We start from the raw sequence: 57,671 nt of genomic DNA, 5'->3' as shown, positions 1-57,671 counted from the left end.
TTTTTCTATAGCAAGAAAGAAAGAGGGAGTAAACTTATAGCTGAGGATGATGGAGTGGATCGCCAGAGAGAAAGGCACTCGTGCATTATCGAAGCAGGAAAAGGAAAGATAATGAAGAAAGGAGGACACTTGTGTGCAGTCAGGGGCTAGCTTTGAGAAGATACTGGAGAAAAGGCAACCAACAATGCCTCAATTTTACAAACAAATAGAAAAAATGACCCTTCTTTTCCAGAAAAAGCTCGCAAGGGGCACAAGACGCACGCACTTGTGACCCTTCTTTTCCAGCAAAAGCTCGTATGGGGCACAAGAAGCTTCCTCTTGTGACCCTTCTTTTCCAGCAAAAGCTCGTATGGGGCACAAGAAGCTTCCTCTTGTGACCCTTCTTTTCCAGCAAAAGCTCGCAAGGGGCACAAGACGCACGCACTTGTGACCTTTCTTTTCCAGAAAAAGCTCGTATGGGGCACAAGAAGCTTCCTCTTGTGACCCTTCTTTTCCAGCAAAAGCTCGTATGGGGCACAAGACGCTCCTTCTTGTGACCCTTCTTTTCCAGCAAAAGCTCGCAAGGGGCACAAGACGCACGCACTTGTGACCTTTCTTTTCCAGAAAAAGTTCGTATGGGGCACAAGACGCTTCCTCTTGTGCCCCTTCCTTGCCAATCCCCACCATGAATAACTGGTTAATAGTGTTCATTCTTATTTATCAATAACTGTCCACTTTAGTTTAGCATTCACAAAAAGAAGGATAGCAATTGCAGTTCACACGCAATTTAGCCAAAGTTACCTATATTTGCTATATCAAAGAACCTTTCGTAAAATCAAGATAGTGAGAAAAAAACATAATCGTACGCAAACTAGGTATATTATGAATAATAGAAGGAGGGAAAGGTATGGAACAAGATCAAGTAAAACAATTTCAAGCAGGTGCGATCAGTGTTCATGTGATCCCATCTACTACGTTCAAAACAAATACAATTGTCATTCAGATGAATGGCGCCTTAGAAAAAGATACCGTAACAAAACGAGCTTTACTGCCTAATATTCTTGAAAATGGGACAAAAGAATATCCATCAAGACAACATATTCGCAGTGCTTTGGAAGAATTGTATGGTGCTTCCCTCGTTGCAGATGTAGCAAAAAAGGGGGAGAGGCAGGTTTTATCGTTTCGGATGGATATAGCGAACGAAAAGTTTTTAAAGGACAAAAACCCTTTGTTGGAAAAAGGTCTTAAGCTGTTATCCTCCGTATTATTAGATCCTAAAATAGAAAATGATCAGTTTGATGCAAAGATTATTGAAGAACAAAAACGAACCCATCATCAAAAAATTGCCTCTCTTTTTGATGATAAAATGCGCTTTGCTAATAAACGATTAACAGAAGAAATGTGTCAAAAAGAACCATTTGGATTGCATGTATTAGGGTATGAAAAAGATTTGGATGCGATTGACGGAACGAATTTATATGACTACTACAAGCAGTCACTAAATAATGATCAAATCGATCTATATGTTATGGGTGATGTAGATGTCGAAGAAATAAAAGGATTGATTGGAAGATATTTTTCAATAGATCAACCGAATGATTCAGAAAATAACACTCCAGCAAAAGAAACTGTTCCGTATTCTGAGAAAAAAGCGAATGAAGTCGTTGATGAGCAATCAGTTCAACAAGGGAAACTTCACATCGGCTATCGAACAAATGTGACATATGGCGATGAAGACTACTTTGCTCTTCAATTATTTAATGGCGTATTTGGCGGTTTTTCTCACTCGAAGCTATTTGTAAATGTAAGAGAAAAGGCTAGTCTTGCTTATTACGCAGCATCAAGAGTGGAAAGTCATAAAGGGTTGCTTATTGTGATGTCTGGTATTGAATCGAATAAGTATGATGAGGCAACAGAAATTATATTCAAACAGATGGAAGACATGAAACAAGGGAATTTTACCGAAGAAGATATCGAGCAGACAAAAGCTGTCTATAAAAATCAAGTGTTAGAGACGATGGACGTCCCACGTGGTCGGATAGAGTTGGAATATCATAATCAAATAACTAGCAAACCGACCCCTGTAAATGAATGGTTACAACGTATTGATAACGTTACGTATGACGACATTTTAAATGTTGCTAAAAAAATTCAACTCGATACGATTTACTTTCTAAAAGGAAAGGGGGCTGACACGAATGAATAAAGTTTCATTTGATCAATTGCAAGAAACTCTTTATGTCGATGAATTACCGAATGGATTACACGTGTATGTTCTTCCGAAGAAAGGTTTTAATAAAACGTTCGCTACTTTTACGACAAAATATGGCTCTATCGATAATCATTTTACCCCTTTAGATGAACAAGAATCACTGAGGGTACCAGATGGAATAGCACACTTTTTGGAGCATAAATTGTTTGACGATGAAGAAGGAGATGTATTCCAAAATTTCAGTAAACTAGGTGCTTCAGCAAATGCTTTTACAAGTTTCACGAGAACAGCTTATTTATTTTCAAGTACGATGAATGTTGAAAAGAACTTGGAAACTTTAATGAACTTTGTGCAAAAGCCATATTTCACAGAAGAGTCAGTGGAAAAAGAAAAGGGGATTATTGAACAAGAAATAAAAATGTACGAAGATAATCCAGATTGGCAAAACTTTTTTGGCCTATTAAAAGGAATGTATAAAAGTCATCCAGTAGCAATTGATATTGCAGGAACGGTTGAGTCAATTAATAAGACGACAAAAGATCTGCTTTACACTTGCTACCAAACGTTTTATCACCCTAGCAATATGGTTCTTTTTGTCGTAGGAAATGTGGATCCAGAGTCTATCTTAAAACAAATACGCGATAACCAGGCGGATAAAACCTTTGCGGAACCAGAGGAAATTGAACGTTATTTTGATAAAGAGTCAAGTGAAGTACATGAAAAAAAGGTCGTTATTCCGATGCCAGTAAATACTGGTAAATGTTTGGTAGGTATCAAAGACAGTAATCCAAATAAACAGGGTCAAGAACTATTAAAGCACGAATTGTCGATGCAATTACTTTTAGAAATGATGTTTGGGCAAAGCTCAGAAAATTATCAGTCTTTATATGAAGATGGATTAATTGATGACAGCTTCAGTTTTGATTATACCGCCGAAAATGGCTTTGGATTTTCAGTAGTCGGTGGGGATTCTAATCATCCCGAAAAATTAGCTGACCGGATTGAACAAATGGTTTCCGATTTTAAAGGGAAATCACTTGACGAAGTGGCGATTGAACGGATTCGTAAAAAGAAAATCGGATATTTCTTAAAAGCGATGAATTCACCTGAATTTATTGCAAATCAATTTACGCGATATCAATTTAACGGGATGGATTTATTTGAAGTTATTCCGACACTTGAATCGTTGAAAAAAGAGGAATTGGCACAAACTCTGAATGAATACTTTGATTTAAGCACGCAACTGACGAAATGTTTGATCACAAAAAAGGAAGATGATCGTGAGTAAATCATCCCCTCTAGCATTTATCACGGGAGCGAGTGGAGGGATTGGTCGGGAAGTTAGCCTCCGACTCGCTTCTCATGGTTATAATTTAATCTTACACTATAATCGCAATAGAAAATCTGTTGAAGAGCTTAAAGCTGTTATAGAAGCTGAATACGGTCAATCGTGTCTCATCTTTCAAGCAGATTTCAGTTTCGTTTCTAAAACACTTAACAAACTAACAGATCTAGATTTTCAACCTGATGTTCTCATTCATAATTCAGGCATGGCTAGCTCAAAGATTTTTCAAGATGTTAGTGAATCAGATTTGACATCTCAACTTACCATTGGTATTACTACACCATCTTTAATTACAAAGATGTTTCTACCGGGGATGATATCAGCGAAGTCAGGGAAGATCATTATGATTACCTCGATCTGGGGGCTTACAGGCGCTTCTTGTGAGGTCCCTTATTCGATGATTAAAGGTGGGCAAAATGCTTTTGTTAAAGCATTAGCTAAAGAAGTAGCTCGCAGTGGAATTCAAGTAAACGCGATAGCGCCTGGAGCTATTGAAACAGAAATGCTAGCTGGGTATTCATCAGACGATATATTGGAACTTAAAGAAGAAATTCCAGCTGGAAGATTAGGCAAGCCGTCAGAGATAGCAGGGTTAGTAGCGTTTTTACTTTCAAAAGATGCGGATTATATTAACGGTCAGATTCTCTCTGTTAACGGCGCATGGTATTGTTAAATTTTTGCGAGTGCGCATATTATTTCTTTCTTGTGAAATGCTAAATAAGAATGTCATTTACAAGGAGGAAAAGATCATGTCTGTTTTAGACAATTGGCAACAGTGGAAAGACTTTTTAGAGGAAAGGCTCCATCAAGGAGAGGCAGAAGGGATGGATTCAAAAACGGTATCTGATGTTGCTTATCAAGTTGGAGAATACTTATCGAATGAAGTGGAACCCAAAAATGATCAAGAAAAAGTTTTGTCTGACTTATGGCATGTAGCTTCAGAAGAAGAACAACATGCGATTGCTAATATGATGGTGAAACTTGTCGAAAAGGATTAAGGTTCATACGGTGAAAAGTATCGCCATTTGGGCGGTGCTTTTTATTCGTTTTAAGCAATAGGATTTTGTAAACCTCAATAATTTCCACAATTTTTCATTTTTCTGTGTGAGTGAAACTTCGTGGTACAATCATAGTAGATGAAATCGCTGTGATGCCAAGTTTTTAGCGTTACAGATCCAACTAGCATTTGTAAATTAAATAAGAAATAAAATGTAAATGGTAGCTTTTTCGCTATTATTGTCAAAAATCTCTTTTAATGAATAAAAAAATCAATTATGATATTATAAAGGGAAAACATTCACATATATTGATGATAGATAATGTTGAAAGGGGTTGTCCGATGGAACCAAAAGAATGGTATATGGAATATCAGATCCATGAAAATCGCCCTGGTTTATTAGGAGAGATCGCATCTTTATTAGGAATGCTTCGGATAAATATTGTTACAATTAACGGTGTGGAACACATGCGTCGGGGAATGTTAATAAAAAGTGTAAGTGATGAGGCGATCATGCGCCTCCGTTATATTATGAATACAATGGATGTTATCACACTTCGGAAAATCCGCCAGCCAAAATTGAGAGATCGATTAGCTATTCGACATGGTCGTTATATTGAACGTGATGAAGATGAGAAAAAAACCTTCCGATTTGTTCGAGATGAACTAGGTGTATTAGTAGATTTCATGGCAGAACTGTTTATGAAGGATGGTCACCGATTGGTTGGAATCCGAGGTATGCCTCGGGTTGGTAAAACAGAATCAGTCGTGGCGGCGAGTGTTTGCGCGAATAAAAGATGGTCATTTTTATCTTCAACCCTGTTAAGACAAACGATTCGTAGCCAATTGGCTGATGATGAAATGTCGGAGAACCACATTTATATTATTGATGGAATTGTTTCTACTATGAGAGCCTCTGAAAGACACCAAATGCTCGTATCGGAAATAATGCGCCTTCCTGCAACAAAAGTAGTCGAGCACCCTGATATTTTTGTTAGGGAAACCGAATATACTTTAAATGATTTTGATTATATTATTGAGCTTCGGATAGATGAGAGTGAAGAAATTACATATGAGGCTGTGGAGTCTGGATTCTCATCATTTGATATCAGTTAGTTGGTAGGTGTTTAGATTGTCAGAATTAGGATTGAGATTAAAATCAGCAAGGGAAGAAAAGGGCTATTCGCATGAAGAATTACAAAGCCTTACTAAAATACAGAAACGTTATTTAATTGCTATTGAAAACGGCGATTTTTCTAAAATGCCGGGTGACTTTTATGCCCGTGCTTTTGTTAAGAGCTATTGTGAAGCTGTTGGATTAGAATCGGATATGGTATTTGAAGAACATAAAGATGAGTTACCACAACCAAAAAGAGAGCCATCTGATTTGCCTCCGCGTATTAATCGATCACCGAATACAAAAAAGAAGTCGAAAATTGCTGCGTTAGTCCCAACGGTAATTGCTGTTTTATTTATCACAGTGATTGTAGCGCTTATTTGGTTTTCTAGACTTGATAACGACGAAGGTACTCCTGGTATTACTAGGCAAGACCAATTTAATGGACCGAATGTTGACATATCAAATGTTGAAGGTAATGAAAATAACGAAACGAATGCGAACAATCAAGATAATAACAACGAAGAAAATAACAATGAAGAAGCTAATGATGAAAACAATGAAAATGAAGAAGACGAATCAGAATCTGAACCGGTCTTTACTCTTGAAGAGAGTGATGGAGATACATCGGTATTTAGTCTTAGTGAGACGGATACCTTTGATGTGACGATGGAGTTTTCAGGTCAAAGCTGGATTAGTATTTTCAATAGTTCTGGTGATGATGTGTATGGACAAATGCACGCTTCAGAAGATGAAGCTACTTTTGACTTTTCTGATGAAGAACAGATCAGGATACGAGTTGGTAGTACACCAACTACTGATATTTTTATTAATGATGAGTTAGTAGAATATCCTCTTGAACTGACGACGCAAAATATTATTATTCAATATAGCGAGTAGATATATTTGCTGAAGAGACAGCCCTTTTTAGGGGCTGTTTTTTGTGATAAAAGATTCTTTTAGGTTAGCGAAAATCCCAATTGAATAAAGTATAAATGAAGAAAATTGACACATTATGAGTAGAAGAAGATAATATTTCACTCTAGTATTCGCAATATGCTAACCTTTTTGATAAAATTGAATAGGTCTCATACATAATATAAATCGAAATATGATTACGTCAGGAGGGGCAAAGTGAATATTCCTAATCAGATTACCGTTTCACGAATTTTATTAATCCCTGTATTTATGATTTTTCTGCTTGTTCCGTTTCAATGGGGAGAGCTGACATTGCTCGGGGCAGAGATTCCCGTTCATCATTTTATTGCAGCGATAATTTTTATCGTAGCCGCTTCAACAGATTGGTTGGATGGTTACTATGCTAGAAAGTATAAGCTTGTCACGAACATGGGAAAATTTTTGGATCCGTTAGCAGATAAATTGTTAATAAGCGCTGCTTTTGTTGGACTGGTTGGCTTAGATATGTTTCCTGCATGGGCGGCAATTATCATATTAAGTCGCGAATTTGCAGTTACAGGACTCAGACTTGTTGCGTCAGGTGAAGGAGAGGTCATTGCTGCAAGTATTTGGGGAAAGTGGAAAACAATTAGCCAAATATTTGCAGCAGCAGCAGTTATGTTATATAACATCGTATTTGAATTGGTTTCGATACCCTTTGACACCATTTTGGTCTATGTTGCAGTGATTTTAACTGTTTTTTCAGGTGTGGATTATTTTGTGAAAAATAAGCACGTTCTTAATAAATCATTGTAATATCTAGAAAGGGGAAATGAGAGTGAATGCTGAAATTATTGCAGTAGGTTCGGAATTACTTCTCGGACAAATCCAAAATTCAAATGCTACATACATATCTGGTCAACTATCGTCTATTGGAATTGATGTATATCATCATGTTGTAGTGGGGGATAACCCAAATCGATTATCTGAAGTCGTTGAATCAGGATTAAATCGATCAGATTTATTGATTTTTACCGGGGGATTAGGACCAACGAAAGATGATTTAACGAAAGAAACAGTTGCTAAGGTAACAGGGAAAGAGCTTGTCTATGATAGAGAAACAGAGGAGCGAATTGAATCACATTTCGCCCAAAGACGTCGAGAAATGACTGCGAACAATCGAAAACAAGCGATGGTACTGAAAGACGCAAAAATACTAGCGAATGACCAAGGGTTAGCATGTGGAATGGTTGTCGAGCATAACAACAAATATATCGTTATGTTACCAGGTCCCCCTAGTGAACTTATCCCGATGGTTAACAATTACTTAATGCCTTTTTTGAAAAAAAAGCTAGTTCTAAACGAAGAAATTCAATCAATGGTTTTGCGTTTTTTTGATATCGGTGAATCACAATTGGTAGAAAAAGTCGATGATTTAATAGAACAACAAACTAATCCGACAATTGCACCTCTTGCTTCTGGAGGTGAGGTGACGCTCCGATTAACTGTCAAGGGGTCGGATAAACAAGAGAACGATTTCCAATTACAACAATTGAAATCGAAAATTCTAGAACGCCTTGGTTATTATTATTACGGTGAAGATGAAAGTCAATTAGCAAATATTTTATTTCGAGAATTGAAAGCAACTGGTCAATCGATTGCAGCAGCTGAGAGTTTAACGGGAGGCTTATTTTCGACAATGATGACAAGTGAGCCAGGATCTTCATCTGTTTTTACAGGGGGGATAATATGTTATAGTAATTCAGTGAAGCATACTGAATTGGCTATCTCACAGAAATTGTTGCAAACTGAAGGCGCGATTAGTTCATCGTGCGCTAAAGAAATGGCGATAAATATTAAACAGAAATATCATAGTGATATTGGAATTAGTTTTACCGGCGTCGCAGGACCAAATTCTTCAGAAGGGCACGAACCTGGCATCGTATATATTGGTATTGCAACAAAGCACCACGAGGAAACATATTTGCTTCGTTTAGCAGGAAGTAGAGAAAATATTAGAGAACGATCTGTAAAGTATGGCATGTATTATTTAATTCAATGTTTGAGTAAGGAAAAGGAAAAGGAAAAGATAAAGGTGGATGAATAGAAATGATGAAATTTGAACAATTTGACGTATCAGATGAAATAAAAAAAGCAATTAAAGAAATGGGCTTCGAAGCACCATCACCAATCCAAGAAAAAATTATTCCTGAAATTTTGAACAAACGTGATGTAATTGGACAAGCTCAGACAGGTACAGGGAAAACAGCTGCATTTGGAATCCCTTTGTTGGAGCATATTACGAAAGAAAAGCATATACAGTCGTTGATTTTAACTCCGACAAGAGAATTAGCCATTCAGGTTGCTGGAGAACTTCAAAAGCTATCAAAATTTCAAAAGGTGCAAACACTTCCTGTTTATGGTGGACAATCGATTGGACAGCAAATTAAATCATTAAATCGAGGGGTAGAAATTGTTGTAGGGACTCCCGGAAGAGTTTTGGATCACTTAAATCGTGGAACATTGAAATTACAAAATATCCACACCTTAATTTTGGATGAAGCGGATGAAATGCTTGATATGGGATTCGTGGAAGATATTGAGAAGATCCTCAAACAAGTTAATAGTAATCGACAAACAATGCTTTTTTCAGCAACGATGCCTCCTCCGATTCGTAAACTTTCAAGTAAATATATGACTAATCCAAAACATGTGACAATTGATAAGGGTGACGTTACGGCTCCGTCAATTAATCAAGTATATTATAAAGTTCTCGAAAAAAATAAGCTTGATTCCTTATGTCGTGTTATTGATAGTGAAACGATTCACTTAGGGATTGTTTTTTGTCGAACGAAAAAAGGTGTCGCAGAATTAGCTGAAGCTCTTCAAGCGAGAGGGTATATGGCAGATGGCCTCCATGGAGATTTATCACAACCGCAAAGAGACCTAGTCATGAAGAAATTTCGTGAATCGTCTGTAGAATTTTTAATTGCGACAGATGTAGCAGCGAGAGGAATTGATGTGCAAAATGTTAGTCACGTGATTAATTATGACATTCCACAAGATCCTGAAAGTTATGTTCACCGTATTGGAAGAACGGGACGTGCTGGTAAAGACGGTATTGCTCTTACGCTTGTTACACCGCGTGAAATGAAACATTTACGTTCCATTGAAGCGCAAATAAAAATGAAAGTCCCTTCTCGAAATATCCCTTCAGTAGAAGAAGTGGTTGAGAAACAGCAACACGTGTGGAAAGGGCAAATTATTGACCTTATTGAAAACGATGATCAAGGAATGACTCTATATGACACCTTAGTTTCAGACCTGCTAGAACAGTATCCACCGGAGAAGGTCGTCACATCACTTATGAAACTAGCTTTTTATAGCAGAGATGATATGAATGATGATAGCTATGATTTTGGTGAAACGGGTGCACAAAAAGGGATGACCAGATTCTTTATTAATGTAGGACGTAATGTAGACTTAACACCGAAAAAATTAGTCGATGAGGTCTCGCGCTTAGTTGGAATAAGTGCACAATCAGTTGGAAGAGTTGATATATTCGAAAACTTCACCTTCTTGGAAGTTCCTGAAGAGGTTGCCCCTTTTGTTTATGAAGGATTGAAATATTCCCGTGTTAGCGGAGCGAGAATTAACCTTGAGCCAGCAAAACCTCGTCCTAAAAGAAAATAATTTTTAATTAATAATAAACGTTCACTGTTGATGAGATACCGTCTGATTTTGTATACGACAAGTAAAATATAATTTTTAAATAAATCCGCCTTAACCTTTGACAAGGTGGATTTTTCCGTCTATAATTATAAGCGAACGGATGTTTGTAAATAAGGAGCAATAGATTTTATATTTATAGTAAGAAATGAGTTTGCATTAGAAATAATGAATTGATATATAAAGGAGCGAATGTAACAATGTCAGATCGAAAACAAGCATTAGACATGGCGTTAAAGCAAATTGAAAAGCAATATGGAAAAGGTTCTATCATGAAATTAGGAGAACAAGCAGGACAAAGAGTATCCACTATATCTAGTGGAACATTAGCATTGGATATTGCGTTAGGCGTTGGTGGTTATCCTCGTGGACGAGTAATTGAGGTTTATGGACCAGAATCATCAGGTAAAACAACGGTTGCTCTTCATGCGATTGCTGAAGTTCAACGAAATGGTGGACAAGCGGCATTTATTGATGCAGAGCACGCGCTCGATCCTGTTTATGCTCAAAATTTAGGTGTTAATATTGATGAATTACTATTATCACAGCCTGATACAGGTGAGCAAGGTTTGGAAATCGCAGAAGCGCTTGTACGAAGTGGAGCTATTGACATTGTCATCGTCGACTCTGTTGCAGCACTTGTTCCAAAAGCAGAAATCGAAGGTGAAATGGGTGACAGTCATGTAGGGCTTCAAGCTCGACTTATGTCTCAAGCTTTACGTAAGCTTTCTGGAGCAGTTAGCAAATCGAAAACGATCGTTATGTTTATTAACCAAATCCGTGAAAAAGTTGGCATTATGTTTGGAAACCCAGAAACAACTCCTGGTGGGCGCGCCCTTAAGTTCTACGCTTCTGTTCGTTTAGAAGTGCGAAGAGCGGAACAACTGAAACAAGGAAACGATATTATGGGAAATAAAACAAAGTTAAAAGTAGTAAAAAACAAAGTAGCACCTCCGTTTAGAACTGCTGAAGTAGACATTATGTATGGTCTTGGGATTTCTAGAGAAGGTTCAATACTTGATATTGGTTCGGAATTAGATATTGTTGTTAAAAGCGGTGCGTGGTACTCCTATAATGAAGAAAGAATGGGACAAGGTCGTGAAAACGCAAAACAATTTTTGAAAGAAAACTCAAAAATTGCTGGTGAGATTGACATGAAGATTCGTGAATATCATGGATTGGTAGAGCCGAAAGAAGAGGCAGTTTCTAAAGACGTAGGTAAGGATTCGTCTAAAGAATCATCTAAAGATCAAGTGACAGCAAAATTAGAACAAAAATAAAAACTCACCTATCATTTTTACTAGCATATGTTTATTAAACTAAAACAACCTTAAGCTAATTATAGTAGCCTAAGGTTGTTTTAGTTAGGAGTAAATGTTATTTAAACGCTACTTTTTAACAAGTATTAATATGGGTGAAAGATAGAATTTAATCTGTAAAGAAGAGTTGTTCTTTTTAATTTACATTCAAAAGAGTATGACACTTTCTTAAGTGATAATAACTCTTTTGGTTAGTTTTATAGAGATATTAGTTATTAACAATCAGGAATTCTAGTTTGATTCAGTTTGGAGCCGCTACCAGTGCTTGACATTATCGATAATGAGACATACAATTAGTGAGAATACTGCATTAAACGACTGTTTATTTAAAGTTGTACAGGATGTATTTAGATGCTTTATTTATGAAAATGATTAACTTGAAAAAGAAATGAATGATTTTTTAGCTAAGAAATAGCATGAGGAGGTGAATCAGTCTTGGATCTGATCATACAAATCCTCATTTTGCTATTCACTGCAGCAATTTCTATCTTGATTGGATACTTCGTTCGCAAATCTATCGCAGAAGCTAAAATCTCGAGTGCAGAAGCTCTGGCTCGAAAAACGATTGAAGATGCTACGCGAGAAGCGGACTCCAGTAAAAAGGAAGCAATCTTAGAAGCTAAAGATGAAGCTCATAAGCTTCGTATGGAAGCTGAAAAAGAAGTCCGTGATCGCAGAAACGATGTTCATAAGCAAGAGAATCGGTTGGTGCAAAAAGAAGAAGTTTTGGATCGAAAAAGTGAAACGTTGGACAAAAAGGAAGAGACTCTTGAAAAACGAGAAGAGCGCTTGTCAAAACGTCAGCATGAAATCGACGAGATGAATAGCAAAGTCGAGGAGATAGTGAAACAACAACAACAAGAATTAGAAAGAATTTCTGCTTTCTCAAGAGATGAAGCAAAAGAAATTATTATGAAGACTGTAGAAAATGAATTAACACATGAGAAAGCCATTTTCGTAAAGGAATCCGTTACGAGAGCTAAAGAAGAAGCGGATAAAAAAGCGAAAGAGATTCTTTCTTTATCTATTCAGAGATGTGCAGCAGACCATGTAGCAGAAACAACAGTTTCTGTTGTTAATTTGCCAAATGATGAGATGAAAGGCCGAATCATTGGAAGAGAAGGTCGAAATATTCGTGCTTTAGAGACGTTGACGGGAATTGATCTAATCATTGACGACACACCAGAAGCGGTGATATTGTCTGGTTTTGACCCTATACGTAGAGAAATTGCCAAAACAACATTAGAAAAGCTAGTCCAAGATGGTCGTATTCACCCAGCTCGAATTGAAGAAACCGTTGACAAAGCAAGAAGAGAAGTTGATGAGTTAATTCGTGAGTATGGAGAACAAACTACCTTTGAAATGGGTATTCATAACTTGCACCCAGACTTAATTAAAATCTTAGGTCGTCTAAAATTTCGTACAAGTTATGGCCAAAATGTCTTAAAACACTCAGTGGAAGTTGCTCACTTAAGTGGTATTATGGCAGCTGAATTGGGTGAAGATGTTCAATTAGCTCGTCGCGCTGGTCTTTTACATGACCTTGGAAAAGCGATTGATCACGAGGTTGAGGGAAGTCATGTTGAAATTGGTGTTGAATTAGGAACGAAATACAAAGAACATCCAGTTGTAATAAACAGTATTGCTTCTCACCACGGAGATACAGAATCAACATCTGTTATTTCTACGTTAGTAGCTGCAGCAGATGCCTTGTCAGCTGCTAGACCAGGTGCTAGACGGGAAACGTTAGAAACATATATTAAACGACTAGAGAAACTAGAAGAAATTTCCGAGTCCTTTGAAGGCGTTGAAAAAACTTACGCAATTCAAGCTGGACGAGAAGTTCGTATTATGGTTAAGCCAGATTTCATTAGCGATGAAGATTCTTACAGTCTTGCTAGAGATATTACGAAGAAAATTGAAGATGAACTTGATTACCCTGGTCACATAAAAGTGACAGTTATTCGTGAAACACGGGCAGTTGAGTATGCGAAATAAAGTGGTGCTTTTGCCACTTTATTTTTCTTTTATATAGTCACAAATTGTCGTTAGCTTTAGGTTGGTCCTCACTAAATAATAGAGTAAACTGAAGTGGAGTGAAGTAAGATTTGTTGACATTCACGAAAATCCTTTAGAGGGTTGTTTTTGTACTTTAAGAATGTTTAACTTTGCTAAAGAATTAAAGTATAAGAAAAACTAAAGCTTTTGCCATGAAGGACTTGGCGACAAGCTAAGTTTTTCGAATTATTAAGTTTATAGTTTTTTCTTTAAAGCTGATAAAATAGAAATAGTTTTTGATTTCAAAAGGCACATCAATATTTGTTAAAAGGAGTATGTTATGAAAATTTTGTTTATAGGAGATATCGTTGGCTCTCCAGGAAGAAATGCGTTGAAGGAGTATTTACCAAAATTAAAATCAAAGTACCGTCCTGATGTTACGATTGTAAATAGCGAAAATGCGGCGGGAGGAAAAGGGTTAACGAAAAAAATATACCAAGAAATTCATGAAATTGGTGCAGATATCATGACAATGGGAAACCATACATGGGATAAAAAAGACATCTTTGAATTTATAGATGATGTCCCCAATTTAATCCGTCCAGCTAATTTCCCTGAAGGTAATCCAGGGAAAGGTTATGTCATTAAAAAGGTAGGGAATAAAAAGATCGCCGTGATCAATGCTCAGGGCAGAGTTTTTATGCCACCTAGTGACTGCCCATTTAAAAAACTTGATGAGATTGTAAAAATAGTAAAAGAAGAGACCCCATTTATATTTGTCGATTTTCATGCAGAAGCTACGAGTGAAAAGCAAGCTGTTGGATGGTTTTTAGACGGTGAAGTATCTGCTGTTGTTGGAACACATACACATACACAAACGGCTGATGAACGGATTTTGCCAAATGGTACGGCATATATTTCGGATGTTGGGATGACAGGTCCGTATGACGGTATTTTAGGGATGGATCGAGATGTTATTATTCAACGATTTTTAACGAATTTACCTGCTAGGTTTGAAGTAACTGCAGGGAGGGAACAATGTAACGGAGTGGTTATTCAGCTGGATAACCATACTGGAAAAGCAACAAAAATTGAGCGTATCTCTATTAATGAGGAACGGCCATTTTTTGATTAACATAGCTTGATTTAAGAGAGATCTTTTATGTTGATGTGGAGAACGACAACTACTGAGTTGTCTTTAAGGAGTTAGGTTAAGGAATATGGTTAGAAGTTGGATGATCGCGAAATAAATTCTCTAAATTTTGCAAAATGCTAATCAAAGATGCCGTTTTCATTGTAAATTATGAGTGTAGTGTTAGAAATGGTACAAAAAAAGTATATATTTTTTGGTTTTGAATATATACAAAAAGAGGTATTGTTCATGTAATCAGTATTTATAGAAGATGGACATTCTTATGATAACTTCATAATCTTAATTATCACGGTGTTTGATCAATCTACTAACAATCATCACTAATCCTTAAGGAGGTACTGAAATGGAAGTATTAAAAGTTTCAGCAAAATCCAATCCTAATTCTGTAGCTGGTGCGCTAGCAGGAGTTATTCGTGAAAGAGGACACGCAGAAATGCAAGCAATTGGTGCAGGCGCCTTAAACCAATCGGTAAAAGCAGTTGCTATAGCTCGAGGGTTTGTTGCTCCTAGTGGAATTGACCTCATTTGTATTCCTGCATTTACTGACATAGAAATTGATGGAGAAGAACGAACAGCAATTAAATTAATTGTTGAACCAAGATAAAATATCAACTCGACAGTTATTCTGTCGAGTTTTTTTGTACTTTAAGAGTGTTTTACTTAGCTAAAGGGTTAAAGTGTAAGAGAAACGAAGGTTTTCGCCATGCATGACTTGACGATAAGCCAAGTTTTTCTAACGAATAATGAATTTTTTATTTTTTCAGTTGATTTATATGAAGCTAAATATTGAAAGTGAAAGCCTGTATTATTAGGTTTTTTTAACAGTTACTAGTCGTAGGAAGCAGATTTAATTCCTTTTGTTAAAAAATTTGAATTTTCTTGCTTCATGTAAATGTGAAAGTTATGTTACAATATAAAGGTAGGTTTGAAATCGACATGAGAACACCTGTTGTTTTATAATTGTTAATTGAACTTTTTCTCAAAGAGAGTATTATTTCATTTTATTATTAAATTAAGTAAATGATATCTCGGAAGTTAAGATATTTTAATCCCACTGTTCAAACAATTATACTTCACACCACTAAGGTACATAGTTGAGGTGCATAATATGAATGTAATCACATTCGCATTGTGTCAACTTTGTGAGGATTTTCATTGTCATATTATAAAAGGGGTGTAGTAAATGATTAATCAACTTTCATGGAAAGTTGGCGGTCAGCAAGGCGAAGGAATTGAAAGTACGGGTGAAATTTTTTCAATGGCGTTGAACCGCCAAGGATATTATTTATATGGGTACCGTCATTTTTCTTCTCGTATTAAGGGTGGTCACACGAATAATAAGATTCGAGTTAGTACATTCGCAACGAATTCGATCTCGGATGACTTAGATATACTAGTTGCTTTTGACCAAGAAACGATTGACGTAAATTTACATGAACTTAGTAATGGTGGAGTCGTTATTGGAGATAGTAAGTTTGCTCCTAAACTACCAGAAGGTTCACATGCAAAATTATTTTCAATACCATTTACAGAAATGGCTACTGAATTAGGTACATCTTTAATGAAAAACATGGTCGCAGTTGGAGCATCAGCTTCATTAATTGGTGTTGATACAGATATATTCAAGTCTGTCGTTGAGCAAATCTTTTTGAAAAAAGGTGAATCCGTCGTTTCGAAAAATATGGATGCGATTCGTGCTGGAGCTGAATATTTTGAGAAAGAATCAGCTGGTAAATTGGGTGATTTTAAACTAGATGCAGCAGATGGACAAAATAGACTATTTATGATTGGAAATGATGCGATTGCATTAGGGGCTCTCACAGGGGGAGCAAGGTTTATGCCTGCATATCCAATCACGCCCGCATCAGAAATTATGGAATACTTGATCAAAAAATTACCTGAATATGGTGGGACAGTTATCCAAACAGAAGACGAAATTGCAGCAGCTACAATGGCCATTGGTGCTAATTATGCTGGAGTTCGCTCATTAACGGCTTCTGCAGGACCTGGATTATCTCTTATGATGGAAGCGATTGGACTTAGTGGAATTACGGAAACTCCATTAGTCATTATTGATACACAACGAGGTGGGCCAAGTACTGGTTTACCAACAAAACAAGAGCAATCAGATATATTTGCGATGATTTATGGAACGCATGGTGAAATTCCAAAGGTAGTTATGGCACCTTCCACTGTTGAAGAAGCTTTTTATGATACAATTGAAGCATTTAATATTGCGGAAGAGTATCAAGTTCCAGTGATTATCATGACTGATCTCGCATTATCGTTAGGAAAACAGACTGTTAATCCACTAGACTTTGAGAAAGTAGAAATTCGTCGTGGAAAACTTGACAGGAAAGAAGAATTGCCTGAACAAGAAAAAGGTGTATACTTCAAGCGGTATGAAGTTACGGAAGATGGCGTTTCAAAACGAGTAATTCCAGGTATGAAACACGGATTACACCATGTAACTGGTGTCGAACACAACGAGCAAGGGAAACCATCTGAGAGTCCTGAAAACAGAATTGCTCAAATGGATAAAAGAATGAGAAAACTTAATCCTTTGGTTACTAAATTCCCTGACCCTATCTTTAAGGATGAAAAACATGATGATGCAGATTTACTAGTCATTGGTGTCAATTCTACTAGAGGGACAATTCAAGAAATGCTCCCTCGTATGGAAGAGGACGGCTTGAAAGTGAATCATGGTCAAATTAGATTATTGCATCCTTTCCCAACGGATGAGTTACAAGGAATGATTGATAAAGCTAAAAAAGTTGTCGTTGTTGAAAATAATGCGACGGGTCAAGTAGCACAATTAATCAAAATGAATGCAAAGATTGATAAAGTAGAATCGATTCTTAAATATGATGGAAACCCATTTTTACCATCAGAAATTCATAACAAGTGTAAGGAGCTGTTCGCATATGGCAACGTTTAAGGATTTTAGAAATAACGTAAAACCAAACTGGTGTCCAGGCTGTGGTGACTTTTCTATTCAAGCTGCGATTCAGCGTGCAGCAGCAAATACAAATGTCATTCCTGAGGAGCTAGCGGTTGTTTCTGGAATAGGTTGTTCAGGACGAATTTCAGGTTATATTAATTCATATGGTCTTCATGGTATTCATGGACGATCTTTACCAATTGCGCAAGGAGTTAAAATGGCAAACCGTGAACTAACAGTAATCGCTTCAGGTGGTGACGGTGATGGTTTTGCGATTGGTATGGGTCATACCATTCATGCGATTCGTAGAAACATTGATGTTACTTATATTGTTATGGATAATCAAATTTACGGTTTAACAAAAGGACAAACATCTCCGCGAAGTGAGATGGGATTCAAAACGAAAAGTACACCAGGTGGATCGATTGAAACATCATTAAGCGTCATGGAAATGGCACTTACCGCAGGTGGAAGTTTTGTTGCGCAAAGTTTCTCTAGTGATCTAAAAGAATTGACGTCGTTAATTGAGCAAGGGATCCAACACAAAGGTTTCTCATTTATTAATGTATTCAGTCCTTGTGTTACGTTTAATAAAGTAAACACGTATGACTGGTTCAAAGAGAATTTAACATCTCTTTCTACAATTGAAGGCTATGATGCTAGCAACCGAACGCAAGCTATGACGACTCTTATGGAGCATGATGGTTTAGTGACAGGTCTTATTTATCAAAATAAAGAAAAACCTGCCTATGAATCATTGGTGAAAGGGTTTAAAGATGAAGCCTTATCTTCTCAAGATTTAGATCTTGATAAAGAGCAATTTAAAGAATTAATTGGCGAGTTTATGTAATAAGAAAAGAGTGAACGCCTTTAACTGCGTTTAGCTAATTTCTATTTTAAAAAGGTGCCCTTTGGGGTGCCTTTTTTTGTTTGGAATGGAGTATTGATAGAGAGGTGGCTCGCTTGTTGTAACCGTATGGAAGCGGAAAATCGAAGGTAAATGGTAGAAGAGGAAGCAACTTGTGCCGTATGGAAGGTGAAAATCAGAGGGAAAGGGTAGAAGAGGGAGCAACTTGTGGCGTATGAAAGAGGAAAATCGAAGGGAAAGGGTAGAAGAGGAAGCAACTTGTGCCGTATGGAAGAGCAAAATCGGAGGGAAAGGGTAGAAGCAACTTGTGCCGTATGGAAGCGGAAATCAGGAAAGCAATGGTCGAAGAGGTTAAAACAAGTGCTTCAAAAAGAACCAACGAGTTCGTTACCGTAATTGAGGACACCACAGGATAACTGCTACTCGTCAGCTAAGTCGTTCATTCATCATGGTTGTGAAAAGATGTAATACCCTTTATAATAAAAGGTTGATAGTAATGTTTTAAAAGGAGAATGATGGTATGAATGAAGAACAGCGTCTAAAGCAAACAAAAGCGATGGAGGATCTTTCTTCTGCGGACAAAAAATCCGGCCAGAAAAAAGACTACTCGCAATATTTTCAAACGACATTCACTCCCCCTGATTTAAAGCAAGCGAAAAAGCGGGGGAAAGAAGATATTTCCGTACATTATGACTTTGACATTCCAGAAGATATGAAAGGAATCGGAAAAGGGAAGAAGTTTCTGATTCGCACATACGGATGTCAAATGAATGAACATGATTCTGAGAATATGGCTGGAATTCTATTGAGTATGGGCTTTGAATCTACCTCTTTGTCAGAAGAAGCAGATGTGATTTTATTAAATACGTGTGCCATTCGAGAGAATGCGGAGAATAAAGTGTTTGGTGAAATTGGACACTTAAAACCATTGAAACTCGAAAAACCAGGATTGATTGTCGGAGTTTGCGGATGTATGTCTCAAGAAGAATCCGTTGTGAATCGAATTTTACAAAAACATCAACACGTCGATCTTATTTTCGGAACGCACAACATCCACCGTCTACCGGACTTACTTAAAGACGCGATTTTTAACAAAGAAATGGTGATTGAAGTATGGTCAAATGAAGGGGATATTATTGAAAATATGCCGAGGGCTCGTCGAGGACAAATCCAAGGCTGGGTGAATATCATGTATGGTTGTGATAAATTCTGTACGTACTGTATCGTGCCATACACGCGTGGGAAAGAGCGTAGCCGTCTTCCAGAAGATATTATCGAGGAAGTTCGCCATTTGGCAAGAAACGGATACAAAGAGATCACCTTACTCGGACAAAATGTCAATGCTTATGGAAAAGATTTGGTAGATTGGAATTACGGACTTGGCGAGCTAATGGACGAAATTCGAAAGATTGATATTCCACGTGTCCGCTTTACAACAAGTCATCCTCGTGACTTTGATGACCATTTGATTGAAGTACTTGCGAAAGGTGGAAATATGGTTGAGCATATTCATCTACCTGTTCAAAGTGGCAATAATGAGGTTCTGAAATTAATGGCTCGTAAGTACACGCGTGAACACTATATTGAGTTGGCCAATAAAATCAAAACCGCATTGCCACATGCGTCGTTTACGACAGATATTATTGTTGGTTTTCCAAATGAAACAGAAGCACAGTTTGAAGATACATTATCGTTAATGAGAGAGATGGAATACGATAGTGCTTACACGTATATTTATTCTCCACGAGATGGTACTCCAGCGGCAAAAATGGAAGACAATGTCCCGATGGATGTGAAAAAAGATCGATTGCAACGGTTGAATGCGATAGTTAATGAGCTTTCAGCAAAGAAAAATGAAGCTTATACTGGTAAAATTGTTGAAGTATTAGTTGAAGGAGAAAGTAAAAAGAATTCAGATGTTTTAATGGGTAGGACGAGAACAAATAAATCAGTCAACTTCAAAGCACCAAGATCGGCCATCGGTCAGTTAGTTAATGTAAAAATTACTGAAGCAAAAACATGGTCCCTTAATGGAGAAGTTGTCGAAACTGCAGGGGTGAAAGCATAATGGAACAGAAGTATACCAAACCAGAAATCGTAGAAAAAGCAAAATCATTAGCTGCAATGGTTGTTGAAACGGAAGAAGTAGATTTCTTTATTCGTGCAGAGGGGCAAATTAATGAGAATTTGCGTGTGCAAGAAATCATTGGCCAAATAAAGTCATTGCAAAAAGAAGCGGTAAACTTAAAGCATTATGAAAAATCAGAGGCATTAAAAGTAACAGATGGAAAAATAAATGCTCTCCAAGATGAGCTAGATGAGATTCCTCTCGTACGAGAATTTAAGCAATCGCAAACAGAAGTGAACCATCTGCTGCAAATGGTCAGCAATACGATTTCAAACACAGTAACGACTAAAATCATTGAATCAACTGGTGGGGATCTTCTTAAAGGAACAACGACAAAGGACCCATTTAATACTGGCGGTTGCTAAATGACAACACCTAAAAAACTACTTCCATTCGGGAGTAGTTTTTTTATGTGTAGTATTTATATAAATATAGAATACAATTTTTATTGAGAATACTGTTTCATAGTCGTACTTAATTTACCGGATTTAAATTTGATTTTTGTATTTCATCATGTTTTTGACAAGATGGTCATATACATAATTGAGCTCGGATCATACGAGTATTTAGTCTATTTTTAAAATATCGCACACTAGTCATTTATCTTGCATACGATGAAATGTAAATCTTGTAAACCTGTGGAGAGAGTAAGTAGCTTATTTACAATCCCACGCTACAGAAGCAAACCTACGGCCTATAGGCTTGAGGGAGATAATAAGCATAGGTGGGAGATTGACTTTCGGTAATAACCTATTTTGGTGTTACAAACCAATGATTGGGATGAACAAAATCCGATGGATGGAAGTTCCACTTTATGTTGTGAGGAGGAAAAAAGCGATGTCAGCATCAGACAAAGAAGCACATTACAGGGAAATTATTACGAAGGCCGTTTGTGGAAAAGGTCGAAAGTTTTCCGAGACAAAGCACTGTATTACTCCAGGGGATAAGCCCACGAGTATACTAGGTTGCTGGATTATCAATCACAAATATGTCTCGAAAAAGAAAGGAGACGCGGTTGAGGTAAAAGGGAATTACGACATTAACATATGGTATTCATACTCAGGGAATACGAAAACGAGTGTAGCAACCGAAACGGTGAATTACACAGATGTCGTGTCTTTAGTAATGCAAGATAGCGATATTTTATCTGAAGATTTAGAAGTAATTGCTAGAACGATTCAACAGCCAAATACATTAGAGGCTGTGATAGGGTCTAATGGAAATGACGTAGATGTTCAAGTGGAAAGAGAATTCTTGGTTGAAGTAATAGGTGAGACTAAAATATCCGTCCAAGTCAATCCGGAAGGCACATCTGATCAATGGGATGAAAATTTATGGGAAGAACCCATTGAAGATGAAGAATTTGAAGATTTAGACCCTAATTTCTTAATGGGAGATCTCGAAGAATAGATTAAATATGATGAGGAAGAAAGTCACCTTTCTTCCTCTTTTTTGTTGGTAATTTTTAAAAAGAAGTGAAATGAAAGCATTGTCCCTGAGAGAATGCAACATGCAGTAAATTCGTTCGGGCAAAAATGATAATAGCACGATAACATCAAAATTGTCTTTTTGTAGTTAATGAAAGGTAGGGGTGTTATGATATAATATAGATCGGTATTTTATGAATGACAGTTAAAGGTTGGATGATAGATATGGCAACAGTAACCCCAATGATGGTACAGTATTTACGAATTAAAGCAGAGTATCAAGACGCATTTTTATTTTTTCGATTAGGCGATTTTTATGAATTATTTTACGATGATGCAAAGAAAGCGGCGAAAGAGCTTGAAATAACCTTGACGGCAAGAGGAAAAGGCGATGACCGCATTCCAATGTGCGGCGTACCTCATCATGCTTCCGAATTATACATATCTCAACTGATAGAAAAAGGCTATAAAGTAGCTGTATGTGAACAAACGGAAGATCCGTCGCAAGCGAAAGGGGTCGTCCGAAGAGAAGTCGTCCAAGTGATTACTCCAGGAACGGTGATGGAGGGAAAGGCGGTTGGTGCGAAGGAAAACAACTACCTTCTATCCGTTACTCCTTTTGAAGGCAATGAGTTTGGACTCGCAGCAGCAGACATGACGACTGGAGAATTACTCGTAACGACGGTGACGGATTTCACAGATTTAGTCAACGAAATGAGCGGTTTTCGTCCAAGAGAAGTGATCATTTCATCCACTTTTTCAGAAGAGAAAAGGGAAGAACTAAAACGGAATCTCCGTGTGACACTTTCGTTTGAAGATCATACGGAACCGGTGGAAGAAGGAATGGCACTCGTAGAAGGACTTTCTGATGGGAAAGTAAAAGAGACATGCTTTCAATTAATTAGCTATTTGAAACGAACAACGATGCGTTCGCTTGATCATTTGCAACAAGCACGATTTTATTTACCGCAAGAATTTATGTCGATGGATGTTCACTCGAAACGAAACCTTGAATTAGTGGAGACGTTGCGTGAAAAGAAGAAGCAAGGATCTTTGCTTTGGGTACTTGATCGAACAGAAACAGCGATGGGCGGTAGGATGCTCAAACAATGGATCGAGCGTCCTTTATTAAATCGGCAAACGATTGAGCAAAGACATGAATTAGTTGGAAAACTATTTGATGACTTTTTCGCAAGAGAAACTTTGAAAGAACAATTGCAAGGAGTTTATGACTTAGAACGTCTATCGGGACGAGTTGCGTTTGGTAATGTAAACGGTCGTGATTTGATTCAACTGAAGAAGTCGTTGGAAAAAACACCAGCAATCTTTGAGACGACTAGCTCTTTAAACAGTGACTATGGACAATCATTAATTGATGGCGTAGAGGTTTGTGAGGAACTGAGACAATTACTAGAAGATAGTATCGAAGAGAATTGTCCGATCAGTATAACCGACGGTGGATTGATCAAAGAAGGCTATTCAAGCCAATTGGATGAATACCGCGATGCGATGAAAAACGGAAAGGCGTGGATTGCCTCTCTCGAAAAGCAAGAAAAAGAAGTCACGGGAATTCGCTCCTTAAAAGTAGGCTTCAACAAAGTGTTTGGTTATTATATTGAAGTAACGAGACCGAATTTACCACAACTTCCAGAAGGACGTTACGAGCGTAAACAAACGTTGTCTAATGCGGAGCGATTTATTACCGAAGAATTAAAAGAGAAAGAAACGCTCATCCTCGAAGCAGAAGAGAAAAGTGAAAAACTAGAATATGAGTTGTTTATGAAAATTCGTGAACAAGTGAAACCATTTATTCGACCCTTACAGCAGCTTGCGAATGTAATTAGCACGTTTGATGTATTACAAAGCTTTGCGGAAGTGGCGGAACGAAATCACTATGTTAAACCGGAGCTACAAACTGCTGGAGATGTCGTTATTCGTGAAGCTCGCCATCCTGTCGTTGAAAAGATGATCGATGAAGGTGTCTATATCGCAAATGATATTATCCTAAATGAGGACCGTGAATTGCTCTTAATTACAGGACCGAACATGGCTGGTAAAAGTACGTATATGCGTCAACTTGCGCTGATTTCAATCATGGCTCAAGTAGGTTGCTACATTCCTGCTAATGAAGCAAAGTTGCTCGTGTTTGACCAGATTTTTACGAGGATTGGCGCCGCCGATGATTTGGCTCAAGGACAAAGTACATTTATGGTCGAAATGCTTGAAACGAAACATGCCGTATCGAAAGCGACGCGAAATAGTTTGATTCTTTTAGATGAAATTGGCAGAGGAACCTCCACGTATGATGGGATGTCATTAGCACAAGCAATTATTGAATACATTCATGACGACATTGGTGCAAAAACGTTGTTTTCGACGCACTACCATGAATTGACAACATTAGAAGCTGCGCTGCCTAGATTAAAAAATGTTCATGTTTCCGCAAAGGAAGAAAACGGAGCGGTCGTTTTCCTTCATAAAGTGATTGATGGTGCGGCAGATCGAAGTTACGGGATTTATGTAGCGGAACTTGCTGATTTACCTGCTAAATTAATTTCAAGAGCAAAAGTAATTTTAGCAAAATTTGAACAAGATCAATCTGAAATGAAAGATTATCAGAGTAGAATGGCAGAAACGAACTTAGCTAACGAAAAACAAGCACAGGAGGAAACTGAAGCCTTTTTCGAAACAAAGGCACACGATGAACCACAGCAGCTTACATTATTTCAAGAAGAAGCTGCTTCCGTAGAAAAAAAGCAAACTGAAAAGATGAAGAACTATCAAGAAAAAGTATTAGCTGAATTGTCTTCGGCAAACCTCTTACACATGAGTCCAATTGAGGCGATTCAAATGCTGGACAAGCTCCAGCGAAAGTTAAAACGATGATGTAATGGAGGTGTAGTATGGCGAATATCCGTCAACTGGACGAATTTCTCTCAAACAAAATAGCAGCCGGAGAAGTGGTTGAGCGACCAGCATCTGTTGTGAAAGAATTAGTAGAAAATGCGATTGATGCGAACAGCACGAATATCCGGGTTGATATCGAGGAAGGCGGTCTTTCTTCGATTCGGATTCTTGATGATGGTGATGGCATCGAAGAAGATGACCTCGAGAGGGCATTTTTTCGGCATGCGACGAGTAAAATTAAAGACGACCATGATTTATTTCGAATAAAAACGCTCGGATTTCGTGGAGAAGCGCTACCTAGTATCGCATCGGTCTCCAAGTTAACATTGAAAACGAGCACAGGTGGCCAAGAGGGGCATGAGCTTTATTTGGAGGGAGGGCATATCAAACATCGGAAAACAGTCTCCCCTCGAAAAGGCACGGAAATGGTCGTGACGGATTTGTTTTACAATACGCCTGCTCGTTTGAAATATTTACGAACAATTCACACGGAGTTAGGGCAAATATCAGATGTCGTCAATCGAATGGCTCTCTCTCATCCAACTATTGCATTCGTATTGACACATAACCGTAAACCGATGTTGCAAACAACGGGAAATGGCGATATCCCTAGGGTGATTGCCTCAATTTATGGCACATCTGTCGCAAAAAAAATTGTCAAGCTGGAAACGGAAACGATGGACTTTCGTATAGAAGGATATTTGGCTAAACCAGAAGTGACTAGGTCAAATCGTTCGTATGTTTCGACAATTTTAAATGGACGTTATGTCAAGAACTATCCAATCTTAAAAGCGATTCAAGAGGGATATCATACACTGTTGCCGATTGGGAAATTTCCACTAGTGGTGCTCCACATTACGATGAATCCGCTTTTGATGGACGTTAATGTTCACCCAGCAAAATTAGAAGTACGGATTAGTAAGGAACAGGCTTTAAAGGAATTGATTACATCATCTATTCGTGATGTCTTTAAACGACTGGAGTTGATTCCTGAAGGACCTACGAAAACGAACCGGAAGAGAGACCAATCGGAACAAATTCGTTTTTCTTTTGAGCATGAGCAACCCTTATCGTCGCCTTCAGGGCAAGAGGGCAATAAAAATCAGGGAGCGCCGGAAAGTGCAGAGAGGAAAACAAATCAGCCTAGTCACCCCCATCAAGCTGTACGTGAAACAGAGGAAAGTGCTTTTATTGCTAAAATGGATGATTCGGAAGCGGAATGGAGCGATGATTCTTGGCAAAGTCAAGAACAAGGTCATGAAACGGAACATGATCCATCACGAGGATCAGATATTTCACAACAAGACATTAGCGAATCTCCCTTGGAGAAAGAAGTTAATTCTGAAGTTTCAGATATAGAAAATGCAGAGGTGCCTATTTTTTATCCGATTGGGCAGTTACATGGTACGTATATATTGGCGCAAAATGATCATGGATTGTATATGGTCGATCAACATGCAGCGCAAGAGAGAATTAAATACGAGTATTACAGAGACAAATTAGCGACGACAGATAATCAACTTCAAGATTTACTTGTCCCTTTAACGTTTGAATTTACGCTGGAAGAGGAAGAATTGATAAAGGAACATCAGCAATTGCTAGAAAATGTTGGTCTGTTCTTAGAAGCCTTTGGTTCAAGAACGTTTATCGTTCGATCTTGTCCTACATGGTTTCCGAAAGGATTAGAAGAAGAGACGATTTCAGATATGCTCGAACAGTTGAAAGCGGAAAGAACGATTCATATTGGGAAACTTCGTGAAGAAGCTGCGATTTTAATGTCTTGTAAAGCTTCGATTAAAGCTAATCGTCACTTAACGAAGGATGAAATGTTCCAGTTGCTCGAAACATTACGTACGTGTCAGGATCCTTACACATGCCCACACGGACGCCCTGTGATTATTCATTACTCTACGTATGAAATCGAGCGGATGTTTAAACGAGTGATGTCTTGATGAAAGAGAGATCACTAGGGAATGAAGGTAACTTTATGATACTAGAAGGAATCATAACAACTCCTGGAAGACCGACGATTCAAGTGAAAACCAAAGCGAAGCAGCTTGCTAAGCAATGGAAGTTGCGTTTTGAAGAACGAAATAAACGATCAGTTCAGTCGATGATGGAGCAATACAAAACAACAATCTTTGTTGTTCGTTCCTTACGAGTAGAAGCTCATAGAATTGGAGAGCCTCATCCATTCTTTTTTCATCCGAACGCAGCGATGTTTCGAGCAAAGCGTTGGTATTATCATGAAGATGATCCCTTTGTGTCTACTTGCCAGATTGAAAGAGGAGATATTTATGTTGATGCGACGTTAGGGTTGGCTTCAGACGCACAATTAGCCAGTATGGCTGTAGGCGAAGAAGGTAAAGTGATCGGTTTAGAAGCTTCGCCGATCATCGCTACTCTCGTCCATGAAGGCTTAGCTTCTTACGAAAGTAACTTCCAACCGTTAAATGAGGCGATGAGGCAAATAGACGTTGTAAATATTGAGCACACCGACTGGATGAGAGCAGAAGCAGATGATAGCGTTGATATTGTCTATTTTGATCCGATGTTTGAAGCAGAAGTGAAAAAGTCAGATGGATTTCAAGCACTTCGAGAGTACTCAAGTCGTCCAACATTGACGGATGAAGTGATCAATGAGGCCAAACGAATAGCTAAAAAAAGAATCGTGTTGAAAGATCACTTTCGAAGCACTCGCTTTGAGTCTTTAGGATTTAAAGTTCTCAATCGACCATCAGCAACGTATCATTTTGGAGTAATTGAGTTAGAAAAGAGTGAAAATAATGGAAAATAACCAGCCCCTCATTGTGATTGTCGGACCGACAGCAGTAGGAAAAACAGCTACGAGTATTGACTTAGCAAAACAGTACGATGGTGAAGTAATTAGTGGAGACTCTATGCAAGTGTATCGTGGCATGGATGTTGGTACTGCTAAAATTACGAATCAAGAAATGGATGGCGTTCCACATCATCTGATCGACATCAAAAATCCAGATGAAGCCTTTTCTGTTGCTGATTTTCAATCGTTGGCGAAAAAGGCGATTACAGAGATTAGCGACAAAGAAAAACTACCATTTATCGTTGGTGGAACTGGCCTATACGTGAATTCAATTATTTATGATTATGATTTTTCAGATGTGAAGGAAGATAGGGCATTTAGAGATCGCCTCGATAAATTTGCTGAGGAACATGGAAATGATGCACTGCATGAACAATTAAAATTGATAGACCCTAAAAGCTTTCAGCAACTTCATCCAAATAACCGAAGACGTGTGATTCGTGCATTGGAAGTTTACCATTTGACAGGGAAGTCAGTTACTGAAGAGAGTCACCAAGCTCAGCGTAGCATATATGATGCAAAAGTGATTGGGCTAACGATGGATCGAGATGTTCTTTATGATAGAATTAATTTGAGAGTCGATCTAATGATTAACGAAGGGTTGGTCGAAGAGGTTAAACATCTCTATGAGCAAGGGTATGAACATTGTCAATCGATGCAAGCGATTGGCTACAAGGAGATTCTCGAATATATCAAAGGAAATGTAACGAAAGAAGAAGCGGTATCGCAATTGAAACAAAACTCAAGACGGTTTGCAAAACGTCAATTGACGTGGTTTCGCAATAAAATGGACATCGAATGGTTTGATATGACAAGTGATGAGGAAAAAAGTTTAAAAGAAATTCATCACTTTTTGAAGGAAAGTTTTAATAAATATCGAATATAGTTAATAATGCGATTATAGGAGGCCTGTAAAACGATGAAACAACAATCTGTTAATATCCAAGATCAATTTCTTAACACACTTAGGAAAGAAAACATCCCTGTAACAGTATTTTTACTTAACGGCTTTCAATTGCGTGGGCATGTGAAAAGTTTTGATAACTTCACGGTCATTTTAGACACAGATGGCAAGCAGCAACTCGTTTATAAACACGCGATCTCTACTTTTTCACCACAACGTAATGTGCAATTAAATCACGATAATAAGTAAGTAAAAACCCAGCATTTTTTGCTGGGTTTTTAGACGTTGAAAATGATTTTTTTAAACTATTTATCGCTGGTCAGAAGATTTCGCTATTCTCTATATGGGCTTTTGTCACGTCTTTTCTGTTTTTGCGTATAGTAGTTGTGACAGAAACCTTTCCACTTTAAAATAGAGGACGGTGACTTCAGTGGAACAGTCAGCTAAAATGAAAAAAAGAGGACAAATCAATGTCGTTATTAAATCATCGAATAAAGGTCGTGGAGAAGAGGAGGGCTATTCCCTTCCAAATTCTGCGAATTCTCCGTTTCTAGAACACAAAGTTTACATGAAAATAATGAAAGAATTTGATCGTTACGTTGGATTAGACTCGATGAAAGGTTTTGTACATGAACTTTATGCGTGGTTGTATTTAAATAAACAAAGAGAAGAGAAGGGATTAAAGGTAGGGAAACAATCACTTCATATGGTGTTTAAAGGGAATCCTGGAACAGGGAAAACGACGGTTGCTAGGTTGATTGCGATGATGTTAAAAGAGATGGAAGTACTAGAGAAGGGCCATTTCCTAGAAGTAGATCGCGCGGATCTTGTTGGAGAATACATTGGGCACACGGCGCAAAAAACGAGAGATTTAGTTGAAAAAGCAATGGGGGGTGTACTCTTTATTGATGAAGCATATTCTTTGGCAAGAGGTGGAGAGAAAGACTTTGGTAAAGAAGCGATTGATACGTTAGTGAAACTGATGGAGGATCAACAGCATCAATTTGTTTTGATATTGGCAGGATATCCTATCGAAATGAATCACTTTCTTCGGCTAAATCCAGGGCTACCTTCAAGATTTCCGATGATTGTATCCTTTCCGAATTACTCCGTTAGTGAACTATTACAAATCTTAAAAGAGATGGCGTGGGAGCGAGATTATGACATTAAGCCGGATTCACTAACCTATGTGAATGAAATTCTCGAAGTAGCAAAAGAGTATCAAAAAGATCGATTTAGTAATGGGAGGTTTATTCGTAACTTGTTAGAAAAAGCGATCCGAATGCAAGCAGTTCGATTGCTGAAAGAAGGATCCTTTCATAAAGAAGCATTGCTTACACTAGTGAAGGATGATTTTTCAAAAGCCTTTAATAATGTATTGTTAGATTAATGCAGTTTTTTAGCGAATGTCGATAAAACCAACAAAATTTACGGAAACAGCCTAGATTAATGACAAATGACATACAAGGACGGTGAGCGGCATCGATAATCAGCCGAAAGTAAATCAAGAATCTGTTATTTTAGTTGGCGTGAGAAAAAAATCAGGAAAAGAAGAAAATTTCATCTATAGCATGGAAGAATTAGCCTCCTTGACAAGAACAGCAGGAGGCTTGGCAGTCGGTGAATTAATACAGAGTCTCGAACGCCCTCATTCATCGACGTACATTGGTAAAGGTAAAGTAGAAGAATTAAAAATGTTGATTGAAGAGAAAGATGCAGACTTGGTCATTTTTAATGATGAACTGTCATCAACGCAATTACGTAATTTAACAAATGAAATGGATACACCTATCATTGATAGAACACAACTCATTCTTGATATCTTTGCTAGAAGGGCGCAATCGAAGGAAGGAAAGCTGCAAGTAGAATTAGCACAGAACAGCTATATCCTTCCTCGTCTTCGAGGACAGGGCCATGTATTATCACGATTAGGTGGTGGAATTGGTACGAGGGGCCCAGGTGAAACACAATTAGAGATTGACCAACGTCACATTCGAAATCGAATGGATGAAATTAGACGTCAACTATCACAAATCGTCTCCCATCGAGAGCGATATCGGGATAGAAGGAAAAAGAATCAAGCGTTCCAGATGTCTCTCGTTGGTTATACGAATGCTGGTAAATCGACACTTCTTCACCAATTAGCTGACGCAGAGGTATATATTGAAGATAAGTTATTTGCCACGTTGGATCCAACAACGAAAAAATTACGACTTCCTTCAGGTATTGAAGTATTAATTACTGATACTGTTGGTTTCATTCAACAATTACCGACGACCTTAATTGCCGCATTCAGGTCAACGCTAGAAGAAGTAAAGCAAGCGGACCTAATTATCCATGTCGTCGACGCATCAAATTCAGATTTCGTTAATCATGAAGCAACCGTGACAAAACTGTTGGAAGATTTAGAGTCACATCACATTCCAATCTTGACAGTATATAATAAACGTGACCAAATAGAAGGAGACTTTTTTGCACATAGTCAGGGGCCCTCGACTCTTGTTAGTGCACATGATGAAGCAGATTTGGACAAGCTTAAATACAAAATTGAATCAGTCATGGAAGAGCAATTTTCTCCCTATATCGTCTTTTTATCATCGGACGAAGGCAAGTGGCTGCATCGATTAAAAGAAGAGACGATTCAAGTGGAGCAAACATTTGATGAAGCGACAGAGAGATACATCGTGAGAGGATTTGCGCCTTCGGAGTCAGCGATATACCACGAATTGAAAAAAAGACATGACAAGTAAAAGGAGATAATATTTTGCAACAGATGATGAACAAACAAGAACTACTGCAAGTATCAGACGACACTGTAAAAGAATTACAGAATGCTTTTTTTGAACGAGGAAATCTCTCTGAACAAAATCAACGAAAAGTTCTTAAAGCTTTTAAAGATCATGAAGTGTCTGCCTTTCATTTTCAGCCGTCAACAGGTTATGGCTACGATGACACAGGCCGTGAAACATTGGAAAAAGTATATGCGCAAGTGTTTGGTACAGAAGCGGCGATCGTTCGTCCACAAATTGTCTCAGGCACCCATGCCATTTCAACAGCGTTATTCGGTGTGCTACGCCCTGGTGACGAGCTTATGTATATAACCGGAAAGCCATATGATACTCTTGAGGAAGTAATTGGGGTCAGAGGAGAACAAGATGCAGGGTCCTTGTTAGATTTTGGTATGACTTATCAAGAGATACCGTTAAAAGATGATGCCGTCGACTTGGAAGAGATCCGGCAACGAATGACGGGCAAGACAAAGGTGATTGGGATTCAACGCTCTAAAGGTTATGCTGATAGACCTTCCTTCAGCATTTCACAAATCAAAGCGATGATAGACGCAGTGAAAGAAATTAATGCAGATGTGATTGTCTTTGTTGATAATTGTTATGGTGAATTCGTTGAAGCAGAAGAACCATCCAATGTAGGAGCGGATTTGGTTGCTGGATCTCTCATAAAAAATCCAGGTGGTGGAATAGCTAAAACAGGTGGATACATCGTTGGCTCAAAAAAATTAATAGATTTGTGCGGAAATCGAATGACAGCTCCAGGAATTGGCCTTGAAGGTGGAGCAAGCTTAAATACACTACTAGATATGTTCCAAGGATTTTTCTTGGCACCTCATGTCGTTAATGAAGCATTGAAAGGTGCGATGTTTACGTCAAAGTTTCTGAGTGATTTAGGAATGAAAACGGCGCCTAAATGGGATGATAAAAGAACAGATTTGATTCAGTCCGTTTCTTTCTCAGATGAGCATGCCATGATAGCTTTTTGTCAATCGATTCAATTTGCTTCTCCAGTAGACGCTCATGTAACACCATATCCAAGCTCTATGCCAGGATATGAAGACGATGTGATCATGGCCGCAGGAACATTTGTGCAAGGATCTAGCATTGAACTGACAGCTGACGGTCCTATCCGCCCTCCATATACTGCCTATGTTCAAGGAGGACTAACATTTGAACATATAAAGATAGCTGTTACGGATGCAATGGTGAGGATTTATGAAGAAAATGATAAAAAGAGTAAAAAATAGATTAGCCCTGTTAGAAAGAGGGTACGATTTATATAGTCCGATCTAATTTCCTTTGTTAGAAAATTTCCCTGTTAGATTATCTGACAACATCGAACAAAAATTAGTGAATCTTCGTTATCATAGATTTATCGTATTAAACGAAGAATTTGATTGTTCGGTTCTATCAGAATAACAGATTTTTCACAAAGGAGTTAGTCAGGTGATACAAACCTGTTACTCCAAACTAATTAAAGTAACAGATATTTTGAAGGAGGAGACATAAGCATGAGTAAGTATTCAAGAGAGAACATTTTAAGCATGGCAGACGAGGAGAACGTGAGGTTTATTCGATTACAGTTCACCGATTTACTAGGGATTATTAAAAACGTAGAAATTCCGGTGGGGCAGTTAACAAAAGCATTGGATAACTTGATGATGTTCGACGGATCTTCCATTGAAGGTTTCGTTCGTATTGAAGAGTCAGACATGTACTTATATCCAGACTTAGACACTTGGGTAATTTTCCCTTGGACTCCTGAAAAAGGTAAAGTAGCAAGATTAATTTGTGATATTTATAGTCCAGATGGTACGCCGTTTGACGGAGATCCACGAGGAGTTTTGAAAAAAGTACTTAAGGAAGCAAAAGATTTAGGTTACTCTGATTTCAATATTGGACCTGAACCAGAATTCTTCCTATTCAAAAATGATGAAAATGGCGAGCCAACTCTTGACTTAAATGATAAGGGTGGATACTTTGACCTAGCTCCTACAGATTTAGGTGAAAATTGTCGTCGTGATATCGTACTTGAACTTGAGGATATGGGCTTTGAAATTGAAGCTTCGCACCATGAAGTGGCTCCTGGTCAACACGAGATCGATTTCAAATATGCTGATGCGGTTACAACGTGTGACAACATCCAAACATTTAAACTCGTTGTTAAGACAATTGCTCGTAAGCACGGCTTGCACGCAACGTTCATGCCTAAACCTTTGTTTGGCGTAAACGGAAGTGGAATGCACGCAAACATGTCTTTATTCAAAGAAGGAAAGAACAATGCGTTCTTTGATGAGAATACAGAGAATCAACTAAGTGAAGTAGCGATGCAATTCCTTGGTGGCGTTATAAAACATGCTAGTGCTTTCACTGCATTGACTAACCCAACGGTTAACTCATATAAGCGTCTTGTTCCTGGATATGAAGCGCCATGTTATATTGCTTGGTCGATGCGTAACCGTTCGCCACTTGTACGTATCCCATCATCACGTGGATTAAGTACTCGTATTGAGGTTCGTAGTCCAGACCCAGCAGCTAATCCTTACTTAGCAATGGCAGCAATGCTTGCGGCTGGTCTTGATGGAATTCGTCATAAAATGACGCCTCCAGCAGAAACAGATCGTAACATTTATGCGATGGATGAAGAAGAGCGTTTAGCTGAAGGTATCGAAGCGTTACCTGGTACACTAAAAGAAGCTATTGATGCTCTGAAGAAGGACGAAGTATTAACAAAATCAATTGGTGGTCACGCTTTAGAGCACTTTATTGAATTAAAAGAAATTGAGTGGGAAATGTTCACAACTCAAGTACACCCTTGGGAGAGAGACCAATACCTACAAACATTCTAATAAGACAAACCCCCGGAGCCATCAAGGTTTCGGGGGTTATTTTTGTGGAAGCGCAGGGACGGTTCTCTTGCTTCCTTATTTGTGCTGTAAAGAGGATAAGAGAGAATCGTAAAATATAGGGCGTATCTTGTGCATGAAGAGAGGGAATCGGAAAGATAAAGCACAAGAGGTATCTAGTTTTGTGAATCCTGTTAATATAACCAAATAACCGTCTGGTTGCAGCATATGCCGTCGACCTGCATTCACAGACCTCTTTTAATTCCCTTCAACATCATCAACTTCAATCATTTCAATTCCGAACATTTTTCCAAGTATTGGGTTTATACCAAACAAATTTTTCTCTATTCTGCCTAACGACAAGTTTCTCCCATCCTTCAAAGCGTATATTAAAATTACCAGTCATCGTTTTCCTGTCATCACACTTAGGACAAATTGCTTCCGTTATACTAGAAAGATGCTGACATTTTGTACATTTGTATTTCGTTTCCCAATCGGACATCTTTCAACCTCCTTAAAATATTTTAAAGATTTCAAAACGTCATTTAGACATTAGTTGTTCCGCTATTGATGAGATATCTATTCATTTTATTCTAACCTTGTGGAACACCTAAAATACTGTAGTGAAAAGAAAAGTACTCATTCCGGAACACATTTACAAGACTTTGTTTTAATCCTTTCCTTCTCCATAAGATAACTGAACGGCTAGGTATTAATTCTTCAGGAACATTATTTACGTAAAATTTAAACTTCAATTAACCATGGGATTTTCGTCGTCATTAATGCCATGAAGATAAATTGAAAAGGAGAGCCTCCTAAGTAAAACGATGTAACCTATTATATGTTATAAAAATAATATCGCTAGAGCACATAAAACATTTCGCTCCTCCTTTATTTTCCGATTAATCAATGCACATCAACTCGAACACGATTTATTACCGGGATTAGATAAATACTACTTTTAGAAGCATATATCCAGCTAATTGTTTGGTAATCTAAAAGTTCCTGTTTTTGTCAACATAATATTGAGCCACAGCGATCACTTTAAAAGTGAGCCACTTATCATCTTTGACCACCCATTAATGGGTAGGATTGGAAGTTGGGAGAGGGTTGCCCCGGGGAGGGGCAACCCTCTCCCAACTTCCGCATGTTCTTTAGCCTCCTTCATTCTGTTTCATACTTTGTCTAAAACGATATGATTCGCCATTTAGTAAATGGATATGTGATCGATGAGTGAGTCGATCTAAAAGAGCTGCGGTCATCTTGTCATCGCCAAATAAACTCGTCCATTCACTGAACTCTAAGTTGGTTGTAATGATGACACTCCCACGTTCATATCGACTGGAGAAAAATTGAAATAATAGCTCTGATCCAACCTTTGAAAAGGGCACATATCCGAGTTCATCTATAATGATCACATCTAATTTGAGCCACTTCTTTTCGAGAGCATTTAGTTTATGTTCTTCCTTTGCCATCAATAGTTCTTCTACCAATTCTGATGCTGTTATAAACTTGACTTTGTATCCATTTTGGATCATTTCAATACCTATTCCTGTTGCTAAATGAGATTTCCCTGTCCCGCTGTTACCAAGGAAAATAATATTCTCCTTTTTTTCTACGAAATCCCCTTGTCCTAACGTTAAAAATCGGTTTCGGTTTAAGCTGGGCATTAAACTAAAATCATAGGCATCTAACGTTTTATGAACGGGAAAAGTAGCTTGTTTAAGTCGACGTTGTTTTAAATTTTCTTCTCGTGTTTTCACTTCCAAATCTAATAAAGCTAACAAGTACTCTTCATAACTAAGGTTCCGCTCTTCAGCCTCTCTTGCGAGAGATTCGTAGTTTTGAGCGATCGTAGGCGTTCTTAATTGTTTCGTCATATGCTCCAGGAGTAACGTTGTTGTGGCCATCATTTCTTCCCTCCTGTCAGTAAACCGTATTGTTCTACGTTCGATTTTTGAACTTTATAGTCTAGTAAACTCGTAGGCGTTTTTTCTCTTGAAAGGTCATGAATGGTCACACCCTCATTTGTAAGTTGTTGAATGATATCGTGAACCACCTCATAGCGAAATACGTGAGTCTTCTCAGCTTCGATTAAAGCTTGAGTTAACATGGGTAAGCCAATCTCACGATGTAAGAGGAGAAGACGGATGAACTTTTGATCTCCAATTGCTCCTTCTTGTTCTCTCATCTTACGATGATACCGTTTGAATACGTCTGGAATCTCAGAAGATTGAAAGGCGTGTGCATCTCTGATTGCCCGTGGCTTCTTTAGTAGAGCATCAAGATAATGATCAAGATTCGTAAACATTTGATGTCGTTCATAAGATCGAGAATGTTCTGCGATCACTTGATTTTGAGCCACTATGATCACCTGATCGACAAAAATTTTTGCCCAAACAGCTTTCCCGACAAATTGACATGGAACAGAGTATTGATTGGTCTCAATGGTAACTAAAGACGTTTTATTCACCTGACATGATACCAACTTACACGCTTCAAAAACCTGATCAGGAAGGGCGTGTAGATAACCTTTTTCTTTCTCCCACATTTGAGCCACAGTCTCTTTGGAATTTGGAACCATGGTCCTTTCTGATTCCTTTAAACACCATTCTTTCAAGGAATCATTTAACTCTTCCATTGATTGAACTGCCGGAAGTGGAACGAAGGCATTTCTTCGAATATAACCAACCGTCCCTTCGACTCGTCCTTTTTCATTTCCAGAACGAACATTACAAAACTCTGATTTAAATAAATAATGGGCTTGTAGAGCGAGAAATGTCTCTTGCTCTATGCGATCTCTTCCTTTTAAAGTTTTTTGTACTGCCGTTTTCAGATTGTCATAGAGTCCTTCTGTTGGTACTCCTCCAAAGAATTCAAAGGCATGAACAAAACCATCGAGAAAGGCTTCTTGTTTCTCGTGAAGATAGGCCCTAACAAATCGCATGCGACTAGCGGATAACTGAATACAGAAGAGATAAACCCGTAGGGTTCGGCCTTGAAGAATAATATCAGCTTCACCCCAGTCAAATTGAAATTGATGTCCCAGTTGAAATTCCAAAGGAATAAATACTTTTTGAAGTTTCTTTCTTCGCTTAGCAACCACTTTTCGAATATTAGATGCCGAGCCTTTAAATGCATACTCATCAACGAGTCTCTTATAGATTCTAGCTGCCGTATGTTTTTGTTTCACCCAATGCTTCAAATCATCTTCTAGCCACTGATCGATGATTGGCAATACTCGTTTCGTTTCACCTGAATATTGTTTGGATCCATAGATTCTTTGTCTATTAATCGCCGTGGGGAGTTCTGATTGATTAAGATATTTACTTACAGTATTCCTTGAAATACCAAGCTTTTTTGCGATCCTTCTTTCTGATAAACCTTCAACCTCTTTTAAAAATTTGATATTATAATGTTGAGCCATATCAATCATCCTTTTCTTCCTCTCAGTATATAGTAGTTTAGTCACTATCTATCATAAGAGAGGTTATTGAAATTGGGAATTGTGTGGCTCATTTTTCATGTGATCGAAACAGCTAAAAGTGGCTCAAAACTATCTTATCAAATACAGTTCCCAATTAACTTATTATTGGAATGTATATATTGAATTATATGATAAAGGTAAAAAATCATAAAAAGTACACCGCATTTGCGGTGTATTGGCTAGAAATTTTTAACATGAGTAATAAATAAAAGGCGAAGAGATAATTGAAGTTATTAAAATATCTTACCTATTCCACTTTTAAAACGTCTGATATGTCGTGCCACCCCGATACAACCCCATCAGAATTAATGAAAATTGTTGAAAATTCATATCGTAAACGGAAATCCGTTTCTCGGGAAGGCTTTCCCATAATATCCTTTACCTCTTCTTTTGAAGAGCCAATTGTAAAATACTCTTTAGTAATGTCATCTCTACTAGAGTTTTCTGACCTTTCATCGTCATCAGAATCATTGTCAGTTTGTAGAGAAATGGCTGCAACTAAGTCTTCATTCTCTATTTCTAGATTCTTAATATATGTATTAGCTTCAAAAAGTTCTTCCTCATAGATTAATTTTTCATTATTAATTTCAACGATATCAGACTCTAAAATCTCTATATCTTGTTGGGATCTTACAAACGAAGCTTGTTTATCGATTAATTGATAAACAATGACAGCTACTATGATAGTGTAAACAACATTTAAAGCGATAGAAAAGAAACCAACTCGTTTCCAATCTATTCTTTTTGAATGTTTTTTTGTGTTGTTTTCATCTGAGGACTTTTTTCGGGCTTGCGACTTTTCCTTTTGTTTTTTTTCATCGCCTGATGGTTTCTTGGCTTGTCTTCCTTTTTGAGACTGGTGAAATTGTTGATAAGCAATATTATACTTTGATCTAGAATTTTCATTTGACAGAATGTCATATGCCCGACGCAACCTAATGAATTGACTTGCACTCCCGCCGTTATCGGGATGAACTTTTTTAGATTGCTTGCGGTAAGCCATTTTTATTTCACCTTGAGACGCTTCGAAGGGGACGCCAAGGATAGAGTAGCAATCCATAAATTTTTTCATGACATCTCCTTTCTTAACCATTGAACAGCCCATTATTATACTAAATAATACCATATTATTACTACTTACTGCTAGGTTTAATAGAAGAAGTCACAGACTTTCATTGCTGCAATTATTTATGAGAAAATTCACAGGTTCATAAGAGGTGTTAGTGAACCTGAACGAACCTTAATTAAAGTTTTATTCATAATTTTCTGGGGTATATTATAGATAGATTAGTGTATTTACAACTAGAATGGGGGTTGCTAAATTGAATTATAAAAAGTTAATTAATAGACACGCAGATAACATAGTTGACTATAAAGAAATTGGTCCATATGAGACTTTAAATACACTACATGTGAGAAGTAAACTACATAAAGAATATCAAAAACTAACAAGAGAAGAAAAGCGACTTTTAGCGACCGTCGATTTGAAAACGCTTCAAAAAATAGAGTGTATACATGAATTTCTAAGCGGAATATATGATTTTTCCAAATCAAAAGAACCGAAAGAGCAGTGGTGGTGGCATATTGATAAAGTAATATCAGGTGAAATCAAACTTTCATCGTACCCTCAGAATGTTTTGACAAAGTACTAACGGTATGATTGTTTAATGAGGTGAGCACAGATCATAGAAAAAATATTAATATTAATTCGGAAGTATCATTATCTAAACGTGGGCCGTATGTGCTTTATTGCGCTTACGGTTTTTTTTATGTCTTTTTATTATCTATTTTAGGAAATATGTTGACCGTTCCCTTATGGACTAGTTATCAGGATAAACGAAAGAAACAAGCAAGAGCAGGTGGAATTGTTTTGATGGAAATTGAACCATTGGAACGATTCTTTCAATTTATCGCATATTGCTTCACCTATCTTTTGTCTACACGAATGTGTGTAGAAGGAATTTATTTTGCCCAAATATATATAGTGGGGGGAAGAGAATTTCTTAATTATTGGAAATATCCTCATGGGGTTATTCATGTCCTTGTTAGGCATATGTGTGCTAGTCTTAAGTTTCATGGACTCGAACAAAAATATAGGAGAATTTATTAGTCAATAGAATTTTGTAATCCATCACTAAATTCTATTAATGATTGTTTCGTTAGCTTTGACTAGTAAAAATATGTTTTATTTAAGGACACTTATGTTCAAACTTAATTAAGAGATTAAAACATAGACAACAATGTTAAACTAAACATGTACTTCCAAAGCGACTCCGAAAATTAATGACACAATGAACACGATGATAGGCAGAGGCGACTGCGACTGCCAAACTAATTTTGAGGTATTGCTCCAATCGCAGTGAATAAATATTTTTAAGTCAATAAATTAGTACCTTGTCATAGCAATAAGTGATAAAATTATTATAAGAAGCAAAATAAGCTAAAACAAGGTGGGTGTTTATGATTATTTCCAAAGCTCGGATTACCGCGATAGGTTCATACGTACCAGAAAAAAAATTAACAAATGATGATCTAGAAAAAATAGTTGAAACAAATGATGAATGGATTGTTCAACGTACTGGTATTAAAGAACGAAGGATCGCCCATGAAGAAGAGTTTACCAGCGATATCAGTTATAAAGCAGTTAAAAACTTAATGGAAAAATATAATAAATCTGTGGATGATGTAGATATGGTAATTGTTTGTACCATGACTCCTGATTTCAAAACTCCAAGCGTTGCTTCCTTAGTGCAAGCGAAGCTGGGCATAAAAAATACAGGTGCGATTGATTTAAACGCTGCCTGTGCGGGTTTTACCTATGGGCTGCATATGGCGAATGGATTAGTTACGTCTGGATTAAATAAGAAAGTTTTAGTAATTGGAGCAGAAACTTTATCTAAAATTTCAGATTATCAAGATAGAACGACCTGTATTTTATTCGGAGATGGTGGAGGAGCAGTTCTTATTGAATATGATGAAGAACTACCAAGTTTTCTGTCTTCGCATTTGGGATCAGACGGAGATCGAGGGAAAAACCTATATTGTTCGGACATTTCGTCACGTATGTTTGAGCAAGAGTTAATTAGTAGTAATAAAATTGTACAAAATGGACGTGAAGTATACAAATGGGCTGTTACAACTGTTCCTAAAGGAATGAAAAAAGTATTGGAAAATGCATCGACTCCTTTAAATGAAGTGGACTGGTTTGTCCCTCATAGTGCGAATTTAAGGATGATTGAGTCTATTTGTAAAAGAAGTGAATTCCCATTAGAACGTACATTATATAGTTTGGTGAACTATGGTAACACATCTGCAGCAACGATCCCTTTGTCATTAGCTAATGCAGTTACTGAAAAGAAACTTCGTCATGGAGATAACATGTTATTATATGGCTTCGGAGGTGGACTATCGCACGCAGGTTTACTCATAAAATGGACGATTTAAACGTTTATTACTCTGCTTTGGAAGTATGGTGATGAAGAATTTCCAATGCTGTTTCCTTTAGTAAAGTTATTTTTTGAACGAGTAGGAGGTATTTTCTTTGTCTAATATTTATTGTCCTATATGTGGAGAGCAAAACAATTGTATGGCAAGAAAGGTAGAATATGGTGCCTGTTGGTGTAATGAAGAAGATGCATTTCCAAAGGGAATTTTTAAGTTAGTTCCTCCAGAGAGTAAAGGGAAGCATTGTATTTGTAGAAGTTGCTTAATTAAATATAGAGAAGAAGTAAATTCGTAATTATATCATTTGCGAGTAAACAAGCAACATGATAGAAGTCTTCAGAGAGATGGAAGCAAGAGAACCGTCCCTGCGCTTCCGAGGAAAAGGAGGAATACTAGTGCGTAAATATATTTGGATTTTTGTTTTTTTGGTTGTGGGTCCCTTTAGCGGAAGTTTGGTTGCACAGGCCGACAGCGATTTTTTTGCGGACGATGAGTTTGATTTTGAGTTTGAACTAAATCAACCACAGAATCATGATAGTGATTATAATTTGAATGATAATAGCTTTAGAACAAATAGTACAAATCGGACGAATGGTGCAAATCATTATAACTTTAACAGTCAACCTGATACTGGCGGACAAGCTAGTTTATTAGACACCGGAAGGGATACGACAACTTCCAGCCAAGAGAGTCCTTTGGAAGATCCAGTCGGATGGGTTTCGCAAATTCTTGAAGGTGGACAATCTGGTGAAGATGATCTAAGTCAGTTGTTACCACAAGATGTTAATGAAGGGGGGGATGCTGGTCTCGGAATTGATGAGTTGGAACCATCGGCGCAAGATTTTGTTCTTGAAGAGTCTGATTTTGAAGTAGACGTGAATGACACGAGTCACCAATATTATAGAGCTGATCAAATTGATGCTCTATTAGAGTCCAATTCTGTAAACATACTAATGCCAGAACCTTATACTTTGCCGGTCTCACTTGAAGAAATGATGCTCTCATTTATGGATGAGTTGGACCTTTCTGAGCAAATGGAAGACTCGGAAGATGAATATGAGGATCAATATTTCGAGGGAGCTTTAGGGAATGAATTTGCAACGATGCCAAATCAGTTATCAGTCGATTATAATGGAATTCTTATTTCTAGCTTGGATATTCTTGAAGCGGGTCCTGGCGTAGATCCTTGGGCTGGAAACATTAACGAAGAGGGGTTAATAAACTTTTGGACGTTTTTCGAGTTGTCGGAAAATTTACAAGCTTATGAAGAGACCACTGAGATAATTACAACTTTAACAACCCATTATAGCGAATATCAAACTAGTGTAGAAGAATTAGTAGCCGAGATTGAAGATGAAATGACCAATGAAGATAGTAGTGATCAATAATTATCGATATACTCTATTATTTAAATATTAAATTCACTATTATAGTTACAAGTGTCACGAATCATAGAAAAAGCCACGGAACCTTGACTAAGATGTCTTGGTTTATAGTGGCTTTTTTTGTGTTTGGAAGCAGGAGAACCGTCCCTGCGCTTCTTTTTTTTATTCTGCATAATAACGGAAGATTTAGAAGAAAATATGTCTAAGTAATATGATAATGATGTAGGTGAAAACTTTGAAGAAAGAATTTAAAAAAGCAAAACCGTTATCTTCTCTTCTGAAAAAAAATAGACAACTGGAAAATTCACGATTCGATAATAATCTAGGTGGTGAAGAAAATGAAAATGATTTCAGTAGAAACTTAGAAGATAACATGGCGAAAATGAAAGAGATAATGGGAGAAACAAGTGACCTTCTTGAACGTGAATTTACACTCAACCGTTCCCCATTTATAAAAGGTGTACTTTATTATGTCAATGGTCTTGTAGATGAAAAGCTAGTAAGTGAATTTATGTTACAAACGTTACTTAATAATAACTTGAATATAGAAGAAGATTTAAATGAATTACCAATGGAATCTTTAGTGGAAATCATTCAAAAACAAATTTTAACTGTGACAGAAGTTGAATTAGAAACAGATTGGGATAAAATTATCCATGCGATACTATCGGGAAAGTCAATTTTATTTGTAGAGGGGGCAAATAAAGCTTTTGTGGGTGCCACGATGGGTGGAGAATGGCGCTCTGTTGAAGAACCAACTGCTGAAATAACCGTTCGCGGTCCAAAAGATTCGTTTATTGAATCAGTTTATACTAATATGGCTTTAATTAGAAGACGTATTAAAAGTCCTAAGATGCAATTTGAAGTATTTCAATTAGGCAAAGTTAGTCAAACTGATGTTGCTATTGTATATATGGATGGAATTGTAAATATAAAATTAGTTAAAGAAGTGAGAAAAAGGTTAAATAAAATTGATGTGGATGAAATATTAAGTTCGTCTAGTGTGGAAGAATTAATTCAAGATAGTTCTTTCACGGTTTTTCCTACTGTTTTCACCTCTGAACGGCCTGATACCGTGACCAACTCTATTGCGGAAGGAAGAATAGGCATAATAGTTGATGGAACGCCGTTTGTTCTCGTTGTACCAATCACATTTTCGCAGTTTTTTAAAGCAGCAGAAGATTATTATCAGCGATTTGACATTTCTACATTAATTCGAATATTAAGGTATATCGCTTTCACATTAGCTCTACTTGGTCCATCGCTATTTATTGCATTACTTACGTTTCATCAAGATCTCATTCCAACAACATTAGTGATTACATTAGCAGCTCAAAGGTCAGGGATTCCATTTCCCGCAGTTATTGAAGCTTTTATTATGGAAGTGACCTTTGAAATATTAAGAGAAGCAGGGATTCGAATGCCTCGTTCAATCGGTCAAGCTGTGTCAATTGTTGGAGCATTGGTTATTGGACAAGCTGCAGTTGAAGCAGGGATTGTATCTGCAGCGATGATCATTGTTGTTGCTGGTACCGCTATAGCAAGTTTTACAACACCGGCTTATAATATGGCAGTTGCTGCGAGAATATTAAGATTTGGTATGATGATTTTGGCTGCTACGATGGGACTATATGGTATTACATTAGGTTTAATCATACTTGTAGCTCATTTAGCCAGTTTAAGATCGTTTGGAACGCCCTATCTAGCACCGTTTGCTCCACTTATTCCAGAGGATCAGAAAGATGGATTATTCCGATTCCCATTGTGGACTAGAAACAGCAATAATCTAAAACCAAAAGGAAATAACCCGCTTAAAACAGAACGAGGATTAAAGGCATCTTCATCAACTGTAGAGGAGGGGCCAGAAAATGGATAAACGCTTGTGTTTTTTCATTTTCTTAGCAGTTCTATTAATTTTATCTGGCTGTTGGAACGCTAGAGAATTAAAAGACATGGCAATTGTATCAGCGATCGGAATTGATAAGTCAGAAGAGGGGGAAATTAGTGTATCATTTCAAGTTATCAATCCTGATCAAGTAGCAGGTGGGCTAACCGTTTCAGGGGATGCTTCGCCAATAATCTTATATACATCGACAGGAGATACCGTATTTGAAGCACATAGAAAAGTGTCCCTGAAATTACCTAGAGAAGCGTTTTTTCCACATATGAACTTACTTGTCATAAATGAAAAATTAGCAAGAGAGGATGGACTAGATCAAGTTATTGATTTTTTTGAACGGGATCATGAACCTCGAACTAATGCTACAGTAGTCGTATCTAGAGGAGAAAGCGCTGAAAATATATTGATGGTTCAAGCGCCACTAGAAAAGGTTCCTTCCCAATTAATAGTGGGACAAATCGAAAATATAGAACGAGTGTTGGGTGAGACACTCGCAGTAGACATAGATGATGTTATAAGTGACTTAGTGAGTAAAGGAAAAGATTTAGTTGTAAGCGGCATTGTAATTAAGGGCGATGAAGCTAGTGGAACGGAGATTGACGGGATCAAACGAGCGAAACTTAAAGGCAGCTTGGAAATAGATGGATCTGCTGTGTTTAAAGATCAAAAACTAATAGGATGGATAGCAGAAGAAGAAGAAAAAGGAGTTGCCTGGGTGGTAGGGAAGATAAAAAGTACTGTTAATAATGTTGCTTGTAATGAGAAAGAAAACGCGATTGCGATAGAAACGATTAGAGCGAATGCGAAAGTTAAATCAAAGATTGAAAATGGAGAGCCACAAATCCATATAACTGTTCAGCAAGAAGGTAATATAGCTGAAGTAAATTGCTCTAAAGATATGACAACGCTTAAGACGATGGTTGAAGTTGAAGACTTGCTTGAAGAGAACATCAAAAAAGAAATCGAGGGGGCAATAAATATTGCTAAAGAGAAAGAGGTAGATATTTTTGGTTTCGGTAATGCCATTCAACGGCAACATCCTCAATTATGGAAGGAATACGAAGAAAAATGGTCTGAAATGTTTACGAACTTGGAAGTAGATGTCCAAGTAGATGCAAATATTCGTAGAAACGGCATGCGTATGAATTCATTTCAAGAGGATAATGAATAAAGGAAACAATATTTTACTATTAGGAGCTGTCAATGTGGGGAAAGTAAAATTAACTCCTTTTCAAATATTTTCATTAATCATCCTGTTTGAATTAGGTAGCGCCATTGTTTTTTCTATTGGGGTAGAAGCGAAGCAAGACGCTTGGATTGCTATTCTACTTGGTATGGTTGGTAGTATACTTTTGTTTTTTGTGTATTATTATTTATTCAAACAATTTCCTGATTTAACCTTAATTGAATATATTAAAAAGATATTAGGAAAACATTTAGGGTGGGTCGTAGGTTTTCTATACACCGTATACTTTCTTTACATAGCTGTAAGAGTTTTAAGGGATTTTGAGGATCTTATAGTAACAGCAATCCTGCCTGAAACTCCTGCTTTTATAGTTGGATTACTCATGACTTTGACAATTATTTATGTTGTTTACCATGGAATAGAAGTATTGGCGAGAACTGGTGAGTTTTATTTTCTTATATTCTTACTCATAGGTTTGGTTGTGAACTTCCTTTATCTTGTTTCTGGAGTTATTGATATAGAAAATATTTTACCATTTCTAGGAGAAGGTTGGAAACCTATTTTAGATGCAAGCTTCCCTCAAATCTTAACTTTTCCATTTGGAGAGATTATCGTTTTCACGATGTTATTTCCATTACTAAATAATAAAAAGTCAGCTTTAAAGGTAGCTATCTTTGGATTAGTTATTAGTGGTTTATTAATTGCCTTTTCACAAATGATGAATATTGCTGTTTTAGGTGTAGATATCGTCGAGCGCTCTAGTTTTCCACTCCTTAGTTCGATAAGTAAAATTCAAATTGGCGATTTCTTGGAAAGGTTAGATGCCTTAGCAGTGATATCATTGATCGTAGGGTTATTTTTTAAGATTTCTATCTTTACGTATGCAGGGGTTGTAGGTGCTAGTATTTTGTTTAAAGTAAAAAGATACCAAACATTACTTTTTCCAATAAGCATGATTGTTTTGGGTGGCTCCATGTCTATTTCTGAGAGTTTGGCTGAACACCTAGATAAAGGATTTGCGGTTGTACCAGATTATTTACATTTACCTTTTCAAATTTATATCCCGCTAGTATTATTGGTTATTACAATTATTAGAAAAAAATACTTCAAAACCCTATAGCCTATTTTTATTTAGATGTTACTTGTTGTTTTTGAGCTTTTTAAAGATTTTACTGAAATAGTATTTTATTGGGAAGAGCATAGAAAACACCAATAAGGAAGTGAGTATAAATAATTCACCTGGATCAGTGGTTTCAAAAGGTTTAAGGGTATTGTTTAAGCTTTTGTTCAGATGAATATTAAATTTCAAATCAATAAATGTCAACAACATATACATACTAATGAAATATAGAATGAAAATCAAAAGCGTCTTAGTCATAAGCAAGGACCTCCTTTCTAAACTTAGTTTTACATATACTCTTATATTGCCACCCAACCAAGATAAATATCAGGAAGCGCAGGGACGGTTCTCATGCTTCCATTTCAACAATTTTTCGACAATTCTAATAATAATTGGTTGTATATGTTAAAATTGACTCAAATACATAGATTTCCAATTTGTAATAGGATGTGATGGTTTGAAATATAAGCTATTAGCTTTAGATTTAGATGGGACTTGTTAAATAGTCAAGGAAAGATCCCACCAAGGCATATAGAAGCAGTTAAAAAGGCTGAAGAGACAGGGGTAATAATTGTTATAGCTACTGGAAGATATGTCATGCAAAGGAAATGGATTACTGATGAGTTAGATTTGAAGGTGTTCTCGTTTCGAATGATGGTGCAATGACGATTAAAACAGATACAAAGGAGATTATCCATGAATTTTCATATCCAATAAGTAAACTTGAACCTTTCTCTGTATGCTGAGCATTTGATTACATTGTCAAGTTAATGGATAAAAAACAACTTGAAAATCATAAAAAATATGAAATAACTCACACATTTCACGACGACGTATTGGCACTGAAAGACCAAGTCATGAAGTTTACAATTGATGACAAAGGGTGAAAAGGAGGATGGCAAGAGATAGATTTACCAATAAACATAAAGAAAAAAGTCGATGTGGAATTCTTTAAAGAATTTGTTCACTCTGAATCTAGTAAAACAAATGGTTTAAAGAAAGAACTCGATCTTTTTGAAATAGATTCATCTGAAATGATTGCTATTGGAGATTTTTTAATGATGTAGATATGATTGAATTCGCAGGATTAGGTATGGCGATGGGAAATGCACCAGATGAAGTGAAGCAAATAACCAATGAAGTTACGCTATCGAATGATGAAGACGGCGTCCACTACGCAATAGAAAAGCATATTTTTGGATTGTAAATAGTAGATGAAGAGTTTTTATGGGGGAAGTGGATGAAAATGATTAAGGCAGTCCTATTTGACTTTGATGGAACTTTACTAGACCGTGATGCATCAGTAAAGGTGTTTATCAACAAGCAATACGAACGGTTACATAAATGGCTAAGTCATATTCCAAAAGAAACCTATATATCAAGGTTCATAGAACTTGATAGTCGAGGGTATGTTTGGAAGGATAAAGTGTACCACCAGCTAATAAACGAATTTAGAATTACTGGTATTACTATGGAGGACCTTCTCAATGATTATATAATTGAATTTAAACATAGCTGCGTTCCTTTCGAAGGTCTTACAAACATGTTAGAAAATTTGAAGAAGAATCATTTCATGCTTGGGATGATTACAAATGGAAAAGGTCAGTTTCAAATGGATAATATAATCGTTTTAGGAATAGAACATTATTTCCAAACCATCCTTATATCTGAATGGGAAAACATGAAAAAGCCGAATTCTTTAATATTCAAAAAAGCTTTAGAAAATCTCAACGTCTTACCTTCTGAAAGTATATTTGTTGGCGACCATCCAGTAAATGATGTGAAAGCAGCTCAACAAATAGGTATGAAAAGTATTTGGAAGAAAGACGATCAATGGGAAGATGTCGAAGCAGATTACATTATCGATGAGTTATCACAGATACCCACAATTATATTGAAATAAAGAAGCTCATTACTTTGATTTTCAATATTCAACGAATAAGAGGAGTTTCTCATATGAAAGTGTTTATTAAGGATATTGCGAGGACGTTTGAAATACTTGCTTTTTGGGCGATTGGATTAGTCATAACATTACATATAGCGGGTAATATTTATGGAAGGTTTGGTATTGAATTCACTGGTAACGTATGGGTAAATTGGTTTGGTATATCGTACTTTCTGTTAGTAATTTATACTGTTGTCATGGGGACGGTTATAATCAAAGATAGCGATTATTACAAACAGTTTCTTACTAGCAAACTTTGTTGGATTATATTTGTCGGCTCCATCTATATTATTGTAATCCCTTTTATAAAAGGCGAAAATCCATTTTAATTCATGTTGCTAAATCGGTAAAAAATCAGGAGGGATAGTTTTTGACAAATAAAGTATGGAAACATAAAGAATATGTCATTACTCTAGATAAAAAAGACTTAGACTTAGACATTATTTATAATTTTTTGAGCAAAGAGTCTTATTGGTCAAAAGAGCTCTCAAAAGAAGAAGTTGCTAAATCAATTAAAAACTCAGCACTTTGTTTTGGATTGTACTACAACAATCCGAATACAAAGAAGCAGGAGCAAATAGGGTTTGCAAGAGTGATTTCTGATTTAGTCACTTTCGCTTATCTATCAGACGTTTTCATCTTGCAAAAATTTAGACAACAAGGGTTAGGACAATGGTTAATTCAAACGATCATTAATTATGACGAATTAAAAATTCGCAGAATCATGTTATGCACAGAGGACGGTCATTCTTTATACGGAAAATTTGGCTTTGAAGCATTAGATAAGCCAAACATGTTTATGCAAATAAAAGGTAAGGGTGCTCTCTGAATATGAAACGAATACCTGATACGAAAAATCCAATCAATACTAGGTTAAACAATAGTCACACCCACCCATCAATAAAAAATTGAATCGAGATTTCTTCATTCAACCTAATTAGAATTCGAGAAGAAAGGGCTATTACTCCGATGAAAATAATATTTGCAGAAGTATCAGATGCTCCAATCATTCATCAATTAATGGTTCAGGCATTTAATGAATATAAAAACAAGGTCCCACCAACAAGCGCATTAAATGAAACCGTCGAATCAATAACAGAAGCCTTAATAGATGGAGAACATGCATTAATCAGCTATATGGATGATGAACCCGTAGGTATGGTTCGATTTCGAGTAACAAACGAAGGGGTCTATTTCTTCAGACTATCAATCACCCCAGAAAAACAAGGACAAGGGATTGCTAAACAGCTATTAAAATCATTAGAGAATCATGCCATACAAAGGAATCACCCAGCATTATTATGCAAAGTTCGCATGGATGTTCCAAAAAATATTCAACTGTACCAGTCGATAGGATTCACTATCTATGATGAATATGCTATTCATAAGCCAAATGGGATAACAATAAATGTTGTTGCGATGAAAAAGGTGCTTTAAAGAAAAACGACGATTCTAGCGTGATTAGAAAACATCAGAATACCGATAGAAATGATAGTATCCTGGTAATAAAGTCTTACTACGATAATTATAGAAATAACTTGTAGATGCTTTTGAAGTGTTAGATAATAGACCTATAGCAGTTATTCTTGCTTAGTGGAGGAATGATTTAAATGAATAACTTAAATTATTTACATATCGAGGTAATTGGTAATGAGTAAATTAAAATATGGGTCTATTTATTTTATTATATTCTTAGTTATAGCATTTAGTGGAATATTGTTCTTCTTAAGTGAGGACCATAGTGAGCAAGAATACCTTGTCGAGCAAGGTAAATTAAATCTATCAGATTGGGATTACTCGGAATCTGAAGATTTGCTTAAATTAACTGGTGACTGGGAGTTTTATTGGGGAAGACACATCCTAACACCAGAACACGAAAAAGAATATATTTATTTACCAAGTAAGTGGAATGACGAACAAGGGTACTCCCCAAATGGATATGCAACATATCGTATGGTGATTGACAACATTACCGAAAACGAATATTACGGGTTGAAAATCAATTCTATTACAACTGCCTACAATCTTTATATTGATGGAGAGCTACTAGATTCTAATGGTACTCCAGGAACGAGTGAGGAAACAACAGCACCATTTTCCAATCCGAAAACGGTATTTTTCCCAGCAGCAAATGATAGTTTAGAAGTGATTATTCACGTTTCTAATTACGATTACCGATACGGCGGAATTGATAGCGATATCTTGTTTGGAACAGTGGGAAACCTTAAAGAAGAATCAAGGTTAGGACTAGGACTGCAAATGATCTTGTTTGGTTGTCTCATTCTTTCTGGATTCTACCACTTAGTAGTATATAGATATCGAAAACAGAACCGCTCTGCAATGTATTTTAGTGTTGTTTGTTTTCTAATGGGGTTACGTATTCTAGTTACAGAACAGTATTTCATCTTAGAAATATTCCCAGAAATTCCATGGGAAGTAATGGTGAAGATTGAGTATATTACATTTTATTTAGCGCCATCAATTTTTTTCTGGGTTCTATGCGGTTTATATCCAAAACATTTGAAAACAATATATGGATTGATCTTTACGGCCATTTCAAGTTTATTTTCACTTTTTGTGCTTTTTACACCGGTAGGAATTGCTAGTTTCACAGTAAATCCATACCAAATAATAGTTCTCTTTTTTATTTTTCATATGTTGATCTCTTTAATGAAAGCATTAAAAGATAAACAAGAGGGCTCTTTTATAATCACAGTTTCTGCCACATTTGTTGGTTTTACAGCAATTAATGACATTTTACTAGCAAATAAATTTATCGAGTCGATTCCGTTGTCTGCCTTTGGATTCGTAATATTTATTTTGTCGCAATCGTATATCATTGCATTGCACTCAGGTAAAGCTTTTACTAATATGGAGAAGGCGACAGCGGATCTTGCTGAACTAAATCAAACGTTAGAGGAAAAAGTCAGTGCAAGAACAGACTCACTTGAGAAATCAAGAGACCACCTAAATAAATTAAACGACAAATTAAAATTATTATCCTATAACGATCAGTTAACAAAGATACCAAACAGACGATATTTAGAGGAACATATGCAAGAGGAATGGACACTCGCGGCCAAGAAAAAATTTAGAATATCCGCTCTCTATATTGATATTGATCATTTTAAGGAGTATAACGACACATACGGACACGAAGCGGGGGACCGTTGCTTAATGGAAGTTGCCGATGCTTTAAAACAAGTAGTCAGTCCATTTAACGGCTATGTAGCGAGAATGGGAGGCGAAGAGTTTGTCGCTATACTTTCAAATGCTAACCATCGCCAGGTTAAGCAGATTTCAGAGCAATGCTTACATGCCATTAGCAACTTAAAGATTCCGCACAAAACATCGATGGTTTCAGATGTTGTAACGGTAAGTATTGGAGCGGCAATGACTCAACCAAATCCAACTCATCAACCAAAGCAACTGATAATGGAAGCAGACGAACACCTTTACAAAGCGAAAGAAAACGGAAGAAACCAAATTTCTATCAAGGAAGCATGAAGGGTGAATTTAACCATTTCCTAATAATTCAAGTAAGACTTCCTGTTCAGAAAAGTGGGCCTACAGAATAGTAGGTTTCCAGCTGATCAGTGCTCCATAAAAGGCATGCTTATATGTCCACTTTCCGTTTTCTTTTTGCAGATAAGGGAGTAAACTTTCCCTAAGTGTTTCTTCACTTAATTGAGGAGATAGCACTTTTTTTCTGCAACTTTGAACCGCTTCTTCTAAAGAAGAATAAGTATATTTACGTTTAAGAGGGACCATCTTACAATCAGCGTAGATTCCCATTTCATATAATACATTTAATAGGTGAACATAATCTCTTCGTGGGTATTTAAGAACACACCTTTGCGTTCTTTCGAGGTCTAGGTAGTGTGGCTGAAGTGGACCTGTTGTCATACCAATTATACAGTGCTTTGTGGCGTGATTATTCATATTTGCCAATGCTTGCTTGATTTCAAACATTCGGTAAAAACAGTTCACACCCAGAACGACTGAGAAAAGCTGATTGGATTGGTATGTCTCCCATTTACTATGAATCGGTTGAAAAGTTATTGCTTTGTGGTTTATACGTTCATTTAAATAGTGCAGAACAGACTTAGAAGGATCAACCACTGTTAAAGACCGAACTTTTTCAGCAATAGAAAACGTATAGTTCCCCGCACCAGGTCCGATTTCAAGTACGTTATCTTCAGAAGTGAAATAAGTAGATAATTCTCGGTAAAATGGTAAGGAATATGAATCAATTGGTTGTGTGGTTGATTTTTCATTTAAGAAATTACGCCAAAAAGATTCTTCACATTGATCATCTGTCATCCTTTTTGGCATGTTACCATTCCAATCCTTTATTCCTTCTCGCCAGACTTCCTCATAATCGACATCATGTATCAGCTTTTTCTTCATCTTTTATCCTCCATTGGTTTTGAGTAATCAAAAAACGTCACTTATGTTAAAAACTGCGGCTTATTTGTTATTTCAATATAATAAATAACTACTATGAATAAAAATATATGTAGGGTACTAAATTTTTTCAAAATGAATTTGTGTTATAATTCGTAATGGTTACGTTTATTAGTGTAATACATATAGTAACTAAAGTGAAGAATATCATTTTATTTAAAAATTTTCCTTGCTAATTATACTTAAAAGTAGTTTAATAATAAATATGTATAAATATGGGTTGTGATTTCTAACTTATCAAATAAAACTAACTATTTTCAACTTAGTTTAGGTGAGTTGTAAATAATCAACTCATAATAAAATTCTTATTTTAAAAAAATGAATCAAAACAAAGGTGTATAACCGCTGGTTATGCTTAAAAGGGAAGTACGGTGTAAATCCGTCGCGGTCCCGCCACTGTAATGGGTAGTTTCATTGTATAAAGTCACTGAGTTAAATCGGGAAGACACAATGAAATGACGATCCTAAGTCAGGAGACCTGCCTTTGTTTTAAGTTGCTTCAATACCTACGGGTCATAGGTAGAGGAGTGTAGAATAGATGCTACTTTAATTTAAGTATGCCTTTTTGCACCTCTATCCATGCCATGGATAGAGGTGCATTTTTATGTTTTAAGCGCATTAAGAAAGAGTAAGTTATCAAATTAAATAAATGTAAGGTGTTGTTTATATGGAGAGCGCATTAAAAGACGGGGTTGATAATCGGTCAATAAAGCAAAAAGTAACAAAAAAGAGAAAGATAGCTTATAGAGTACTTTTTGTTGCTCTTCTATTCATCCTAGTTGTCACAATGACCAGTTCTATCATGCTTGGACCAGTTTCAATCTCTCCGTTGACCGTTTGGAAAATAGCATTTTCTAAAGTTTCTTTTTTGGACCATTTTATTGCATCGGATTGGTCAAAAGCCCAAGAGCAAATCATTTGGGAAATTCGGTTTCCAAGAGTGATATTAGGAGCCATTGTTGGAGCTGGTTTAGCAGTAGTTGGTGTAGCTATTCAAGCGTTAGTTCGAAATTCTTTAGCAGATCCATTTATTTTAGGGGTATCTTCTGGTGCTTCTGTTGGGGCTACACTCGTTATTATTTTTGGTGCGTTCCAGATTTTTGGTCAATATTCGCTTTCTATCGCCGCGTTTCTAGGTGCTCTCTTCTCTGTTGTGCTCGTTTTTATCGTAGCGCAAGTAAATGGGAGAATCTCCACAGTAAGACTATTATTGTCAGGAATTGCCATATCTATGATGCTATCGGCAATTACAAACTATATTGTCATATCGGCGCCTCGGGAAGAGGGGATACGCGATGCATTATTTTGGATGATGGGAAGTTTGGCAGGAGCTAAGTGGGAGCAATTAACGATTCCATTTATTTGTCTCTCGCTTGGCATAGCGACACTGCTCTTCTTAGCAAGACCTCTGAATCTTTTATTAATGGGGGAGAATACAGCTTCTACTCTCGGATTAAATATCGATCTTTTTAAGAAAATATTGATTCTCATCACGGCATTACTAACCGGAGTATTAGTCGCAGTGAGTGGGGCAATCGGCTTTATCGGATTAATGGTTCCTCATATTGTTCGCTTAATCATTGGCTCCGATCACCGACACGTCTTACCATTAAGTGCTCTTGTTGGAGCTATTTTCCTCATTTGGGCAGATGTAGTCGCACGTACAATTGTTTCTCCTCAAGAATTACCGATTGGCATTGTTACTGCATTATGTGGTGGGCCATTTTTTATTTGGCTTCTTAGACGTAGTTCTTATTCTTTTGGGGGAGGTGAAGGAAAGTGAAATTAACTGTTGAACAAGTCACAACGGCGGTGGAGCAGAAAAATATTATTAATGATATAACGATGCAAGTAAACGATGGACAATTTGTTGGCATTATCGGTCCTAATGGGAGTGGAAAATCGACATTGTTAAAGACAATCTACCGGGTATTGCGGCCGTATAAGGGATCGGTTTCTTTAAATGATCATGAAGTTACTAACCTTTCTCATAAGGAATTTGCTAGAAATATGGCTGTTGTTGCGCAAGAATCATCTGTTCCTTTTGATTTTACAGTGAAAGAAATTGTGTTAATGGGGAGAAATCCACATAAGCGGTTCTTTGAAGGGGACAGTGTGGAAGATGTAAAGATCGTTCGTGATGCTTTAGTGAGAGTGGGGTTAGAAAACCATGCAGAAAGAAGTTTCTCTACGTTATCTGGTGGAGAAAAGCAAAGGGTTCAAATTGCTAGAGCTCTTGTTCAGGAGACATCTTTTCTTATTCTAGATGAACCGACGAACAATTTAGATATTCATCATCAGCTTCAGATCCTTGATATTGTTCGAAACTTAAAAGTGAGTGTATTAACTGCGCTTCATGATTTAAATTTAGCGGCAGCTTATTGTGATGCGATATATGTAGTTAAGGGTGGCAAAATAGTCAAACATGGTACACCGGAAGAAGTCATTACTAAGGCAATGTTAAAAGAGGTTTTTCATGTAGACTGCACCGTTACGACACATCCTCAAACAGGGAAGTTGCAAATTCTATACGTATCCGATGGAATGTATCGATCGAGAGAATCAAATAAAATGTATGCTCCATAATATAGAAAAATAGAAATGGGTAAGAACATCATGGTTAAGTAGATTTGCACAATTTAGTAGATCATCCAAACGAGATTCGTCATAACAATAAATGAAAAAGGGGTATGAAAGATGACTAGAAAAATTCAAATGGTCTTTATAATCAGTACGTTTATTGCATTATTAATGGGTTGTGGTGCAACGGGAGAAGCTAATTCAAGTAATAGTCAAGAAAATGGAAACGATCTAGAAGCAGTTGAAAAGAATGAAGAAGAATATGGTGTTGTAGAAATTGAAAATGAAGATCGTACGCTTGTTTTTACAGAAGTTCCTCAACGTGCTGTCACTTTAAATCAACACGTAACAGAAGTCTTTCTAGCTCTTGGTTTAGAAGAATACTTGGTTGGTACGGCTTATCTTGACGATGAAGTTTTACCTGAATTTAAAGATACATATGAAAAAATTCCAGTATTGTCTGATCAATATCCATCACAAGAGGTGTTTTTGGAAGAAGAGCCTGACTTTGCTTATGCAGGGTGGACTAGTGCTTTCAACGAAGACAATATAGGTACTGTTGAGCAACTTGAGAAATTTGGCGTCAATGCTTACTTACATGAATCATCGAGTATTATTGGACCAGGCATTGAGGATATTTATCAAGATATTCGTAATATCTCCGAAATTTTTAACGTTGTTGAACGAGGAGAAAAGCTTATTAATGAGATGAAAACAGAGTTAGTGAACATTGAAGAAACAATTCCAAAAGATGAAGAGACTGTGCGTGTATTTGTCTTTGATAGTGGGGATACGGCGCCATTTACCTCAGGACAAAATTTCTTGAATTCAATCATTATGATGGCTGGAGCGACAAATATTTTTAATGATATTGATAGTAATTGGGGAGAAGTGAGTTGGGAAGAAGTGGTGGAACGAGATCCAGAAGTGATTGTGATTGTTGATTATGGGGAGACGACAGCAGAAGATAAAAGAAAGCAATTATTGAATCACCCTGCTTTAACGGATGTGACGGCAATAAAAGAAGAGCACTTTATTATTATGCCATTATCTGTTGCAGCTGAAGGGGTGAGAGTTCCATCGGCGCTAGATATTTTAGTAGATGGGTTATATGAATAAAACCTTATCTAATCATAAATAGAGTATTTACATTTCTATCATTAGCAAAGTTGCATTCTTATGAACTTGATTATTATAAGTATATTCATAACTAATAAAGGAGTTTTTTTTATGACTACTTGGAATTTAACGGGAACAAAAAAACATGTTTTGATCTGTAATGGATCTAGTTGTATGAGGAAAGAAGGGGAAGAAATTACTCTTGCCATCCGAGAAGAAATAAACAATCTTGAATTAGATGAACAAATTCACACGTCTAGGACTAAATGTAATGGACGTTGTAAGGATGCTTGTGTAGTCATTGTTTATCCTGAGGGGAATTGGTATTCTGCTACATCTCCAGAGGTTGGTAAATCTATTATTAAAAGTCATCAAGATTCTTCCATCGATTTACAACGATCATTAATTTACGACTTTGAAAATGGAGAAATGCTAGCTGAAAATACTACTGATAGAATTAAAGGCATTTCAAAAGTAACCAAAAGAGAGGATTAGTTTTTTCGAATTTCCAGTTAATAAAAGGAGGAATGTGCGATGGTTGGAAAACTACTCATTATCGGTTTTGGGCCTGGGAGTTTTGACCACATCACGAAAAGAGCACAAGAAGCGATTCAAGAGAGTGATTATATTATTGGAT

53 protein-coding genes and 1 riboswitch (1 of these 54 running past the window's edge) are annotated in these 57,671 nt (G+C 36.9%); of the genes, 48 read left to right on the top strand and 5 right to left on the bottom strand.

The window, feature by feature from the left end:
* Positions 1–886 precede the first annotated feature (886 nt).
* The 28 genes from yfmF to glnA all read left to right on the top strand — a co-directional run bounded on the left by yfmF (position 887) and on the right by glnA (position 34,404).
* Positions 887–2,185 (top strand): EF-P 5-aminopentanol modification-associated protein YfmF, encoded by a 1,299-nt coding sequence (gene yfmF / locus ACM26V_RS07970; RefSeq protein ID WP_416150889.1) that lies wholly within the window; start codon positions 887–889, stop codon positions 2,183–2,185.
* Positions 2,178–3,479, top strand: a complete 1,302-nt coding sequence (gene yfmH / locus ACM26V_RS07965; RefSeq protein WP_416150888.1) for an EF-P 5-aminopentanol modification-associated protein YfmH — start codon at positions 2,178–2,180, stop codon at positions 3,477–3,479. Before yfmF ends, yfmH begins: the two co-directional genes overlap by 8 nt.
* On the top strand, positions 3,472–4,209 hold the full coding sequence (gene ymfI / locus ACM26V_RS07960) for an elongation factor P 5-aminopentanone reductase (protein ID WP_416150887.1): 738 nt from the start codon (positions 3,472–3,474) through the stop codon (positions 4,207–4,209). Before yfmH ends, ymfI begins: the two co-directional genes overlap by 8 nt.
* A gap of 76 nt (positions 4,210–4,285) precedes the next feature.
* Positions 4,286–4,534: a DUF3243 domain-containing protein gene (locus tag ACM26V_RS07955; RefSeq protein ID WP_416150886.1), complete on the top strand. Its 249-nt coding sequence runs from the start codon at positions 4,286–4,288 to the stop codon at positions 4,532–4,534.
* Between the two features lie 341 nt (positions 4,535–4,875).
* Positions 4,876–5,649 carry a DUF3388 domain-containing protein gene (locus ACM26V_RS07950; RefSeq protein WP_416150885.1) on the top strand — a complete coding sequence of 258 codons (774 nt, stop codon included), beginning with the start codon at positions 4,876–4,878 and terminating at the stop codon, positions 5,647–5,649.
* A 16-nt stretch (positions 5,650–5,665) separates the two neighbouring features.
* On the top strand, positions 5,666–6,550 hold the full coding sequence (locus ACM26V_RS07945; protein WP_416150884.1) for a RodZ domain-containing protein: 885 nt from the start codon (positions 5,666–5,668) through the stop codon (positions 6,548–6,550).
* Positions 6,551–6,784: 234 nt separating this feature from the next.
* Positions 6,785–7,363, top strand: coding sequence for a CDP-diacylglycerol--glycerol-3-phosphate 3-phosphatidyltransferase (pgsA, locus tag ACM26V_RS07940; protein ID WP_416150883.1), 579 nt, complete (start codon positions 6,785–6,787; stop codon positions 7,361–7,363).
* A 16-nt stretch (positions 7,364–7,379) separates the two neighbouring features.
* A complete protein-coding gene (locus tag ACM26V_RS07935) occupies positions 7,380–8,654 on the top strand; it encodes a competence/damage-inducible protein A (RefSeq protein ID WP_416150882.1) in 1,275 nt (424 codons plus the stop codon).
* A 2-nt stretch (positions 8,655–8,656) separates the two neighbouring features.
* A complete protein-coding gene (locus tag ACM26V_RS07930) occupies positions 8,657–10,240 on the top strand; it encodes a DEAD/DEAH box helicase (protein WP_416150881.1) in 1,584 nt (527 codons plus the stop codon).
* Positions 10,241–10,476: 236 nt separating this feature from the next.
* Positions 10,477–11,556 carry a recombinase RecA gene (gene recA, locus ACM26V_RS07925; protein WP_416150880.1) on the top strand — a complete coding sequence of 360 codons (1,080 nt, stop codon included), beginning with the start codon at positions 10,477–10,479 and terminating at the stop codon, positions 11,554–11,556.
* Positions 11,557–12,030: 474 nt separating this feature from the next.
* Entirely contained in the window at positions 12,031–13,593 is a 1,563-nt protein-coding gene (gene rny, locus ACM26V_RS07920) for a ribonuclease Y (protein WP_416150879.1), read from the top strand.
* 340 nt (positions 13,594–13,933) lie between these two features.
* A complete protein-coding gene (locus tag ACM26V_RS07915; RefSeq protein ID WP_416150878.1) occupies positions 13,934–14,728 on the top strand; it encodes a TIGR00282 family metallophosphoesterase in 795 nt (264 codons plus the stop codon).
* A gap of 361 nt (positions 14,729–15,089) precedes the next feature.
* Positions 15,090–15,350: a stage V sporulation protein S gene (locus ACM26V_RS07910; protein ID WP_416150877.1), complete on the top strand. Its 261-nt coding sequence runs from the start codon at positions 15,090–15,092 to the stop codon at positions 15,348–15,350.
* Between the two features lie 579 nt (positions 15,351–15,929).
* A complete protein-coding gene (locus ACM26V_RS07905) occupies positions 15,930–17,687 on the top strand; it encodes a 2-oxoacid:acceptor oxidoreductase subunit alpha (protein WP_416150876.1) in 1,758 nt (585 codons plus the stop codon).
* The gene (locus ACM26V_RS07900) at positions 17,674–18,540 is read left to right on the top strand and encodes a 2-oxoacid:ferredoxin oxidoreductase subunit beta (RefSeq protein WP_416150875.1); all 867 of its coding nucleotides are present in this window, start codon (positions 17,674–17,676) and stop codon (positions 18,538–18,540) included. Before ACM26V_RS07905 ends, ACM26V_RS07900 begins: the two co-directional genes overlap by 14 nt.
* 285 nt (positions 18,541–18,825) lie before the next feature.
* Positions 18,826–18,954, top strand: a complete 129-nt coding sequence (locus tag ACM26V_RS07895; protein ID WP_416150874.1) for a hypothetical protein — start codon at positions 18,826–18,828, stop codon at positions 18,952–18,954.
* 124 nt (positions 18,955–19,078) lie between these two features.
* Positions 19,079–20,626, top strand: coding sequence for a tRNA (N6-isopentenyl adenosine(37)-C2)-methylthiotransferase MiaB (miaB, locus tag ACM26V_RS07890; protein ID WP_416150873.1), 1,548 nt, complete (start codon positions 19,079–19,081; stop codon positions 20,624–20,626).
* Positions 20,626–21,051, top strand: coding sequence for a RicAFT regulatory complex protein RicA family protein (locus ACM26V_RS07885; RefSeq protein ID WP_416150872.1), 426 nt, complete (start codon positions 20,626–20,628; stop codon positions 21,049–21,051). The genes miaB and ACM26V_RS07885 overlap by 1 nt, the downstream gene beginning before the upstream one ends.
* 472 nt (positions 21,052–21,523) lie before the next feature.
* Positions 21,524–22,096, top strand: a complete 573-nt coding sequence (locus ACM26V_RS07880) for an outer spore coat protein CotE (RefSeq protein ID WP_416150871.1) — start codon at positions 21,524–21,526, stop codon at positions 22,094–22,096.
* Positions 22,097–22,338: 242 nt separating this feature from the next.
* The gene (gene mutS / locus ACM26V_RS07875) at positions 22,339–24,999 is read left to right on the top strand and encodes a DNA mismatch repair protein MutS (protein WP_416151822.1); all 2,661 of its coding nucleotides are present in this window, start codon (positions 22,339–22,341) and stop codon (positions 24,997–24,999) included.
* Positions 25,000–25,016: 17 nt separating this feature from the next.
* On the top strand, positions 25,017–26,972 hold the full coding sequence (gene mutL / locus ACM26V_RS07870; protein WP_416150870.1) for a DNA mismatch repair endonuclease MutL: 1,956 nt from the start codon (positions 25,017–25,019) through the stop codon (positions 26,970–26,972).
* The gene (locus tag ACM26V_RS07865; protein ID WP_416150869.1) at positions 26,972–27,817 is read left to right on the top strand and encodes a class I SAM-dependent methyltransferase; all 846 of its coding nucleotides are present in this window, start codon (positions 26,972–26,974) and stop codon (positions 27,815–27,817) included. The genes mutL and ACM26V_RS07865 overlap by 1 nt, the downstream gene beginning before the upstream one ends.
* Entirely contained in the window at positions 27,807–28,748 is a 942-nt protein-coding gene (miaA, locus tag ACM26V_RS07860) for a tRNA (adenosine(37)-N6)-dimethylallyltransferase MiaA (protein WP_416150868.1), read from the top strand. The genes ACM26V_RS07865 and miaA overlap by 11 nt, the downstream gene beginning before the upstream one ends.
* A gap of 33 nt (positions 28,749–28,781) precedes the next feature.
* On the top strand, positions 28,782–29,015 hold the full coding sequence (hfq, locus tag ACM26V_RS07855; protein ID WP_416150867.1) for an RNA chaperone Hfq: 234 nt from the start codon (positions 28,782–28,784) through the stop codon (positions 29,013–29,015).
* 181 nt (positions 29,016–29,196) lie between these two features.
* Positions 29,197–30,156 carry an AAA family ATPase gene (locus ACM26V_RS07850; protein WP_416150866.1) on the top strand — a complete coding sequence of 320 codons (960 nt, stop codon included), beginning with the start codon at positions 29,197–29,199 and terminating at the stop codon, positions 30,154–30,156.
* Positions 30,157–30,247: 91 nt separating this feature from the next.
* Positions 30,248–31,516, top strand: a complete 1,269-nt coding sequence (gene hflX / locus ACM26V_RS07845; RefSeq protein WP_416151821.1) for a GTPase HflX — start codon at positions 30,248–30,250, stop codon at positions 31,514–31,516.
* Between the two features lie 23 nt (positions 31,517–31,539).
* On the top strand, positions 31,540–32,802 hold the full coding sequence (locus ACM26V_RS07840) for an aminotransferase class I/II-fold pyridoxal phosphate-dependent enzyme (protein ID WP_416151820.1): 1,263 nt from the start codon (positions 31,540–31,542) through the stop codon (positions 32,800–32,802).
* Positions 32,803–33,066: 264 nt separating this feature from the next.
* Positions 33,067–34,404 (top strand): type I glutamate--ammonia ligase, encoded by a 1,338-nt coding sequence (gene glnA / locus ACM26V_RS07835; protein ID WP_416150865.1) that lies wholly within the window; start codon positions 33,067–33,069, stop codon positions 34,402–34,404.
* A gap of 289 nt (positions 34,405–34,693) precedes the next feature.
* On the opposite strand, the gene ACM26V_RS07830 is transcribed toward glnA, so the two are convergent.
* The 4 genes from ACM26V_RS07830 to ACM26V_RS07815 all read right to left on the bottom strand — a co-directional run bounded on the left by ACM26V_RS07830 (position 34,694) and on the right by ACM26V_RS07815 (position 38,960).
* Positions 34,694–34,903 carry a hypothetical protein gene (locus ACM26V_RS07830; RefSeq protein ID WP_416150864.1) on the bottom strand — a complete coding sequence of 70 codons (210 nt, stop codon included), beginning with the start codon at positions 34,901–34,903 and terminating at the stop codon, positions 34,694–34,696.
* A gap of 652 nt (positions 34,904–35,555) precedes the next feature.
* The gene (gene istB, locus ACM26V_RS07825) at positions 35,556–36,314 is read right to left on the bottom strand and encodes an IS21-like element helper ATPase IstB (RefSeq protein WP_416148965.1); all 759 of its coding nucleotides are present in this window, start codon (positions 36,312–36,314) and stop codon (positions 35,556–35,558) included.
* On the bottom strand, positions 36,311–37,837 hold the full coding sequence (gene istA, locus ACM26V_RS07820) for an IS21 family transposase (protein WP_416148966.1): 1,527 nt from the start codon (positions 37,835–37,837) through the stop codon (positions 36,311–36,313). The genes istB and istA overlap by 4 nt, the downstream gene beginning before the upstream one ends.
* A 298-nt stretch (positions 37,838–38,135) precedes the next feature.
* The gene (locus ACM26V_RS07815) at positions 38,136–38,960 is read right to left on the bottom strand and encodes a J domain-containing protein (protein WP_416150863.1); all 825 of its coding nucleotides are present in this window, start codon (positions 38,958–38,960) and stop codon (positions 38,136–38,138) included.
* 250 nt (positions 38,961–39,210) lie between these two features.
* Here ACM26V_RS07815 and ACM26V_RS07810 point away from each other — a divergent pair, with 250 nt between their 5' ends.
* The 15 genes from ACM26V_RS07810 to ACM26V_RS07740 all read left to right on the top strand — a co-directional run bounded on the left by ACM26V_RS07810 (position 39,211) and on the right by ACM26V_RS07740 (position 52,375).
* Positions 39,211–39,540, top strand: a complete 330-nt coding sequence (locus tag ACM26V_RS07810; RefSeq protein ID WP_416150862.1) for a hypothetical protein — start codon at positions 39,211–39,213, stop codon at positions 39,538–39,540.
* An 808-nt stretch (positions 39,541–40,348) separates the two neighbouring features.
* Positions 40,349–41,332 (top strand): ketoacyl-ACP synthase III, encoded by a 984-nt coding sequence (locus ACM26V_RS07805; protein WP_416150861.1) that lies wholly within the window; start codon positions 40,349–40,351, stop codon positions 41,330–41,332.
* Between the two features lie 97 nt (positions 41,333–41,429).
* Entirely contained in the window at positions 41,430–41,627 is a 198-nt protein-coding gene (locus ACM26V_RS07800; protein ID WP_416150860.1) for a cysteine-rich CWC family protein, read from the top strand.
* A gap of 100 nt (positions 41,628–41,727) precedes the next feature.
* A complete protein-coding gene (locus ACM26V_RS07795; protein WP_416150859.1) occupies positions 41,728–42,720 on the top strand; it encodes a hypothetical protein in 993 nt (330 codons plus the stop codon).
* 223 nt (positions 42,721–42,943) lie between these two features.
* Positions 42,944–44,593, top strand: coding sequence for a spore germination protein (locus tag ACM26V_RS07790; RefSeq protein WP_416150858.1), 1,650 nt, complete (start codon positions 42,944–42,946; stop codon positions 44,591–44,593).
* Positions 44,586–45,788, top strand: a complete 1,203-nt coding sequence (locus tag ACM26V_RS07785) for a Ger(x)C family spore germination protein (protein ID WP_416150857.1) — start codon at positions 44,586–44,588, stop codon at positions 45,786–45,788. The genes ACM26V_RS07790 and ACM26V_RS07785 overlap by 8 nt, the downstream gene beginning before the upstream one ends.
* A complete protein-coding gene (locus ACM26V_RS07780; protein WP_416150856.1) occupies positions 45,781–46,923 on the top strand; it encodes a GerAB/ArcD/ProY family transporter in 1,143 nt (380 codons plus the stop codon). The genes ACM26V_RS07785 and ACM26V_RS07780 overlap by 8 nt, the downstream gene beginning before the upstream one ends.
* 495 nt (positions 46,924–47,418) lie before the next feature.
* Positions 47,419–47,589, top strand: a complete 171-nt coding sequence (locus ACM26V_RS07775) for an HAD hydrolase family protein (protein WP_416150855.1) — start codon at positions 47,419–47,421, stop codon at positions 47,587–47,589.
* Between the two features lie 275 nt (positions 47,590–47,864).
* Entirely contained in the window at positions 47,865–47,990 is a 126-nt protein-coding gene (locus tag ACM26V_RS07770; protein WP_416150854.1) for a hypothetical protein, read from the top strand.
* Between the two features lie 2 nt (positions 47,991–47,992).
* Positions 47,993–48,130 carry an HAD hydrolase family protein gene (locus tag ACM26V_RS07765; protein WP_416150853.1) on the top strand — a complete coding sequence of 46 codons (138 nt, stop codon included), beginning with the start codon at positions 47,993–47,995 and terminating at the stop codon, positions 48,128–48,130.
* 39 nt (positions 48,131–48,169) lie between these two features.
* Positions 48,170–48,826, top strand: coding sequence for an HAD family hydrolase (locus ACM26V_RS07760; RefSeq protein ID WP_416151819.1), 657 nt, complete (start codon positions 48,170–48,172; stop codon positions 48,824–48,826).
* Between the two features lie 53 nt (positions 48,827–48,879).
* Entirely contained in the window at positions 48,880–49,197 is a 318-nt protein-coding gene (locus tag ACM26V_RS07755; protein ID WP_416150852.1) for a hypothetical protein, read from the top strand.
* Positions 49,198–49,238: 41 nt separating this feature from the next.
* Positions 49,239–49,697: a GNAT family N-acetyltransferase gene (locus tag ACM26V_RS07750; protein ID WP_416150851.1), complete on the top strand. Its 459-nt coding sequence runs from the start codon at positions 49,239–49,241 to the stop codon at positions 49,695–49,697.
* A gap of 140 nt (positions 49,698–49,837) precedes the next feature.
* Positions 49,838–50,305, top strand: a complete 468-nt coding sequence (locus ACM26V_RS07745; protein WP_416150850.1) for a GNAT family N-acetyltransferase — start codon at positions 49,838–49,840, stop codon at positions 50,303–50,305.
* Positions 50,306–50,518: 213 nt separating this feature from the next.
* Positions 50,519–52,375, top strand: coding sequence for a diguanylate cyclase (locus tag ACM26V_RS07740; protein ID WP_416150849.1), 1,857 nt, complete (start codon positions 50,519–50,521; stop codon positions 52,373–52,375).
* Positions 52,376–52,435: 60 nt separating this feature from the next.
* Here the strand turns inward: ACM26V_RS07740 and ACM26V_RS07735 are convergent, their stop codons facing one another.
* Positions 52,436–53,278 carry a class I SAM-dependent methyltransferase gene (locus tag ACM26V_RS07735; protein WP_416150848.1) on the bottom strand — a complete coding sequence of 281 codons (843 nt, stop codon included), beginning with the start codon at positions 53,276–53,278 and terminating at the stop codon, positions 52,436–52,438.
* Positions 53,279–53,650: 372 nt separating this feature from the next.
* A riboswitch (cobalamin riboswitch) is annotated at positions 53,651–53,836 on the top strand.
* 166 nt (positions 53,837–54,002) lie between these two features.
* Between ACM26V_RS07735 and ACM26V_RS07730 the strand changes: the two genes are divergently transcribed.
* The 5 genes from ACM26V_RS07730 to cobJ all read left to right on the top strand — a co-directional run.
* Entirely contained in the window at positions 54,003–55,118 is a 1,116-nt protein-coding gene (locus ACM26V_RS07730) for a FecCD family ABC transporter permease (RefSeq protein ID WP_416150847.1), read from the top strand.
* Positions 55,115–55,921: a heme ABC transporter ATP-binding protein gene (locus ACM26V_RS07725; RefSeq protein WP_416150846.1), complete on the top strand. Its 807-nt coding sequence runs from the start codon at positions 55,115–55,117 to the stop codon at positions 55,919–55,921. Before ACM26V_RS07730 ends, ACM26V_RS07725 begins: the two co-directional genes overlap by 4 nt.
* A 111-nt stretch (positions 55,922–56,032) precedes the next feature.
* Positions 56,033–57,034, top strand: a complete 1,002-nt coding sequence (locus ACM26V_RS07720; RefSeq protein WP_416150845.1) for an ABC transporter substrate-binding protein — start codon at positions 56,033–56,035, stop codon at positions 57,032–57,034.
* 111 nt (positions 57,035–57,145) lie between these two features.
* Complete coding sequence (locus tag ACM26V_RS07715; protein WP_416150844.1) at positions 57,146–57,529, top strand: (2Fe-2S) ferredoxin domain-containing protein; 384 nt, start codon at positions 57,146–57,148, stop codon at positions 57,527–57,529.
* A 39-nt stretch (positions 57,530–57,568) separates the two neighbouring features.
* Positions 57,569–57,671 carry the beginning of a precorrin-3B C(17)-methyltransferase gene (gene cobJ / locus ACM26V_RS07710; RefSeq protein ID WP_416150843.1) on the top strand. The gene runs 1,538 nt beyond the window's last position, so 103 of the gene's 1,641 nt are visible here — the first part of the coding sequence; the start codon lies at positions 57,569–57,571; its stop codon lies off the right edge, out of view.

Source organism: Salipaludibacillus sp. HK11 (assembly GCF_047795645.1).
In the GTDB taxonomy this organism is placed as follows: domain Bacteria; phylum Bacillota; class Bacilli; order Bacillales; family Salisediminibacteriaceae; genus Salipaludibacillus.
The sequence above is the reverse complement of the archived record's forward strand: the minus strand, read 5'-3'. Positions and strand labels throughout refer to the sequence as shown.

What these genes read in the sequence shown, in the direction of transcription:
- miaA (WP_416150868.1), top strand. Translation starts at nt 27,807, where the DNA reads ATGGAAAATAACCAGCCCCTCATTGTGATTGTCGGACCGACAGCAGTA.
- ACM26V_RS07950 (WP_416150885.1), top strand. Translation starts at nt 4,876, where the DNA reads ATGGAACCAAAAGAATGGTATATGGAATATCAGATCCATGAAAATCGC.
- ACM26V_RS07910 (WP_416150877.1), top strand. Translation starts at nt 15,090, where the DNA reads ATGGAAGTATTAAAAGTTTCAGCAAAATCCAATCCTAATTCTGTAGCT.
- ACM26V_RS07880 (WP_416150871.1), top strand. Translation starts at nt 21,524, where the DNA reads ATGTCAGCATCAGACAAAGAAGCACATTACAGGGAAATTATTACGAAG.
- ACM26V_RS07755 (WP_416150852.1), top strand. Translation starts at nt 48,880, where the DNA reads ATGAAAGTGTTTATTAAGGATATTGCGAGGACGTTTGAAATACTTGCT.
- ACM26V_RS07740 (WP_416150849.1), top strand. Translation starts at nt 50,519, where the DNA reads ATGAGTAAATTAAAATATGGGTCTATTTATTTTATTATATTCTTAGTT.
- mutS (WP_416151822.1), top strand. Translation starts at nt 22,339, where the DNA reads ATGGCAACAGTAACCCCAATGATGGTACAGTATTTACGAATTAAAGCA.
- ACM26V_RS07955 (WP_416150886.1), top strand. Translation starts at nt 4,286, where the DNA reads ATGTCTGTTTTAGACAATTGGCAACAGTGGAAAGACTTTTTAGAGGAA.
- ACM26V_RS07720 (WP_416150845.1), top strand. Translation starts at nt 56,033, where the DNA reads ATGACTAGAAAAATTCAAATGGTCTTTATAATCAGTACGTTTATTGCA.
- ACM26V_RS07715 (WP_416150844.1), top strand. Translation starts at nt 57,146, where the DNA reads ATGACTACTTGGAATTTAACGGGAACAAAAAAACATGTTTTGATCTGT.
- glnA (WP_416150865.1), top strand. Translation starts at nt 33,067, where the DNA reads ATGAGTAAGTATTCAAGAGAGAACATTTTAAGCATGGCAGACGAGGAG.
- ACM26V_RS07930 (WP_416150881.1), top strand. Translation starts at nt 8,657, where the DNA reads ATGATGAAATTTGAACAATTTGACGTATCAGATGAAATAAAAAAAGCA.
- mutL (WP_416150870.1), top strand. Translation starts at nt 25,017, where the DNA reads ATGGCGAATATCCGTCAACTGGACGAATTTCTCTCAAACAAAATAGCA.
- ACM26V_RS07745 (WP_416150850.1), top strand. Translation starts at nt 49,838, where the DNA reads ATGAAAATAATATTTGCAGAAGTATCAGATGCTCCAATCATTCATCAA.
- ACM26V_RS07730 (WP_416150847.1), top strand. Translation starts at nt 54,003, where the DNA reads ATGGAGAGCGCATTAAAAGACGGGGTTGATAATCGGTCAATAAAGCAA.
- ACM26V_RS07935 (WP_416150882.1), top strand. Translation starts at nt 7,380, where the DNA reads ATGAGAGTGAATGCTGAAATTATTGCAGTAGGTTCGGAATTACTTCTC.
- ACM26V_RS07805 (WP_416150861.1), top strand. Translation starts at nt 40,349, where the DNA reads ATGATTATTTCCAAAGCTCGGATTACCGCGATAGGTTCATACGTACCA.
- ACM26V_RS07865 (WP_416150869.1), top strand. Translation starts at nt 26,972, where the DNA reads ATGAAAGAGAGATCACTAGGGAATGAAGGTAACTTTATGATACTAGAA.
- miaB (WP_416150873.1), top strand. Translation starts at nt 19,079, where the DNA reads ATGAATGAAGAACAGCGTCTAAAGCAAACAAAAGCGATGGAGGATCTT.
- ACM26V_RS07785 (WP_416150857.1), top strand. Translation starts at nt 44,586, where the DNA reads ATGGATAAACGCTTGTGTTTTTTCATTTTCTTAGCAGTTCTATTAATT.
- ACM26V_RS07780 (WP_416150856.1), top strand. Translation starts at nt 45,781, where the DNA reads ATGAATAAAGGAAACAATATTTTACTATTAGGAGCTGTCAATGTGGGG.
- yfmH (WP_416150888.1), top strand. Translation starts at nt 2,178, where the DNA reads ATGAATAAAGTTTCATTTGATCAATTGCAAGAAACTCTTTATGTCGAT.
- ACM26V_RS07895 (WP_416150874.1), top strand. Translation starts at nt 18,826, where the DNA reads ATGGAAGAGCAAAATCGGAGGGAAAGGGTAGAAGCAACTTGTGCCGTA.
- ACM26V_RS07760 (WP_416151819.1), top strand. Translation starts at nt 48,170, where the DNA reads ATGATTAAGGCAGTCCTATTTGACTTTGATGGAACTTTACTAGACCGT.
- ACM26V_RS07900 (WP_416150875.1), top strand. Translation starts at nt 17,674, where the DNA reads ATGGCAACGTTTAAGGATTTTAGAAATAACGTAAAACCAAACTGGTGT.
- istA (WP_416148966.1), bottom strand. Translation starts at nt 37,837, where the DNA reads ATGATTGATATGGCTCAACATTATAATATCAAATTTTTAAAAGAGGTT.
- ACM26V_RS07815 (WP_416150863.1), bottom strand. Translation starts at nt 38,960, where the DNA reads ATGAAAAAATTTATGGATTGCTACTCTATCCTTGGCGTCCCCTTCGAA.
- ACM26V_RS07885 (WP_416150872.1), top strand. Translation starts at nt 20,626, where the DNA reads ATGGAACAGAAGTATACCAAACCAGAAATCGTAGAAAAAGCAAAATCA.
- ACM26V_RS07915 (WP_416150878.1), top strand. Translation starts at nt 13,934, where the DNA reads ATGAAAATTTTGTTTATAGGAGATATCGTTGGCTCTCCAGGAAGAAAT.
- ACM26V_RS07830 (WP_416150864.1), bottom strand. Translation starts at nt 34,903, where the DNA reads ATGTCCGATTGGGAAACGAAATACAAATGTACAAAATGTCAGCATCTT.
- ACM26V_RS07840 (WP_416151820.1), top strand. Translation starts at nt 31,540, where the DNA reads ATGATGAACAAACAAGAACTACTGCAAGTATCAGACGACACTGTAAAA.
- hfq (WP_416150867.1), top strand. Translation starts at nt 28,782, where the DNA reads ATGAAACAACAATCTGTTAATATCCAAGATCAATTTCTTAACACACTT.
- recA (WP_416150880.1), top strand. Translation starts at nt 10,477, where the DNA reads ATGTCAGATCGAAAACAAGCATTAGACATGGCGTTAAAGCAAATTGAA.
- ACM26V_RS07765 (WP_416150853.1), top strand. Translation starts at nt 47,993, where the DNA reads ATGATTGAATTCGCAGGATTAGGTATGGCGATGGGAAATGCACCAGAT.
- ACM26V_RS07735 (WP_416150848.1), bottom strand. Translation starts at nt 53,278, where the DNA reads ATGAAGAAAAAGCTGATACATGATGTCGATTATGAGGAAGTCTGGCGA.
- ACM26V_RS07905 (WP_416150876.1), top strand. Translation starts at nt 15,930, where the DNA reads ATGATTAATCAACTTTCATGGAAAGTTGGCGGTCAGCAAGGCGAAGGA.
- yfmF (WP_416150889.1), top strand. Translation starts at nt 887, where the DNA reads ATGGAACAAGATCAAGTAAAACAATTTCAAGCAGGTGCGATCAGTGTT.
- istB (WP_416148965.1), bottom strand. Translation starts at nt 36,314, where the DNA reads ATGATGGCCACAACAACGTTACTCCTGGAGCATATGACGAAACAATTA.